Here is a 57,671-nt window from a genome sequence, read left to right as displayed (position 1 = left end):
CTTCATCATCACCGGCCCGGGGATGACCAACATCCTCACCGCCATGGGCCAGGCCTATGCCGACTCGATCCCGATGCTGGTGATTTCCAGCGTCAACCAACGCGCGCGCCTGGGCAGCGGCAACGGCTACCTGCACGAGCTGCCGGACCAGCGCGCCATGGTCGCCGGGGTCAGTGCCTTCAGCCATACGCTGCTGGACGTCGAGCAGTTGCACGAGGTGCTGGCGCGCGCCTTCGCCGTGTTCGAGGGCGCCCGCCCGCGACCGGTGCATATCGAGCTGCCGCTGGATATCATCACCGCGCCGGCCGATCACCTGCGCCTGCAGGCCAGGCCCGTGGTGGCCCGGCCGACGCCGCCGGGCGAGCAGATCCGCCAGGCCGCCGCCCTCCTGCACGGCGCCCGCGCGCCCCTGCTGCTGCTCGGTGGCGGCTGCGTCGAGGCCGCCGACGAGGCCCGCGCCCTGGCCGAAGCCCTCGACGCCCCCACGGCCCTGACCATCAACGCCAAGGGCCTGCTGCCGGCCGGGCATCCGCTGCTGCTGGGCAGCAACCAGTCACTGCCGCCGGTGCGCGAGCTGGCGGCGCAGGCCGACGTGGTGCTGGCGATCGGCACCGAGCTCGGCGAAACCGACTACGACGTGGTGTTCGATGGCGGCTTCCACATCGGCGGCCAACTGATCCGGATCGACATCGACGCCGAGCAGTTGCAGCGCAATCAGCGCCCGTACCTGGCGATCCACAGCGATGCACGCCTGGCCATCAGCGCCCTGCTCGACGCCCTGCCGGCGCGCACCGCGCCCGCCAGCGGCAGCCAGCGCGCCGCCACCGCCCGCCGCCGTCTGGCCGAAGGTTTCGCCGACTGGGGTCACTACCGGGCCTTGTTCGAACGGGTGCTGCAGGTACTGCCCGAGGCACGCTTCGTCGGCGACTCGACCCAGACCGTCTACAGCGGCAACCACCTGGTGGACCTGCCGGCGCCGAGGCGCTGGTTCAATTCCTCCACCGGCTACGGCACCCTGGGCTACGCCCTGCCGGCGGCCATCGGCGCCAAGCTGGCCGAACCGTCACGCCCGGTGATCTGCCTGGTCGGCGACGGCGGCCTGCAGTTCAGCCTGGCGGAGCTGGCCAGCGCGGTGGAGGCACGGCTGGGCATCGTGATTCTGCTGTGGAACAACCAGGGTTATGGCGAGATCAAGCGCTATATGCTCGAGCGCGACATCACCCCGCTCGGGGTCGACATCTTCACCCCGGATTTCGTCGCCATCGCCCGTGGCTTCGGCTGCCAGGCACAACGCGCCGAAAGCCTCGAGCATCTGGGGCACCTGCTGCAGGAGGCGCCCGAGGATCGTCCGCTGCTGATCGACATCCACGAGGCCCCGCCCTTCGCCCCCTGAAGCACCGGCGCGACGCCCATGGCGCGCGCCGCCAATCAGCGCGAGGACGAACTTTACCCTTTCCTGACAGAACCTTACCCGGGTCTTACCCTACGCCGACGGCGCCCTCTCTATAGTGGCCTGCATCCGAATCCGATGCCGTGCCGACCCCCATGCGAAAAGCCAAGCTGCGTTACCTGATCCCCGCCGTCGTCGTCCTCGCGCTGGGCGCCTATGCCCTCAAGGCGCTGTTCTTCACTCCCGCCGACCAGTCCGGCCTGCTCACCGCCGAGGTGCAGAACGCCGACATCGAACAGAGCGTGGTCGCCACCGGCACCCTGGAAGCCTTCAAGCAGGTCAGCGTCGGCGCCCAGGTCTCCGGGCAGATCAAGACCCTCAACGTGGACTTCGGCGACCAGGTCAAGAAAGGCGACCTGATCGCCGAGATCGATTCCATGACCCAGCAGAACAACCTGGCCAACGCCAAGGCCGCCCTGGCCAACGTCAAGGCCCAGCTGGCGGCGCAGCAGGCCAGCCTCAAGCAGGCGCAACTGGCCTTCAAGCGCCAGCAGAGCATGTTCGCGCAGAACGCCAGCTCGCGGGAGAACTTCGAGGTCGCCGAGGCCGAACTGAACAGCGCCAAGGCTCAGGTAGCGGCCCTCGAGGCGCAGATCCAGCAGGCGCAGATCCAGGTTTCCACCGCCGAAGTGGATCTGGGCTACACCCAGATCACCGCGCCCATCGATGGCACCGTGGTCGGCGTGGTGGTCAAGGAAGGCCAGACCGTCAACTCGGCGCAGTCGGCACCGACCATCGTCAAGCTGGCGCAACTGGAGCAGATGACGGTCAAGGCGGAAATCTCCGAAGCCGACGTGGTCAAGGTCGCGCCGGGCATGCCGGTGTACTTCACCATCCTCGGCGAGCCCGACAAGCGCTACAACGCCAGCCTGCGCATGATCGAACCGGCGCCGGACTCGATCAACGACAGCGACAGCAGTTCCAGCAGCTCGTCGAGCACCTCGACCGATACCGCCGTGTACTACATCGGCGCCTTCGACACACCCAATGAAGACGGCAAGCTGCGTATCGCCATGACCGCCCAGGTGAACATCGTCCTGGCCCAGGCCAGACAGGTGCCGAGCATTCCGCTGTCGGCGCTGGGCACCGTCAGCCGCGATGGGCGCTACCGGGTGCAGGTGCTGGGTGCCGACGGCAAGGTCGAGTCCCGCGCCATTCGCACCGGCGTCGAGGACTCGGTCAAGGCCGAAGTCCTCGAAGGCCTGCAGGTGGGTGAGCGGATCGTGCTCGGCGATGCCGCCGCCGGCTCCAGCACGCAGATGCGTCGTGGCCCGCGGATGGGGTTCTGAGATGAGCACTGCGCTTCTCGAGTTGCGCGGCCTGCGCCGCGAATTCCCCGCCGGCGAGCAGACCATCGCCGTGCTCAGGGACGTCGACCTGAGCATCGAACAGGGCGAAATGGTCGCCATCATCGGCGCGTCGGGCTCCGGCAAGTCCACCCTGATGAACATCCTCGGCTGCCTGGATCGGCCCAGCGCCGGCACCTACCGGGTCGCCGGCCGGGAAACCGCGCACCTGGACGCCGATGAGCTGGCCGCACTGCGCCGCGAGCATTTCGGCTTCATCTTCCAGCGCTACCAGTTGCTGCCGGACCTGGACGCCGTGGGCAACGTCGAGATTCCCGCCGTGTATGCCGGCGAGGACGCCGCCAGCCGGCGCAGCCGCAGCATCGCCCTGCTCGAACGCCTGGGCCTGGGCCAGCGCCTGGGCCATCGCCCCGGGCAGCTGTCCGGCGGCCAGCAGCAGCGGGTGTCCATCGCCCGCGCGCTGATCAACGGCGGCCAGGTGATCCTCGCCGACGAGCCCACCGGCGCCCTGGACAGCCACAGCGGCCAGGAAATGCTCAAGCTGCTGCGCGAGCTGCACGCTCAGGGGCACACGGTGATCATCGTCACCCACGACATGAACGTGGCCCAGACCGCCGACCGCCTGATCGAGATCAGCGACGGCCAGATCATCGCCGACCGTCGCCTGCAGCCTGTCGGCGAGCGCCCTCCCGCCTTCGCCGGCGGCACCCCGCCAGCGGCCGGCAGTAGCTGGCTCCGCGGTTTCGGTCAGTTCGCCGAAGCCTTGCGCATGGCCCTGCTGGCGATGCTGGCGCACAAGCTGCGCACCTTCCTGACCATGCTCGGCATCATCATCGGCATCGCCTCGGTGGTCTCGGTGGTCGCCCTGGGCCAGGGCTCGCAGCAGCAGATCCTGGCCAATATCAGCGCCATCGGCACCAATACCGTGGACGTGTTCCCCGGCAGCGGTTTCGGCGATCGCCGCTCGTCGCGCATCCAGACCCTGGTTCCGGCCGACGCCGACGCCCTGGCCGGCCAGTCCTTCGTCGACAGCGTCACCCCCTCGGTCTCCAACTCCGGCACCCTGCGCTACCGCGACCAGGCCCTGACGGTGTCCATGAGCGGTGTCGGCGAACAGTTCTTCCGCGCCAAGGGCTACACCTTCGCCCAGGGCCAGGCCTTCGATGCCAAGGCCGTGCGCAACTCGGCGCAGAGCGTGGTGATCGACGACAACACCTACAAGAAGCTGTTCGCCGGCGAGCGGGCCCTGGGCAAGATCATCCTGCTGGGCAACGTGCCCTGCCGCATCATCGGTGTGCTCGACCCCATTCAGAGCAACTTCGGCGGCAGCGATTCGCTGCGCGTCTACCTGCCCTACACCTCGGTGATGAACCGCATGCTCGGCCAGTCGTACCTGGAAAGCATCACCGTCAGGGTCGACGACGGGGTGTCCAGCGACGCCGCCGAGCAGGGCATCATCCGCCTGCTGACGCGTCGCCATGGCGTGCAGGACTTCTTCGTGATGAACACCGACACCATCCGCCAGACCATCGAGAAGACCAGCCAGACCATGACCCTGCTGATCTCGACCATCGCCCTGATTTCCCTGGTGGTCGGCGGGATCGGGGTGATGAACATCATGCTGGTGTCGGTGACCGAGCGTACCCGCGAGATCGGCGTACGCATGGCGGTCGGCGCCCGGCAGAGCGACATCATGCGGCAGTTCCTGATCGAGGCGGTACTGGTCTGCCTGATCGGCGGCGCCCTGGGCGTGCTGTCGGCGCTGAGCTTCGGCGCCGTGTTCAGTCGCCTGAGCAGCGACTTCACCCTGGTGTTCTCCGGCCTGTCGATCGTCGCCGCCTTCCTCTGTTCCACCCTCATCGGCCTGGTGTTCGGTTTCCTGCCGGCCCGCAATGCCGCCCGCCTCGACCCGGTCGACGCCCTGTCTCGCGAGTAGAACCATGACCCTGCACAGCACCACAGGGCGCGCCCTGCAACTCTCGACCCTGGTACTCGCCCTGGCCCTGGGCGGCTGCGGCTCGCTGCTGTCCACGCCCTACGAGCGCCCGGCGCTGGACATCCCGGCCAACTGGCAGCAGGCGGGCGGCCGGCAGGCGCTCGACGGCCAGCCCTGGTGGAAAGCCTTCGGCGATGCCGAGCTCGACCGGCTGATCGACGAGGCCCTGGCCCGCAACAACGACATCGGCACGGCACTGCTCAACGTACGCCGTGCCCAGTTGCTGGCCGGGCTGAGCCGCGACGACCAGTTGCCGCAATTGAGCAGCAGCTTCAATGCCGACCGCACCCGCGCCCTGCGCGGCGAAGGCAGCACCGCGCACAGCTATTCGCTGACCGGCTCGGTCAGTTGGCAAGCCGACCTGTGGAACCGCCTGGGCAGCGCCACCGATGCCGCCGAGCTGGAGGCGCTGGCCAGCGAACAGGATTACGTGGCCACGCGCCTGTCGCTGGCCGGCACCGTGGCCAGCCTGTACTGGCAGATCGGCTATCTCAACGAGCGGATCGCCGCCAGTGCGGCGAGCATCGACTATGCGCGGCAGACCCTGGCCCTGGTTCAGGTGCAATACGATGCCGGCCAGGCCTCGGCCCTGGAACTGGCCGAAGCCCGGCAGAGCCTGGAGACGCAGCAGGCCAGCGAGGTCGACCTGCGCCAGCAGCGCGTCGAACAGCGCAATGCCCTGGCGGTGCTGTTCGATGGCGCGGCGCCGCTGACCCTGGTCGAACCCCAGAGCCTCGCCGGTACGACGCTGCCCCAGGTGCGGGCCGACCTGCCTGCCGGCCTGCTGGCCCAGCGACCGGACCTGCGGGCCGCCGAACTGCGCCTGCGCAGCACCCTGAAAAACGTCGATGCGACCCGCGCCAGCTACTACCCCGATCTCAGCCTGACCGGCACCCTGGGCTACTCCAGCGATGCCCTGGGCAACCTGCTGAGCAATCCGGTGGGCGCACTGGGCGCCGGCCTGGTCTTGCCGTTCCTGCAGTGGAACCAGATGAAACTGAATGTCGCCGTGTCCCGGACCGATTACGAGCTGGCGGTCACGGACTTCCGCCAGAGCCTGTATCAGGCCCTGGTGGATGTGGAGAACGGGCTGGCGGGAAGGCTGCACTACGCGCAGCAGGAAGGCATGCGCAGCCGCGCGCTGGAAGCGGCGACGGAGGCGGAGCGCATCTATCGGATCCGTTATGAGTCAGGCGCGGTGGAACTGCAGTCCTGGCTGACCGCGCAGGACAACCGGCGCACGGCGCAGATCACCCTGTCGGAAAATCGCCTCAATCAGTTGCTCAATGCCGTGACGCTGTATCAGGCACTGGGTGGCGATACCGGCGAGGCGCCGCTGACCCTGTCAGGCCAGTAGTGTCGCGACACAGATCAAATGTCGGTCGCACGGTATCGACACGGGATTCAGCAATAAGCGTGCAGCATTGCCACATTCGTGTGGGAGCCGCGCCCCCGCGGCGAATCGTGGCCATAGCGCAATTTTAGCAGCATGGCCGCCACCGCATCGCGCCGGGGTCGACGCTCCTACAGGCGAACCCTGATTCCGAACGGGCTCTTGCGGGCCAGGGACGGTCTCCACGGGAGTCCGACGCTTCAGGGTTGACACGACAGTAGCGGCTGGCGCGACTCAGCGGCGACGGCGCTGCTCTTCGGCGCGGCGACGTTGTTCTTCGCTGCGAATGGGAACCGGCTGCATGGGCGGAACCAGTACGGCATCGAGCTTCGCGACAAGTGCTTCGAACCAGGCTTTCATAAGATAATCCTCGAACTACGGGCGGCTTACATGGCCGCTCTGTACTGAGAGTAGCCGAATCCTCGCCGCAGATGGAGAAGTAAATGCCGGTAACGCCGCTCCGGCGATACCGGTCGTCGCCTCAGGCAAGCTGCCAAAGGATCTGGCTGACAGCGTCCGCCACCCGCCACACAGTGCGAGACCGCAGCGCTACAGCCAGCGCCCCCCTGTACCCCGGCCCTTTCAGCCCCACCGGCGACGTCAGGCTGCCGAGGAAGCCCCCCAGCGGGCCGTTCGCTCAGGCCGCTTCGAACGGTACGAACGCCACTTTGTAACCGACGATTTCGCTGCGCCCCCAGGCAGCTCAGAACTGATACTCGACGCCCGCGCCGGCATACCAAGAACGGCCCGGGGCGGCTTCGTAATAGCGGTTGTTGCCGTCACCGACGATCACCGAGCCCACGTACTGACGGTCGAACAGGTTGTCCAGGCGCAGGGTCTGGTGGGTCGTCCAGGAACCCAGGCGTTGCTCGAAGCGGGTGCGCCAGTTGAACACGGCGTAGCTCGGCGCGGCCTGCTCGGTATTGCTGTCTTCGACATATACCTGGCTGCGATACAGGCCTTCCAGCGCGGTGCTGATGCCATCGACCGGCTTCCAGGCCAGTTCGCCGAACAGGGTGGTGCGCGGCACGCCGGGCAGGTCGTTGCCTTTGTCGATGGTGCTGGTGCCGGCGACGAAGCTCGAATCATAGGTCGCCGCCAGGTAGGTGTAGGCCAGGGCTGCCGACCATCGCTCGCTGAACTGGCTTTCCACCCCCAGTTCGAAGCCGCGGCGCAGGGTCTTGCCGGCGTTCTGGTAGCTGGTGCGGCCGCCGATATTTTCCAGCACGACGATCTCATCGTCGGTGTTGATCTGGAAAACCGCGGCGTTGACGCGCGTCCCTTCGCCCAGGCGCGCCTTCAGGCCGATCTCGTACTGGGTGCTTTCCGAGGGTTCCAGGCCATAGTTGAAGCCCGTGTTGCCCTGCGAGTAGGCCAGCTCGGCCTGGCTTGGCGTTTCGAAGCCTTTGCCCACGCTGATATAGCCGTTCAGGTCGGGGCTGAAGGCATACCCCAGGCTGACGGATGGCGTGGCCTTTTCGTAACGCCGGGTGCCGCTGTCGTCGCCATTGGCCCCGACGATGTACTTGTCGTCGACGTCGACCTTCACCGTGCTGTAGCGCAAGCCGCCCTGCAAGGTCCAGTCGCCCAGTGTCCAGGTGGCCTGGGCGTAGGGATCGAGGCTGGTGACGGTGTCCACCTCATCACGCCGCAGATTGCCCTTCACGCCCAACTGCGAGCCCACGAAGTTCTCGTAGCCACGACGGTCATCGCGGCTCAGGTCGTAATCCAGGCCGACCACCAGACGCAGATCCCCCGGCACCCCATCGACTGGTTGCAGCCAGCGCAGGCTGCCGCCGTGGAACTCGCGGTCGAAGTCCACGACCCCGCCGCTGTGGTTGGCATTGGCCTGCGCCGCTGGCGGTATCGCCAGGTACTGGATCACGCTGCGCTTGCCCGCATAGGCGGTCACCTGCAGGGTCGCATCGCCGAAGTAGCGCTCGTAATTGGCGCCCAACTGCTGGTGGTCGATGCTCTTGCGGGTGTTGTAGTTCAGCGCATTGGCGGTCACCGAACGCGGATCGTCCCTGTAGGCCTGCCAGGCCTGTCCCAGCGGGTCCTGGGTGCCGTTCTGCTCCAGGCTGCTGTAGATCAGCGCCAGCTTGCTGTCTTCGTCGGGTCTGAAATTGAGCTTGGCGAAGGTCTGGTCACGGCGCGCCGCGCTGTGGTCACGGTAACCGTCGGTATCCATGCGCGAGGCGTCGAGCACGAAGCCGATACCCTCGGCCTCGCCTTCGGCGCTGAGGTGGTTGCGGGTCAGGCCATCGCTGCCGAACAGGGTCTCGGCGCCGATCCGCGGGCGGCCTTCGCCGTCGCGGGAAAACAGCTGGATCACCCCGCCGGCGTTGCTGCCGTACAAGGTGGACGCCGGACCGCGCAGCACTTCGATGCGCTCGGCGGTGTCGAGGTTGAAGGTGGCGGCCTGGCCCTGGCCATCCGGGGTACTGGCCGGGATGCCGTCGGCGATCAGTTTCAGGCCCCGCACGCCGAAGGCCGAGCGCGCGCCAAAACCACGGGAGGATATCTGCAGGTCCTGGGCGTAGTTCTGGCGGTTCTGCACCACCAGGCCCGGCACCCGGGTCAGCACTTCCGAGGCATTGATGCCCAACTGCCCATCGCTGATCTGCTCGCGGTCGATGCCGTCCACCGAGAACGGCAGGTCGAAGCTCTGGCTGGCGCTGCGCGAGCCGGACACCACACTCGGCTCGAGCAGCACCCGGTTGGCGCCATCCGCGGCATGAGCGGCGCCGGCCATGGCGCAACCGCAGAGCGCGATGGCCCGGTACAACGGCGACAGCGCCGGCAGGCTCGAAGGGGTGTGACGGGTCATGGGATCAGTCCTTTTTCTTCAATTCAATACGTGGCGAACGTGGGTCGGAGGTTGTCCTGGAGCGCCGCGGCCCCTTTCCTCCCTGTCGTATATCGATGGCTCACTGGCGCTGGCGTTCCAACTGACGCCGGTAGGGAAACACGTCGATCACCTTGCCCGCCCGGATCGCCTCCTGCAGGCCCTTCCAGTAGTCGGCGTCGTACAGCTCGCCGTGCAGTTCGGCGAACAGCCGCCGTTGTTGCCCATCGGCGAACAGGAACGGCGGGAACTCCTCGGGAAACACATCCAGCGGCGCCACCGAGTACCAGGGCTCGGAGGCCATTTCATCCTCGGGATAACGCGGCGGCGGAATGCGGCGAAAATTGATCTCGGTGAGCAGGCTGATTTCGTCGTAGTCGTAGAACACCACCCGGCCATGGCGGGTCACCCCGAAATTCTTCAGCAGCATGTCGCCGGGGAAGATGTTCGCCGCCGCCAGTTGCTTGATGGCCAGGCCGTAGTCGTCCAGCGCTTCGCGTAGCTGCGCGGCGCTGGCGTTCTCCAGGTACAGGTTGAGGGGGGTCATGCGCCGTTCGATCCAGCAGTGCCGCACCAGCACCGTGTCGCCCTGCAGCACCACGGTGGAGGGCGCCACCTCCAGCAATTCGCTCAGGCAGTCGGGCTCGAACCTGGCGACGGGAAAACGGAAATCGGCGAACTCCTGGGTATCGGCCATACGCCCCACCCGATCGACGTTCTTCACCAGGCGGTACCTGTCGATCACGGTGTTGCGGTCGACGTTCTTCGTCGGTGAGAAGCGATCCTTGATGACCTTGAACACGGTATTGAAACCCGGCAGGGTGAAGACGCTCATGACCATGCCGCGCACCCCGGGCGCCATGATGAAGCGATCGTCGCTGCTGGCCAGGTGGCCGATCAGGGCGCGGTAGAACTCCGACTTGCCGTGCTTGTGGAAGCCGATGGCGGTGTACAGCTCGGCGACGTGCTTGCCCGGCAGGATGCCTTGCAGAAAAGCCACGAACTGCGCCGGCGTGGCCACCTCGACCATGAAGTACGAACGGGTGAAGGAGAAGATGATCGAGACTTCCGCCTCGTCGACGATCGCCGCGTCGAACTGCAGCCCCTGCCCCTCGGGGTGCAGCAGCGGGATCGCCAGGGGCCATTGCTCGTCCTGCGTATAGAGGCGGCCGATCAGGTAGGCGCCCTTGTTGCGGTAGAGCACCGAGGAAAACAGTTCGATGCACAGTCGCGGGTCCTTGCACACCCAGTCCGGCAGGCTGGCACGCAACTGGCCTTCGAGACGCCGCAGATCGCGCGCGAGGTCGCCGAAGGGTACGTCGAAGCGGTAATCCTCGACGATGCGCGCGAGCATGTCCGCCAGCTCGCCGGCGAACGGGTACAGGCGCGTCGGCACCGTCCGCTGACGGCTGCCCGGAGCCGGCCGCGTGGTGTGGATGAACATGCAGTCGTCACTGATCTTGTCGTGGCTGAACAGGCGGCAGAAGATCGAGTTGAACCAGGTTTCGGCCAGCTCGTCGTCGCTGCGTGGATCGATCAGGCCGATATAGGCACGCTTGACCCGGGGCCAGTGGTTGGCGTCAAGCAATGGCCCGCCGCACTGCCCGGCGAGCGCCCCGACGGTCTCGCCGACCTTCTCCTCGTACAGGGCGATGCGCGCCGCCGACGCCTGCTGCGCCTGTTGCCAGAGCGCCTGTTCGAAGCGCCGCCGCGCGCCATCGGTGATCAGCCGGAAATGCTCGCAGTAGTCGTCGAAGCCCTCGAGGATCCTGCGGGCGATGTCGCTGGCTGGCCATTGCTGCGCCATGGGACGAACCTCGGGCATGGTGGAAAACGGGTGCAGAGCCTAATGCCAGTCAGTTAAGCATGCGGCCCGCAAAATGGCGGTCTGCCCCGGCCCTGTGGGAGCCGCGACCCCGCGGCGATCGCTGGCCGTGACACGCTGCGTGCGCTGGCCACCATCGGCATCGCGCCTACACGGACGGCGGTTTGCCGCTCTGCTGCGGTGCCTCCTGCTCCTGCAAAAACCTGATCCGATCAGCATCGGGGCAGTGGCAGCTTAGCCACTGGTGGCGGCGAGGGAAAGCGGGCACTGCTCGTAACTTCATCCTCCGCCAGGATCCTGCCGCAGCCCGTACTTCAAAAGCGTTTTTCCGGTTGCCTTGAATCGCGCATGCGGCAACACTGCCGCCACCTTCCTCCGAGGAGCCTGCCTTGCGTCCTGCCGACTTGTTGCGCCTGTTACTGCTCTCCGCGATCTGGGGGGCGAGCTTCCTGTTCATGCGTGTGGTGGCGCCGGTCATCGGCAGCATGCCCACCGCCTTCTTCCGCGCCGGCATCGGCGCCCTCGGGCTGCTGGCGATTCTGCTGATCATGCGGGTGCAGTGGGATTTTCGCGGCAAGCTCGGGCACTGCCTGCTCCTGGGGGTGATCAACGCCGGCCTGCCATCGGCCATGTACAGCCTGGCGGCGCTGGTGCTGCCGGCCGGCTACTCGGCGATCCTCAATGCCACCACGCCCATGATGGGCGTACTGATCGGCGCCCTGTTCTTCGCCGAGGCGCTGACCCTGGGCCGGGCCGCGGGCGTGGCCATCGGCCTGTTCGGGGTCGGCGTACTGACCCGCACCGGCCCGGTGCAGGTGGATCTCGAATTGCTGCTCGGCGCCGCCGCCTGCCTGGTGGCCACCGCCTGCTACGGCTTCGCCGGCTTTCTCGCCCGGCGCTGGCTCGGCGGCGGCCTGGACAACCGCCTGACGGCCTTCAGCAGCCTGTGTGGCGCGAGCCTGTTCCTCCTGCCGCTGTTCATCGGCTCGCTGGCCGTGCAACCGCCCGCCGACTGGGGCGGCGCCGTGGAATGGCTGTCGCTGGCCGCATTGGGCCTGGGCTGTACCGCCTTCGCCTACGTCCTGTACTTCCGCCTGCTGAGCGATATCGGCCCGATCAAGGCCTCGACCACGACCTTTCTGATTCCACCGTTCGGCGTGCTCTGGGGCGCCCTGCTGCTGGACGAGCCGCTGTCCTGGGCCTACCTGTACGGGGGCGCGCTGATCGCCATCGCCCTGTGGCTGGTGGTCAGGCCGTCGCGCACGGCGGTGAACGTCCGCTAGGTTGTTGCATGCCAGAGCGAGCCGCGGCCGCCAATCGCCGTGGGGAAGTGGCTCCCACGGGATAGCGGCAAATCACCGAGCGCGTAGGAGCGTCGCCCCCGACGCGATGCGATGGCGGCCATCCCGCAGAATCCATGGCGTGGCCGCTATTCGCCGCGGGGGCGCGGCTCCCACGGGATAGCGGCAAACCACCGAGCGCGTAGGCGCGTCGCCCCCGACGCGATGCGATGGCGGCCATCCCGCAGAATCCATAGCGTGGCCGCTATTCGCCGCGGGGGCGCGGCTCCCACGGGATAGCGGCAAACCACCGAGCGCGTAGGAGCGTCGCCCCCGGCGCGATGCGATAGCGGCCATTGCACTGAGGCAAGTTCTTTCGCACCAACGGCACTGGAGCCGCAAATACCTGTTCTCCGGCCCCTCGGCCAACCCGGCGCGTCTTTCAGCGATTGCCCGGCGCCTGACGGAACACGAACACCAGCCCCAGCACGATCAGGCCCATGCCCAGCAGGCTCAATGGCGCCAGCCGGTTGCCGAACACCAGGTAGTCCAGCGCGGCCGTGACCGCCGGTACCAGGTAGAACAGGCTGGTCACGTTGACCAGATTGCCACGGGCGATCAGGCGGTACAGCAGCAGGCTGGCGGCAACCGAAATCACCAGTCCCATCCACAGCGCCGATAACCAGAAACCTGCCGTCATCTCCAGGCGCAGCGGCTGGAACGGCACCACCAGCAGGCACAGCAGCAGACCGGCGAGGTACTGCGTGGGCAACGTACCCAGCGGGTTGTCACGAATGCCCTTCTGCATGATCGCCCCGGCCGTCATGGCGAGCAGCGCCGCCAGCGCGCAGAGCATGCCGGACCAGGACAGACCGGCCAGGCCGATGCCCTGGAACACCACCAGCACCAGCCCCAGCAGGCCGAGGCTCAGCCCGAGCAATCGGCCGGGGGAAAGCCGCCGTTCCAGGTACACGGCGGTCAGTATGGGTTGGGTACCGAGCAAGGTGGCCATCAGGCCGGGGGTGACCTCCTGCTGCAGAGCCAGCAGATAGAAGACCTGATACGCCCCCACCAGGACCAGCCCGGTGCGCCACGCCGCCCAGCGGGCGGCGGGCGATGCCGGCCCGCGCAGCGGCAGCAGGCGTGCCAGCAACAGGAACGCGCTGCAGGCCAGAACGAAGCGCACCAGCAGGAAGGCGAAAGGCGAAGCATGGGCCAGGCCCAGTTTGGAAACGATCGCACCACTGCTCCACAGCAGTACGAACAAGGCCGTGCTGCCATAGGCAAGCAGGGTATTGCGGCTGAAAACGATCATGGACATGCCACCTGTAAAGGCAAATCGATAGCGCCCGCCGCAAGGACGGAAACGCAGGTCAGGGAAGGGCCGACGAGTCAGGCTGCCGCGGGGGCAACCTGTACGGCCAGGCCTCAGGCCGCGGCGGGCGGCGGAGGCGCGTAGCCCGCTGGCGGGCTGACAGGTGGCGGAGCCAGGGAAGTGACCGCCGCAGGCGCCATCGACTGCTGCAGCGGGTGCAGGGCAGTGCCAGGGATGGACGACGCAACGACGAGGGCGGACATGGGAGGTCTCGTGAGAGGGATATCGTGAAACGGATGAACAAGTCGCCGGACTATAACCCGGTCGCGCGGGGCTGACCAGTGGCCCGCCGCGCGCGACCGGATCGGCGGCTTACTGCTGCAACTCCTGCTCGCTGAACAGGTCGCTGAAGAGCATGCTCGACAGGTAGCGCTCGCCGGAGTCCGGGAGGATCACCACGATGGTCTTGCCCTGCATCTCCGGCTTTTCCGCCATGCGTACGGCAACCGCCATGGCCGCGCCGCAGGAGATGCCGCAGAGGATGCCCTCCTCGCGCATCAGGCGCAGGGCCATGTTCTTGGCCTCCTCGTCGGTCACCTGCTCGACCCGGTCGACCAGGGACAGGTCGAGGTTTTTCGGCACGAAACCGGCGCCGATCCCCTGGATCTTGTGCGGGCTGGGTTTGACTTCGTCGCCGGCCAGGGTCTGGCTGATCACCGGCGAGGTGACCGGCTCCACCGCCACCGAGAGGATGGCCTTGCCCTGGGTGTGCTTGATGTAGCGCGACACCCCGGTGATGGTGCCGCCGGTGCCGACCCCGGAAACCAGCACGTCCACCGCGCCCTCGGTATCGTTCCAGATCTCGGGCCCGGTGGTCTTCTCGTGGATCGCCGGGTTGGCCGGATTCTCGAACTGCTGCGGCATGTAGTAACGGTCGCTATCGGCGGCGGCGATCTCGGCGGCCTTGTCGATGGCCCCCTTCATGCCCTTGGCCGGCTCGGTGAGCACCAGTTCGGCGCCCAGGGCCTTGAGCACCTTGCGCCGCTCCAGGCTCATCGACGCGGGCATGGTCAGGATCAGCTTGTAGCCACGGGCGGCGGCGACGAAAGCCAGGCCGATACCGGTGTTGCCCGAGGTCGGTTCGACCAGGGTCATGCCCGGTTTGAGCACGCCGCGCGACTCCGCATCCCAGACCATGTTGGCGCCGATGCGGCACTTCACCGAATAGGCCGGGTTGCGTCCCTCGATCTTGGCCAGGATGGTCACGCCCTTGGGCCCGAGACGGTTGATCATCACCAGGGGCGTGTTGCCGATGGCCTGTGCGTTGTCTGCGAAGATGCGGCTCATGATGTGCGGAATCCTTGTCATGACTGAGCGGGTCAGCCTATGCCCGATGCTCGACGGCGTCCAGCGCAAGAAGGTCGAACTCTGCCACGGCGCGTGCAGTCCACCAGAGACACTGGGCCAACGGATGCCACCGATGAAACGTCGCTACCGCCTGCCGCTCTGGACAGTTCTGGGACTGCTCGTCCTGCTGCTGGTCGCGCACATCGCCCTGCCCTATGCGATCCGCGGCTACCTCAACGACAAGCTCGCCGACATGGGCGACTACCGGGGCCATATCGCCGATGTCGACCTGGCCCTGTGGCGTGGCGCCTACCGGATCAACGGCCTGCGCATCGTCAAGGCCGAGCGCGAGGCGCAGGTGCCCTTCGTCGACGCCCCGGTGATCGACATCGCGGTGAGCTGGAACGCCCTGTGGCGCGAGCGCGCGGTGGTCGCCCGGGTAGTGTTCGAGCGACCCGAGCTCAATTTCATCGATGGCGAGGGCGCAGGCGACTCGCAGACCGGTGAAGGGGTCGACTGGCGTGAGCAGTTGAACAAGCTGCTGCCGATCACCCTCAACGAGGTCCGCGTGAACGACGGTACCGTCGGCTTTCACAATTTCACCTCCTCGCCACCGGTGGACATCAAGGCCACCGCCATCAACGCCAGCCTGTACAACCTGACCAATGTGGCGGATGCGCAAGGCCAGCGCGTCGCCCGCTTCGAGGGCACCGCGCAGTTGCTCGGCCACGCGCCGCTGGAGGCCAGCGCGGTGTTCGACCCCTTCCACAACTTCGAGGATTTCGAGTTCCGGGTGCGCGCCACCGATATCGAGCTCAAGCGCCTCAACGATTTCTCCAGCGCCTATGGCAAGTTCGACTTCAACGGCGGCACCGGCGACCTGGTGATCGAAGCCTTCGCCAAGGACGCCCAGCTCAGCGGCTACATCAAGCCCCTGTTGCGCAACGTCGAGGTGTTCAACTGGCAGCAGGACGTGGAAAACGACGACAAGGGCTTCTTCCGCTCCATCTGGGAAGCGCTGGTGGGCGGTGGCGAGAAGGTGCTGAAGAACCAGCGCATGGATCAGTTCGCCACCCGCGTGGAGCTCAGTGGCAGCGTCCGCCAGCAGAACATCAGCGCCTTCCAGGCGTTCCTCGGCATCCTGCGCAATGGCTTCGTCAAAGCCTTCAACACACGCTTCGAGCGCGACGCCACGGAAGATGAGTGAGCGCGTCCATTCAGTGACCGAACAGGCGTTCTGCGTTCACAGCTCCCGCCCCGGCACGTTATAGTCGTGCCCTTTCCGCTACCTGCCCCGTCCCCTGGCGGCGGCGTCGATCGTTCGAGGATTTACCGATGAAGTTCGAAGGCACTCCGTCCTATGTCGCCACCGACGACCTCAAGCTCGCGGTCAATGCCGCCATCACCCTGCAGCGGCCGCTGCTGGTCAAGGGCGAGCCCGGCACCGGCAAGACCCTGCTCGCCGAACAACTGGCCGAGTCCTTCGGCGCCCGGCTGATCACCTGGCACATCAAGTCCACCACCAAGGCCCACCAGGGCCTGTACGAGTACGACGCGGTCAGCCGCCTGCGCGATTCGCAGCTCGACTCCGAGCGGGTTCACGAGGTACGCAACTACATCAAGAAAGGCAAGCTGTGGGAGGCCTTCGAGGCCGAGGAGCGCGCGGTGCTGCTGATCGACGAGATCGACAAGGCCGACATCGAGTTCCCCAACGACCTGCTGCAGGAACTCGACAGGATGGAGTTCTACGTCTACGAGACCGACGAAACCATCAAGGCCAGGCACCGACCGATCATCATCATCACCTCCAACAACGAGAAGGAACTGCCGGACGCCTTCCTGCGCCGCTGCTTCTTCCACTACATCGCCTTCCCCGACCGCCAGACCCTGCAGAAGATCGTCGACGTGCACTACCCCGGCATCAAGAAGGAGCTGGTGGCCGAGGCGCTGGACGTGTTCTTCGACGTGCGCAAGGTACCGGGGCTGAAGAAGAAACCCTCGACCAGCGAACTGGTCGACTGGCTCAAACTGCTGATGGCCGACAATATCGGCGAAGCGGTGCTGCGCGAACGCGACCCGACCAAGGCCATCCCGCCCCTGGCCGGCGCCCTGGTGAAGAACGAACAGGACGTGCAACTGCTCGAACGCCTGGCCTTCATGGTGCGACGCGGCAACCGCTGAGGGTCGGCACGGTGGAAAAAAGCGCCGGCTGAGCGCCAGAATTGCCCCATTTGCGTAGGAGCCGCGACCTCGCGGCGAATCGTGGCCATACCGCGATTTTGCAGCATGGCCGCCCTCGCCTCGCGCCGGGATCGACGCGCCTACTGCTCAACCCTGACTGCGAACGGGCTCTTGCAGGCCAAGGATCAAGACGGCATCCACGGGAAATCGGGAGATAGCCACCATGCTGCTCAACCTGTTCAACGAAATGCGTGCCGCCAAGGTGCCGGTCTCGGTGCGTGAACTGCTCGACCTGATCGACGCCCTGAAGCACAAGGTCACCTTCGCCGACATGGACGAGTTCTACTACCTGGCGCGGGCGATCCTGGTCAAGGACGAGCGTCATTTCGACAAGTTCGACCGCGCCTTCGCCGCCTACTTCAACGGCTTGCAGAACCTGGATGAGCATCTCGAGGCGCTGATTCCGGACGAATGGCTGCGCAAGGAATTCGAGCGCTCGCTGAGCGACGAAGAGCGGGCCAGGATCGAGTCCCTCGGCGGCCTCGACAAGCTGATCGAGGCATTCAAGAAACGCCTGGAAGAACAGAAGGAACGCCACGCCGGCGGCAACAGGTGGATCGGCACCGGCGGCACCAGCCCCTTCGGCTCGGGCGGCTACAACCCCGAAGGCATCCGCGTCGGCGATGCCGGCAAACGCCAGGGCAAGGCGGTCAAGGTCTGGGATCAGCGCGACTACAAAAACCTCGACGACTCGGTGGAACTGGGCACGCGCACGATCAAGATCGCCCTGCGCCGCCTGCGCAAGTTCGCCCGCCAGGGCGCCCAGGACGAGCTGGATCTGCACGGCACCATCGACCACACCGCCAAGGACGGCGGCCTGCTCAACATCCAGATGCGCCCCGAACGGCGCAACGCGGTCAAGCTCCTGCTGCTGTTCGATATCGGCGGCTCCATGGACGCCCACGTCAGGATCTGCGAGGAGCTGTTCTCCGCCTGCCGCACCGAGTTCAAGCACCTGGAGTACTTCTACTTCCACAACTGCGTGTACGAATCGGTGTGGAAGAACAACCTGCGGCGCACCTCGGAACGTTTTTCCACCCACGACCTGCTGCACAAGTACGGCGCCGACTACAAGGTGGTGTTCGTCGGCGATGCGGCCATGGCGCCCTACGAGATCACCCAGCCGGGCGGCAGCGTCGAGCACTGGAACGAAGAGGCCGGCCATGTCTGGATCAGACGTTTCATGGAGACGTACAGGAAACTCATCTGGATCAACCCCTATCCCCGGGAAACCTGGGACTACACCACCTCGACCGGGATCATCCGCGAGCTGGTCGACGACCGCATGTACCCCCTGACCCTGCAGGGCCTGGAAGACGGCATGCGTTTTCTGTCCAAGTGATAACCGCGGCGCCTGGCGCCCGGCTCAGCGCTCGTCCGTGGCATCGTCCTGCGCCAGCTCGCCGGCCTGGCTCTCGATTTCCACCAGCACGTCCCGGTGCCGTTGCTGCCATTCGGCGAAGCTCATGCCACTGCCATCGAGCAGATCGGGATTGCGCTTGACCAGGTAGACCGCGGCCTTCTGCGCCGAGTCGGCCACCTTGAGCTGCAGCGGCAGCGAGTCGATGGGGCCTTCGTAGGCGATCCAGCGACTGAAGTCCTCGAACTTGCTGCAGACCTTCTGAAAATCCTCGTCATGCATGCGCTGCCAGCCGTTTTCGATGTTCTCGACGCGCTTGGGCGGCATGCCGACGATTTCCGCGAACGCCTTGCGGCTCAACCCCATCAATTCACGCAGTCCTCGCATCCGCTCGCCGGCCGTGAACAGAAAGCGCTTGTTGGTCATGACTAATTCTCGTCCTGAGTCATGCGCTTAAACGCATTGACATACTAACATTTAGTGATTAAAACTAACCCTCGCTTCGCCCAGCCCGGCGGGCGCGGCGTCAGGAGCCGATCATGTTGCAGGAAGCAGAATCAAAGTGGAAGAACTCGACCTCAGCCCCTTTCCCGACTCGCCACGATACGTCAGCCTGCCGCGCTTCGCACAACTCATCGGCCATGGCAACGACCTGAGTCTCGTTCGCGCCTGGGTCGAGGCCGGGGAACTGCCCGTGCTGACGGCAGGCGCCCATGTCCTGGTCGACCTGCACACCCTCAAGGCCCGACAAGCCGACGGCCCGCCATGAACGCCCGCGACCAGGCCAGAATCCCCGACTTCGCCGGACAGCCGGCGGTGATCACGGACGCGCCGCTGGCGCTGCAGTTGCTCGTCGACGAAGGGGTACGCAGCGCAGATGAATGGTTCGACGATCAGCACCGCCGCCAGCTCTGGCGGCACCTGGCCTATGCGCGGGCGCTGATCGAACCGGGCGATAACCGCCTGGCCTTCGAGAGCGGTTTCCTCAACCGCCTGCAACAACGTGTGCAGCACCTAGGGTCTGTTGACGTTTCAGCGCAAGCCGCGTTGCCGCGCAAAATCTCGCCAGGCTAGGCGGAGGACGCCGGGAATGGACTAGCCGTCCGCGTGTTCCCTTGCCAAGTCCTCCAACAACGCATGGCGAGATTTTTCGCGCAACCTAGGCGGCCCCACCCGAAGGGCCGGGCCCGTTTTGCCGCGATGCTGCGTTTCTCGCCGGCTCATTTAGCCCGCTAAACTTCGCGGCTCGTGCCTTGCCTCGCGGCAAAACGGGCTCCGGCGCGGTCGTGCTGAAACGTCAACAGACCCTAGATCGACCTTGCAGTTGCCGGGACGAACAGGGAAGCTAGCGACGAACCGCGCGCCGGGGCCGTGCACCTGCGCCCTCAGCGCGTGCCTGGATGACGGCCCCGGCCGTCACCGTCTCTGGCAAAGGAAGCGCTCTTGGACTGGCAAACCCTGCTCACCCGTGAACGCCTCGGCAAACCGGCCCCCAGCGCCGACGAGCTGGGCCGCAGCCCGTTCCACAAGGATCACGACCGGATCATCTTTTCCGGCGCCTTCCGCCGCCTGGGCCGCAAGACCCAGGTACACCCGGTGTCGAGCAACGACCACATCCACACGCGCCTGACCCATTCGCTGGAAGTCAGTTGCGTGGGCCGCTCCCTGGGCATGCGCGTCGGCGAGATGATCCGCCAGGATCTGCCCGACTGGTGCGCGCCGAGCGACATGGGCATGGTCGTGCAGTCCGCCTGCCTGGCCCACGACATCGGCAATCCGCCCTTCGGCCACTCCGGCGAAGACGCCATCCGCCACTGGTTCCAGCAAGCCGCCGGACGCGGCTGGCTGGACGCGATGAGCGATGCCGAGCGTGGCGACTTCCTCAGTTTCGAGGGCAACGCCCAGGGCTTCCGGGTCCTCACCCAGCTGGAGTATCACCAGTTCGACGGCGGCACGCGGCTGACCTACGCCACCCTCGGCGCCTACCTCAAATACCCCTGGACCGCCCGCCACGCCGAAGCGCTGGGCTACAAGAAACACAAGTTCGGCTGTTACCAGAGCGAGCTGCCCCTGCTCGAGCAGATCACCCACAAGCTCGGCCTGCCGCAGCTCGAGGAGCAGCGCTGGGCCCGCCATCCGCTGGTGTACCTGATGGAGGCCGCGGACGACATCTGCTATGGCCTGATCGATCTCGAAGATGGCCTGGAAATGGAACTGCTCGAGTATGCCGAGGTGGAATCACTGCTGCTCGATCTGGTCGGCGACGATCTGCCGGAAACCTATCGCCAGCTCGGCCCCAGGGACTCCAGGCGGCGCAAGCTGGCGATCCTGCGCGGCAAGGCCATCGAACACCTGACCAACTCGGCGGCCAGCGCCTTCGTCGAGCAACAGCGGGCACTGCTGGCCGGCGACCTGGCGGGCGACCTGGTCGAACACATGCACGGGTCGGCCAAACGCTGCGTGCAGAGCGCCAAGGCCATGGCCCGGGAAAAGATCTTCCAGGACAAACGCAAGACCCTGCACGAGATCGGCGCCTACACCACCCTGGAAATTCTTCTGAACGCCTTCTGCGGTGCCGCACTCGAACAGCACGGCGGGCGTACGCCGTCCTTCAAGCACCGGCGCATTCTCGACCTGCTCGGCCCCAATGCCCCCGATCCCCACTGGCCCCTGTACCGATCCTTCTTGCGCATGATCGACTTCATCGCCGGCATGACCGATAGCTACGCGACAGAGATGGCCCGCGAGATGACCGGTCGTTCGAGCCCGGTATAAGCGATGAAGGTGCTGCTGCGGCAAATCTTCAACTGGCATGCCGGGCCGCCGGCCTGGGGGCCGGCCGTGGTCGCCGGGCTGGGTTGCGCCCTGCCCCTGCTGCTGGGCCTGTTCAGTGCCCATCCGGGGTTCCTGTGGGCCGCGGTTGGCGCTTTCCAGGCCGCCCAGGCCAATCCCCTGCACCGCTTCGGCATGCTGCGCATGTTGCTGCTCACCGGGCTTGGCGCCTGCAGTGCCGGCCTGGGCTTCTGGTCGGCGACCCACCCCCTGATCAGCCTGGCGCTGTTCGCCGCCTTCGGCCTGCTGCTGGCCTGGCTGCAGCGCTATGGCGCCGAGGCCGGCAAGCTGGGCATCGGTCTCACCGTGTGCCTGTGCCTCGGCCAGGGGCAACAGGGCGCCAGCAGCCTGAACAACCCCCATGCGATCAGCATGCTGTTCACCCTCGGTGGTCTCTGGGTGATGCTCCTGGCGTTCGGCCTGCGCGGCTTCCACGGTTTGCGCATGTGGCCCTACATGCCACGCCTGGTCAGCCTGCTCAAGGTGCTGCGCCGGCATGCCCGGCGCCAGTCGCGACAGCAATGGTGGCTGTATGCGCTGGGCTGCACCCTGGCGCTGTCGCTGGCCGGCCTGATCGTCAACCTGGCCAACCTGCAACGCGGCTACTGGTTGACCCTGGCCGTGGTGACCACGCTGCAGATCGAGTTCCGCGGCAGCCTGGTGCGGGCCATGCAGGCGAGCATGGCCAGCCTGACCGCGGCCGGCCTGCTGATCCTCCTGGGCAACAGCCTGCAGAGCCCGGCGCTGATGGTCGCCATCATGCTGCCGCTGATCACCCTCAGCCGCGCCGTGCAGGCCAACCACTACGGCCTGTTCGTGCTGCAGACCACGGTCTGTTTCGTGCTGCTCGCCGAGAGCCTGGCCAGGGACTGGCACCTGCCCCAGGTACGCCTGCTCAACGCGCTGCTCGGCGTGCTGGTGACGCTGTTCGTCGCCCTGCTGATGCATGGCCTGCGGCAATGGCTGGACAAGCGTTCCACGGCGCGCCGGGCCGCGCTGACCGAGTAGTCGACAAGCGGACGCGCGCTTGATTATGCTGCCCGGGCGCAACCAGGGAGCGACGCGCCATGCCCAGCGGTTTCCGGCCCCACGCACACAGGTTTCCCCTGCACGTCCATATCAGCGTGCTGTTCATCCTGTTGTTGCTGCTGGCAGGCGGTGCCCTGGGCCTGTTCAATTACCGGCAGACCACGGCGATCATCTTCTCCAGCAGCGCCACGCTGTTCGAACGCATCCAGCAGGACGTGCAGCGCGATATCGGCGCGACCTACCAACCCATTCGCCACCTGCTCGGGGTGCTGGCCTTCGCCGAGGGCACCCGGGGCGACGACCTGCAGACGCGCCAGCCCCTGCTCGCCCCCTTCGCCCAGGCGCTGCGCGACAACCCCAAGCTCGCCGCCGTCTACCTGGGCTACCGCAATGGCGATTTCTTCATGGTGCGCGCGCTGCGCGAGCGCAGCGTGCAACGCCAGTTCGAGGCGCCGCCCGGGGCCGCCTTCCAGATCTGGTCGATCGAGCAGCAGGGCGACAGCCGCGCTGGCGAATACCTGTTCTACGACGACGCCCTCAAGCTGCTCGAGCGGCGCGCGGCAAACGGCCAGGACTACGATCCCCGCGACCGCGAGTGGTATGTCCGCGCCCGCGCGGAAAACGCCCGGATCAGCACCACCCCCTATGTGTTCTTCTCCTCCGGGGCGATCGGCACCACCCTGGCCACCCCGGCCGGCGACGATGGCGTCCTGGCCGCCGACCTGACCCTGGAACAGTTGTCCGCGACCCTGATCAAGCACAAGGTGACCCCCGACAGCGAAGTGCTGCTGTTCGATGCCAGGGGGGTCGCCGTGGCCTACCCGGATAGCCGCCGCCTGATCCGCGAGGACCCCGAGCCCCACCTGGCCCGCGTGCGCGACCTGCTGCCGACGCTGGCCGGGGCGCTGGAGGAACTGGAGGCGGACGGCGACCAGCAACGCATAGTGAACCTGGACAAACGCCGCTGGGTGGTCTCGCGCAGCCAGCTCGGCGAAGGGGGCCCCGCCGGCCTGTACCTGGCGTTGCTGGTTCCCGAGGACGAACTGCTGGCCGATGCCTACCGCATCCGCTGGCAGGGCGCCCTGGTCACCCTGACCACCCTGCTGCTGTGCCTGCCGCTGGGCTGGCTGGCGTCACGCTGCATCACCCGCCCGCTGGGCGCGTTGCAGGCCCAGAGCGAAGCCATGGGCCGCTTCGCTTTCGCCGCGGCGGATGGCGTGCGTTCTTCGGTGCTGGAAGTGGACAGGCTGGCGCTGGCGATGACGCGGATGAACCGCAGCATCACCCGCTACCAGGGCATCGTCGTCGAACTGGGGCAGCAGCCGGACATCGACAGCCTGCTGCAACGCACGCTGCACGAAAGCATCGACGCGGTACAGGCCGATGCCGGCATCCTCTACCTGCTCGAGGACGGGCAACTGCAACCCCACGGACTGCGGCTCGACGGCGTCGCACAGGCGCCGGGCCGCCATGACCTGCTCGCCCATGACCTGCTCGCCCATGCCCTCGACCGGCCACTGCCGCCCTGGTTGCGGCAGGCCCTCGACGGTAGCAGCGCGGCGCTCAGCCTGGGGTTCGACAAGGCCGGCGACTACCAGCCCCTGCTCAACAGCCTTGGCAGCCCGCGGGTGAACCTGGTCGCCGTCGCCCTGCGCGACCGCCAGGACGAAACGCTCGGGCTGCTGGTACTGCTGCAGAGAGAAGAGCCACTGGAGGCGCACCCCGGCATCAGGAGCGCGGCGTGTATCGCCTTCAGCGAGGCGGTGGCGAAGATCGCCGCGCTGCATCTGCACAATCGCCGGATGATGCCGGAATCCTGAGCAGCGCGCGGCACGTGGAAACGGCGACCGAGCCGGCGGCCATCAGGCCAATGCCAGTCAGTCAAGCATTCGGCCCGCGAAACGGCGGTTTGCCCTAGCCTTGTAGGCGCTGCGACCTCGCAGCGAATAGCGGTCGCGCCACGGATTTTGCGAGATGGCCGCAAGCGCATCGCGCCGAGGTCGACGCTCCCACACGGGCGGCGGGCACCCCCTGTTCCTACAAAAACCTTATCTGATCGGCATTAGGCGATCAGGCCGGGTTGATCGGATTCTCCGGATACCACACATCCATCAGCGCGGTGGCGCTGAAGTCGGCCAGCTCGCTACGCCCCTTGAGCCAGCCCTCGACGGCGGCACGCTGCTCCTCGCTGACCGAGCCACGCTTGGCCAGGCACACCAGGCCGTAATCGTCGCCGCCGACATAACCCAGGCCATTGCCGGTCATGGCATCGCGCAGGAACGCCTCGAGGAAGGCATCGATGGCCTCTTCGCTCAAGCCATCCTTGAAGTTCAGGTTCAGTTCGAACCCCAGTTCCTGGAATTCATCCACACAGAGTTTCTTGCGCAGACGGCGGGAACGGTTGGTAGCCATGGGACAATCCTCAAGAGTGATAACGCGCGGCACTCTACCAGCTTAGCCCGCCCGCCGGGCGAAAAAGCACCCGGCGAGGGCGCGGAGCGGGCGGGCATGGGGCATAATGCCCGGCATCTGGATGCCCAGCACTCGCCCAAACAGCTGTGGGAGCTCGTACATGCGTTTTTTCGTTGTCCCCCCTCGTTTCGAGGGTTTCTGCCCATGATCAGAACGCTGCGCCACCTGGCCATCGCCACCCTGCTACTGCCAAGCGCCCTCCCCGCATTCGCCGCCGTTGGCAACAGCCTGCCCAACACGGTCATACAGAGCCTGAAGGCCAACAAGATCAGCACCCAGTCGCTGTCGGTGGTGACCCTGCCGCTGACCGGCCCGGGCAACGGCACCATCTTCAACGCCGATGTGTCGGTCAACCCGGCCTCGACCATGAAGCTGGTGACCACCTTCGCCGCCCTCGAACTGCTCGGCCCGACCTTCCAGTGGAAGACCGAGTTCTACAGCGACGGCCCGCTCAAGGACGGCGTGCTCAATGGCAACCTCTACCTCAAGGGCGGCGGCGACCCCAAGCTGAACATGGAGAAACTCTGGCTGCTGCTGCGTGACCTGCGCGCCAACGGCGTGCGCCAGGTCACCGGCGACCTGGTGCTCGACCGCAGTCACTTCATCCAGCCCGATCTGCCGGCGTTCGACGACGACGGCGGCGATGCCAACAAACCCTACCTGGTCACCCCGGATTCGCTGCTGGTCAACCTCAAGGCGCTGCGCTTCATCGCCAGGGCCGAGGGCGGCAAGGTCAGCGTCGCCGCCGAGCCGCCCCTGGCCGGGCTGACCCTGGACAACCAGGTCAAGGTGCTCAAGGCCGGCAAATGCCCGGCCTGGCCCGACGTGCGCTACAACCCGGTGAAGGAATTCGACGGCACCAAGGTGATCGTCACCGGGCAACTGACCGACGGCTGCAGCGCGCAGACCTACCTGTCGCTGCTGGATCATCCCGGCTATGCCGCCGGCGCCGTACGCGCCATCTTCAAGGAGCTGGGTGGCAGCATCATGGGCAAGGACCGCCTGGCCGACGTGCCGAAGAGCGGGCAGTTGCTCGCCCGCGCCTTCTCGCCCGACCTGGTGGAGATCATTCGCGACATCAACAAGTACAGCAACAACACCATGGCCCGCCAGCTGTTCCTCAGCATCGGCGCGCAGTACCGCAACGAAACCGACAGCGACGATGCCAAGGCGGCGCAGCGCGCCATCCGCGCCTGGCTGGCGCGCAAGGGCATCACCGCCTCGCAACTGGTGATGGAAAACGGCTCCGGCCTGTCCCGCGCCGAACGCCTGAGCGCCCGGGAAATGGGCAGGATCCTCCAGGCCGCCTGGAACAGCCCCTACGCCGCCGAGTTCATCAGCTCCATGCCGCTGGTGGCGATGGACGGCACCATGCGCAAGCGCCTGCGCAACACCGCCCTGGCCGGCCAGGCCCACATCAAGACCGGCACCCTGAACAACGTGCGCGCCATCGCCGGCTTCAGCCGCGACAGCAACGGCAACAGCTGGGCCGTGGTGGCCATCCTCAACGACCCGAAACCCTGGGGCGCTTCGGCCATCCTCGACCAGGTGCTGATCGATCTCTACAAGCAGCCGAAGAGCACCGCCAGGTAAACATGGGGTAGCCCGGGTCGAGCGCAGCGACACCCGGGAGATCGCCCTGGGTATCGCTTCGCTCAACCCAGGCTACGGGCCTGTAGTCAAAGGCGATAGCGGCCTCACGTAGGGTGGATCGGGGCGCATAGCCGACGCTTCACCTGCGCGGCCCGATCCGTCCACCGCTCCGCAATCGCAATGGTGGATGAAAAGAGCGTCATCCACCCTACGGCCTACAAACACGAAGAGCGCCGCCAGGTAAACATGGGGTAGCCCGGGTCGAGCGCAGCGACACCCGGGAGATCGCCCTGGGTATCGCTGCGCTCGACCCAGGCTACGGGCTTCAAGCTTCAAGCTTCAAGAAAGCATAGGTGGTACGCCTGAACCACGTTCAACTGCTGGATCTGGCCATCAGCTTCCAGGCGCGGTGGATCTTGCCGTTGCGGGCGAAGTCCGGGTCCAGGGTCGAGGCACTGATTTCTTCCAGCGCATAGCGCGCGGCGAGGCCCTCGTCGAGCTGGAACTTGCGGAAGTTGTTGGAGAAGTACAGCACGCCGCCCGGTGCCAGGCGCGCCATGGCCAGGTCCAGCAGTTGCACGTGGTCACGCTGTACGTCGAACACGCCGTCCATGCGCTTGGAGTTGGAGAAGGTCGGCGGGTCGATGAAGATCAGGTCGTACTCGCCGCGATCCTCGGCCAGCCAGCTCATCACATCGCCCTGTTCCAGGCGGTTCTTGTCGGAGAAGCCATTGAGCGAGAGGTTGCGCCGCGCCCAGTCCAGGTAGGTCTTCGACAGGTCGACGCTGGTGGTCGTGCGCGCCCCGCCCTTGGCCGCGTGCACGCTGGCCGTGGCGGTGTAGCAGAACAGGTTGAGGAAACGCTTGCCCGCCGCTTCCTTCTGGATGCGCAGGCGCAGCGGCCGGTGGTCGAGGAACAGCCCGGTATCCAGGTAGTCGGTCAGGTTGACCAGCAGTTTCACGCCGCCCTCGCTGACTTCCATGAACTGCCCCTGGCTGCTCTGGCGCTGGTACTGCTTGCTGCCCGCCTGCCGCTCGCGACGCTTGATCACCACCTTGCTCTGGTCGATGCCCAGGGCATGGGGGATCGCCGCCAGGGCATCGAACAGACGTGACTGGGCCTTGTCCGGGTCGATCGAACGCGGCGCGGCGTATTCCTGCACATGCACCCAGTCGTGGTACAGGTCGATGGCCAGGGCGTACTCGGGCATGTCGGCATCGTACAGGCGGTAGCAGTCGATGCCCTCGCGCCGCGCCCACTTGCCCAGTTGCTTGAGATTCTTCTGCAGGCGGTTGGCGAACATCTGCCCGCCCTCGCTCAGGCGCGCCTGTTCGACCACCGGCGCAGCCGCCGGGACCGGCTTGAGCGGATTGCCGTTGCGGTTGAGCGCCGGCGCCTCGGCCTGCAGCGCGCTCTGCTCGCGCTCGCGTTCACGCTGTTGCGGCGTGCGCCGCTCGCCGGTGACGAACTGTTCCGGCTGCACCTTGATCAGCAGCAGTTTGCACGGCAGGGCGCCGTTCCAGAAGGCGTACTGCTTGTGGCTGCGAATGCCCATGCGCTTGCCCAGGTCGGGGGCGCCGGTGAACACCGCCGCGTCCCAGCCCAGGCAGGCCTGACGCAGGCGTTCGCCGAGGTTCTGATAGAGATACAGCAGGCTCGCCTCGTCGCCCAGACGCTCGCCATAGGGGGGATTGCAGATCACCAGGCCCTTCTGGTTCTGATCCGGACGCGGCTCGAAGGTCGCCACCTCGCCCTGGTAGACCTTGACCCAGTCGCTCAGCCCGGCCCGCTCGATATTGTTGCGCGCCGGCTGGATCAGCCGCGGATCGGCTTCATAGCCGCGAATCCACAGCGGCGGCCGCGCCAGGCCGGCGGCGGCACGTTCCTGGGCCTCGCCCTGCAGCTTCTTCCACAACGCCGGCACATGCCCCAGCCAGTGGCTGAAGCCCCATTGCTCGCGGCTCAGGTTCGGCGCGATATCGGCGGCGATCAGCGCCGCTTCCACCAGGAAGGTACCGACCCCGCACATGGGGTCGGCCAGCGCCCCGCCGTCGGCGGCGATGCGCGGCCAGCCGGCGCGGATCAGGATCGCGGCGGCGAGGTTTTCCTTCAGCGGCGCGGCCCCCTGCTGCAGGCGGTAGCCGCGCTGGTGCAGGCTGTGCCCGGACAGGTCCAGGGACAGGATCGCCTCGCCCCGATCCAGGCGCAGGTGCACCCGCACGTCGGGGGTGAGCTTGTCCACCGCAGGGCGGCTACCGTCGGCCTGGCGCAGTTTGTCGACGATGGCGTCCTTGACCTTCAGCGCGCCGAAATGGGTGTTGTCGATGCCCGAGCCGTTGCCGCTGAACTCCACGGCCAGGCTGCCGGCGGGTTGCAGGTGCTCGAACCAGTCGACGTTCAGCACGCCCTGGTACAGGCTCTCGGCATCACGCACGGGGAAGCGCGCCAGCACCAGCAGCACGCGGTTGGCCAGGCGCGACCACAGGCACAGACGGTAGGCCGTCTCCATACTGGCCATGCCACGGATCGCCGAGGTGTGTTCACGCGCCTGTTCGAGGCCGAGCCCGCGCGCCTCTTCGAGCAGCAGGCCTTCCAGCCCCTTGGGACAGGTGAGGAAGAGTTCGTAATCGTCCGACATGCAGTGCCTCAGGCAGTTGTGGGTTGCGCGCGACGGGCGGCACAACCAGAAAATAAGTGACAAAAAGCCGCATGACGACCCTTCGTCGGAATAAGTGGCGCGTGCAATCGAGAGCCATTCGCGATGGCAAAAGACCAGCACGTCATACGCAAACGCCCCGGTCATCAATGCTTGCCCGAAAACCGCCCGGGTCAGTCGGACAGGCTTATGGCCCCACCCTCAAAAGCGTTACGTCCTTATGACAAAACGATCATTCACAGCTCATCGAGCATTCGATAGAAACCTACCTAGGCCAGCGCTGCAACGGTGCTGGCACAGGAGGCTCGCGACGCCGGCAGCGGACTCCGACGGCAGACCATTCTGCCTGACCCCGCCACGGGGTCTACGGGACATAACAGTCAACAAGTGAGGGCAACACCCTATGAGAAGACTTAAGCGTGATCCGTTAGAACGAGCTTTTCTGCGCGGCTATCAGTACGGCATCAATGGTAAATCCCGCGAGCTGTGTCCTTTCACTCTTCCGTCCGTGCGTCAGGCCTGGTTGAACGGCTGGCGCGAAGGCCGCGGTGACAACTGGGACGGACTGACCGGCACCGCCGGTATCCATCGCCTTAACGAACTTCACGCTGTCGGCTAAACCCAGGACCTACCGACTTCACCAAGCACGCTCCATCCGAGCGGCGGGCGCAAGCCCAGGGGCTCCCCAAGGGAGCCCTTTTTTATGGCCTGCCATCCCTGGCGGCCACCCTTCGGGCCGTCGCCACGCGACCTTGAAAACGGGCTCCCGGCCATTCGTTTCAACCCCGCGGACGCGCCGCCGCGATCGCATCCACCGACTCGCGGATCAACGCCGGCCCCTTGTAGATGAACCCGGAATAGATCTGCACCAGGCTCGCGCCCGCGGCGATCTTCTGCGCGGCATGGCGTCCTTCGGTAATCCCGCCAGCGGCGATGATCGGCAGCCGCCCGCCCAGCTCGCCCGCCAGCACGGCGACCGTATGGGTGCTCTTGTCGCGTACCGGCGCGCCCGACAGCCCGCCGGCCTCGTTGGCGAAAGCCAGGTTCTCGACCCCTTCGCGACTCAGTGTGGTGTTGGTGGCGATGACCGCATCCATGCCCGTCTCCAGCAGGGCCTTGGCCACCTGCACGGTTTCCTCGTCGCTCATGTCCGGGGCGATCTTGATCGCCAGCGGCACGCGGCGTCCATGGGCCAGGGCCAGCTCGTCCTGCCGCAGACGCAGGGCCTCGAGCAACTGCTTCAGCGCATCGCCGAACTGCAGGCTGCGCAGGCCGGGGGTGTTCGGCGAGCTGACATTGACCGTGACGTAGCTGGCGTGGGCATGGACCTTGTCCAGGCAGATCAGGTAGTCCTCCACCGCGCGCTCGACCGGCGTATCGACGTTCTTGCCGATATTGATGCCCAGCACGCCCTTGAACTTCGCCGCGCGCACCCGTTCGAGCAGGTGATCGACGCCATGGTTGTTGAAGCCCATGCGATTGATGATCGCCTCGGCCTCGGGCAAACGGAACAACCGCGGTTTCGGATTGCCCGGCTGCGGCCGCGGGGTCACGGTGCCGATCTCGACGAAACCGAAACCCAGCTGGGCAAAGCCGTCGATGGCATCGCCATTCTTGTCCAGGCCGGCGGCCAGGCCGACCGGATTGGCGAACTGCAGGCCCATGACCGTCACCGGCAGGCTGTGCGGTGCCTTGCTCAGGCGCCCGGCAAGCCCCAGCCGACCAGCCGCACCGATCAGGTCGATGGACAGCTCGTGGGCGGTTTCCGGGGACAGTTTGAACAGCAGCTCGCGGGCCAGGTTGTACATGGGCAGGCTCAGCTCGTCAGTGGCGAAATCGAAAGGCGCGGATTATAGCCGCCCCACACCGCCCAGGCGAGGCTCAAGGCAGGCGGCGCAGGCTGAGCAGCTCGCCGGCGGGGTTGAACTGCAGCTCGAAGGAACCGTAGATGCCCTCGTGGGTCAGAAACGGGCGAAAATGATGAGCCGGTATACTCACCCGGCGACCATCGCGGCTGAACACCTGGATCCGGTTGGCCTGCCCGAGATAGACCGCGCGCATGCGTTCGGCCGGTAACGCGATATCCAACACCAGACTGGGCATGGAAGCACCTTCGTAGATGAATGATCCGATTCTGCCACAGAGCCTGACGACGAGCGTCCCGCGCGACGCCATCCGGCGCCACGGGCACCGCCGATGGGCGGCGCCGCATTTTCGCCGACGCCATCCGTGCAACTCATGGGAGCCTCTGCCACACTGCTGCAGGCACACTGGAGCACACACGCCGTCATGAGTCTGCCCGAACATCCGCTCTCCCTGAGTTCACGCCTGGCCGCCCTGGCCCAGCGTGTAGGCTTGCTCGGCCGCGGTTCACGGCAGATCGCCGAAAGCGCCAGCCAGTTGCAACTGCCTTTTGCCGCCATCGCACCCTTCACCGACAACATCTGCTGGCAAAGCGGCCTACCGCTGCAGCGCCTCAGGGATCTGCCCCGGGGCGCCCTGTCCGGCCCCGTCCAGGAAGACAAGGCCGAGGCGCACGCCACCCTGGTCGGCCTGGTCGAGGTCGAGCAACGGCAACTGGAGGCCATCGACCTGCGGCAGGTCGATGGCCTGGTCGCCTGCGACCCCAGCCAGGCGCTGCATGACAGTTTCGAGCGTTATGCCGCCAGCGAACAGTGCCGGCAGATCCGCATCATCAGCTACAAGGACTTCGTCCGCACCCTGAGCAAGCCCCTGCCCGGTTTTCTCGGCGCCGGCCCCATCAGCCTGTACCAGGCCGCTTGGCGTGGCGAGCGGCTGTTCTGGGCCGGCGAGCAGCATATCGATGCCTTTGCCTGTGCCGTGGTCTACGCGCGCCGCCGGGGGCTGGAGGTCAGCCTGCCCGCCGAGCTGGCCCACTACAGCATCAGCCCCCGGGGCCTCGAGGAACTGGAGCGGCGCTACCATGCGCTGGCCATGCCGGGAGCCGCCTGGAGCGACGCCACCTTCATGCGCCTGCTGATGGAACACGACGTGCCCTATGCCCGCCTGGCGCTGTTGCGCAGCGCCGGCGCACCGGAATTCCTGCTGCTGCCCAAGCACTCGCCGCAAGCCTCGGCGCTGGGCGAAGGCTTGTGCCATGCCGGCGCGCCGGACATGCTGCGCTACGTGCGTACGCTGCTGGGTTGAGCCCCGGCCACGGGCACATGACAGCCCGAAGCGGACAGCTTTTGTAAAGACTTTCGGGTTTCTTCGCCGGCCAGGCGGTGCCAGTCTCGGCAGACACTCTCTGTCTGGAGCACGCCTGTGCGACGTTTCCTCGCCCCCCTCCTGCTAACGGGCAGCCTGCCCGCCCTCGCCAGCGCAACGCCCGTGTACGGGCCGGAACTGGAAGGCTTCGACTACCCCCACGAGGTCAAGCGCTTCGTCTTCGAATCGCAAGGCAGCGCGCTGCAGATGGCCTACATGGACGTGCCGGGCAAACAGCCCAATGGCCGCACCGTGGTGCTGATGCACGGCAAGAACTTCTGCGGCGCCACCTGGGAAGGCAGCATCGCCGCGCTGACGGAGGCCGGCTACCGGGTGGTGGTGCCGGATCAGGTGGGTTTCTGCAAATCCAGTAAGCCGGCCCATTACCAGTACAGCTTCCAGCAACTGGCGAGCAACACCCACGCCCTGCTGCAACAGCTGGGTATCGAACGGGTCACCGTCATGGGCCATTCCATGGGCGGCATGCTCGCCACCCGCTACGCCCTGCTCTACCCCGATCAGGTCGAGCAACTGGCGATGGTCAATCCCATCGGCCTGGAAGACTGGAAGACCCTGGGCGTGCCCTACCTGAGCGTCGATCAGTGGTACCAGCGCGAACTGAAGAGCAGCGCCGAGGCCAGCCGCAACTACCAGAAGAACACCTACTACGCCGGACAGTGGCGCCCCGAGTTCGACCGCTGGGTCGACATGCAGGCCGGCATGTTCCAGGGCGAAGGCCGTGAAGCCGTGGCCTGGAACTCGGCGCTGACCTACGACATGGTCTACACCCAGCCCGTGGTCTACGAGTTCGCCAACCTGCGCATGCCGGTCCTGCTGCTGATCGGCGAGCAGGACAACACCGCCATCGGCAAGGACGCCGCCCCCGAAGCCATGCGCAGCAAACTGGGCAACTACAAGGAACTGGGCCCGGCCACCGCGAAACGCATCCCCAGCGCAACCCTGGTCACCTTCCCCGACCTCGGTCACTCGCCGCAGATCCAGGAGCCGGAACGCTTCCACAAGGCCCTGCTCGAGGGGTTGCGCCAGAAGCCCTGAGGCGATGGCCATTAAGCGCCGCTGAAGCACCTCCCACGGGAGACTGGACAACCGTAGCCTGGGTGGAGCGAAGCGATACCCGGGATCCCCCGCAGGGTGTCGCCGCGCGCCGGCACCATCCGCACGCCCCGTTCGATTGCTCGACACCTTCGCCAGGCCCGCCCATAAAAAATGGCCAGGAGCCATTTTAACGTCGCTTGCGACGGTGGCCGCCAGGGATGGCAGGCCATAAAAAACGCCCCGAACCAGTCGGGGCGTCGCGTTCAGCGTCAGCCGGTCAAGCGGGTAGCAGCGGATGCTCGCTCTGCGCCAGATCGCCGAGCTCGCGATTGGCCACCGCATACATGGCGTAATCGCTGCCGGTGGCGGCGCGCAGCTCGGCCAGCATGCCCTTCCAGCGATCGACCAGGCGGCGATGCTGCTCCAGCCAGACCTGTACCCGCTCCTCGATCGCTTCCGGCCCATCGGCCAGTTGCAGCACGGAAACGGTGATCGCCCGTTGCTGGGCATCCAGGTCGTCGCGGAAGGCTTCGCGGGCCAGCGCCTGCCAGTTGCTGTCCACGCTCAGGCCGCTGATCTGATGCAGGTACCACGACAGATCCAGGGCATCGGCCACGGCGAAGTACGCCGCGGCCACCTCGGTCGGTTCGCGTCCGGTCAGATCCGCCGCCTCGATGATCGGCAACAGGGTGTACAGGTGGCTGGTGCCGGCCACCACGCGGGCCAGCAGCTCGGGCACGCCGGCTTCGACGTAGGCCTGGTAGCGCGCCATCCACTGATCGCGGGCCGGGCCCTCGAGCAGTTCGTCCAGACGCAGGGCCAGCGCCTTGACCCGTGGCCCCAGGTGGCCGACATCGCGGGCGGCATCGACATCGTTGCGCCGGCTGCGCAGGTACCAGCGGGTGGCGCGGCGGCCCAGGCGCATCAGTTCGTCCATCATGGTCAGTTGCAGCTCGGCGGGCACCTGATGATCCAGGGCCTCGATCTGCCGCCACCAGAACGGCAGGTGGAAGACATCGCGCACCACCACGTAGGCGCCGGCGACATGGGCCGAGCTGACCCCGGTGGATTCCTTCAGGCGCTGCACGAAGGTGATGCCCATGTGGTTGACCAGGTCGTTGGCGATCTGCGTGCTGACGATCTCGCGCTTGAGGCGGTGACGGCGCATGGCCTCGCCGTACTTCTTCGCCAGCAGCGGCGGGAAGGCGGTTTCCATCTCGCGGGCCAGGTAATCGTCGTCCGGCACCTCGGATTTGAGCAGCGATTCCTTGAGGTCGATCTTGCTGTAGGAGATCAGTACCGAGAGTTCCGGGCGGGTCAGCCCCTGGCCCTTGGTCGCGCGCTCGTTGAGTTCCTCGTCGGTGGGCAGGAACTCCAGCGCCCGATCCAGCTTGCCGGCCGCTTCCAGTGCCGCCATCAGGCGCTTGTACTCGCCCTGCCGCTCGCGGGCGCGGCGCTCGGCCAGGGACAATGCCTGGGTCTGCTTGTAGTTGTTGCCCAGCACCAGGCCGCCGACCGCCTCGGTCATCTCGGCGAGCAGCTTGTTGCGCTGCTTGCCGGTCATGTCGCCGGCGGTGACGATCTCGTTGAGCAGGATCTTGATGTTCACCTCGTGGTCGGAGCAGTCCACGCCACCGGCATTGTCGATGAAGTCGGTGTTGCTGGCGCCGCCATTAAGGCCGAACTCGACACGACCCAGTTGCGTCATGCCCAGGTTGCCGCCCTCGCCCACCACCTTGGCGCGCAGCTCGCGCCCATCGACGCGCAACAGGTCGTTGGCCTTGTCGCCGACGTCGGCGTGGCTCTCGCGGCTCGACTTGACGTAGGTACCGATGCCACCGTTCCAGATCAGGTCGACCGGCGCCTTGAGCAGCGCGTTGAGCAGTTCGGTGGGCGCCAGGCGATCGGCCTCGATGTCGAAGCGTGCCTTCATTTCCGGGCTGATGGCGATGCTCTTGGCACTGCGCAGGAACAGGCCGCCGCCCTTGGAGATCAAGGCGGTGTCGTAGTCGGCCCAGCTGGAGCGCGGCAGGTCGAACAGGCGCTTGCGCTCGACGAAGCTGCTGGCCGCATCCGGATTGGGATCGATGAAGATGTGCAGGTGGTTGAACGCCGCCACCAGTTGCAGGGATTCGGACAGCAGCAGGCCGTTGCCGAACACGTCGCCGGCCATGTCGCCGATGCCGATCACCGTGGTCGAGTCTTTCTGCACGTCCATGCCGCGCTCGCGGAAATGCCGCTGCACCGAGACCCAGGCGCCCTTGGCGGTGATGCCCATGCCCTTGTGGTCGTAGCCGGCCGAACCGCCGGAGGCGAAGGCATCGCCCAGCCAGAAGTCGTACTCGGCGGCGATGCCGTTGGCGATGTCGGAGAAGGTCGCGGTGCCCTTGTCGGCGGCTACCACCAGGTAGGGGTCGTCGTCATCGTGGCGCACCACGTTGGCCGGCGGCAGCACCGCGCCTTCCTTGAGGTTGTCGGTGATATCGAGCAGGCCGCTGATGAAGATGCGGTAGCAGGCGATCGCCTCGGCCTGGATCTCGTCGCGGCCACCGCCCACCGGCAGACGCCGGGGCACGAAGCCGCCCTTGGCGCCGACCGGCACGATCACCGCGTTCTTCACCTGCTGCGCCTTGACCAGGCCGAGCACTTCGGTGCGGAAATCCTCCTCGCGATCGGACCAGCGCAGGCCACCGCGGGCGACATTGCCGAAGCGCAGGTGCACGCCCTCGACCCGTGGCGAGTAGACGAAGATCTCGAACCTGGGCACCGGCCGCGGCAGCTCGGGAATGAGTTTGGGATCGAACTTGAAGCTGAAGTAGCTCTTCGCCTCGCCCGCGGCGTCGGCCTGGTAGAAGTTGGTGCGCTGGGTGGCCTTGATCAGGTCCAGGTAGCGCCGCAGGATGCGGTCTTCGTTGAGCACCGCGACGTTGTCCAGGGCGCCGAGGATGGCCTGTTCCAGCTTGTGCTGCTTGTCGTGCAGGTCGTCGGCATGGAGCTTGCGCGCCAGGTAGAAGCGGGTCTTGAACAGGCGCACCAGCTCGCGGGCGATATCGGTGTGGTTGAGCAGCGTGTTGGCGATGTAGCCCAGGTCGAAGCCCAGGCGGATCTGCTTGAGGTAACGGGCATAGGCGCGCAACAGGGCGACGTCGCGCCATGGCAGGCCGGCGTTGAGCACCAGGCGGTTGAAGGCATCGTTCTCGGCGTCGCCACGGACGATGTGCACGAAGGCATCCTGCAGCGTGTCGTTGAGCTGCTGGATATCCAGCTTCAGGCCTTCGGCGTAGGTGAAGGCGAAATCGTGAATCCAGAATTCGCGGCCGTTCTGGTGCTGCAGGCGGTACGGGAACTCGCCGAGCACGCGCAGCCCGAGGTTCTCCAGGATCGGCAACACGTCCGACAGCGCCAGTGGCGTATCGGCGTGGTACAGCTTGCAGTGCAGCTGGCGCTCGCCCGGCACCAGCGGCTGGTAGAAGCTCATGACCAGCGGGCGCTCATCGGACAGGCTGCGCAGGTGCTGCATGTCGACCACCGCCGAATGGGCGGCGAAGCGCTCGCGGTAGCCGGCCGGGAAATGCTTCGGGAAGTCGCTGAGCACGCGGGTGCCCTTGGCCTCGCCGAAGTTCTCCACCACCAGCGCGGCATAGTCGTCGGTCCAGGAACGGCAGGCCTGGATGACTTCGCGTTCGAGTTGCTGCGGGTCGATGTCCAGCTTGGTCCTGGGGTCGACACGCAGGATGAACTGCACACGGGCCAGGACCGATTCGGAGAAGTAGGTCCAGAACTCGCAGTCGCTGGCCTGCAGGCGGTCGACCAGCACCTGCTGGATGCGCAGGCGGGTTTCCGTGGAGTACACATCGCGCGGCACATAGGCCAGGGCATAGACGAATCGGCCGTAGGGGTCGAAACGCAGGAACAGGCGCACCTTGTTGCGCTCCTGGATCTGCACGATCGACAACGCGGTGTTGAACAGCTCCTCCACCGGCGTCTGGAACAGGTCGTCGCGCGGCAGCACCTCGAGCACCTTGACCAGTTCCTTGCTCAGGTGGCCCTGGGCGGTGAAGCCGGAGCGCCGCTCCACCTCGGCGACCTTGCGGCGGATATAGGGGATGTCGCGCACGCTCTCGCTGTAGGCGATGGAGGTGTAGATGCCGAGGAAGCGGCACTCCTTGACCACCTTGCCCTTGGCATCGATTTCGCGGATGGAGACGAAATCCGGGTAGGCCGGGCGGTGCACCCGGCTCGGTTGCGCGGCCTTGGCGAAGGACAGCAGCATCGGCTCGCGCAGGTAGTTGAGCGCATAGGACTCGATATGCAGGTCGTCCTTGCTCAGCCCGCTGCGCAGGCGCTTGGACAGCCCCAGCAGGGATGCCTCGTCGTATTCGATGTAACCGCCGTCGGCAGTCTCGTGCACGGTGAACTCCTCGTAACCGAGGAAGGTGAAGTGGTCATCCTGCAGCCAGGCGAGGAACACCTTGATTTCCTCGAGCTCGGCGGCATCGATCTTGTGTCCGCGGGCGGGCTTGCCCTTGCCCAGCCTGGTCAGCAGTTCCTGGGCCTTGGCCTTCATCGGCTGGAAGTCGGCGACGCTCAGGCGCACCTCTTCGAGCACCTCGAGCAGCGCCTTGTGCAGCGACTTGATCTCGGCATTGCTGGCGCAGCGGTCGATCTCCAGGAACATCAGCGATTCCTGATGGATGTCCTTGCCCTGGCTGCCCTTGGCCAGGACATCCCGCAGCGCGCCGTGCTTGTCGCGGCGCACGCTGATCACGCTGTTCTGCAGGGTATGAATGCTGTAACCGCGGCGCTTGAGCTCGATACGCACGGAATCGACCAGGAACGGGATGTCCGGGTGCAGCACCTCGATGGCGGTGTGGGTGCTCTGCCAGCCGTGCTTTTCATAATCGGGGTTGAAGACGCGAACCTGTGGCTGCGCGGGATCGAAGCTGGCCAGCAGGCGCCAGGAGGACAGGGTGGCGCCGATCAGGTCGGACAAGCGCCGCTGGGTCAGTTCGTCGAGGGCGATGATGCCGAAGAATTGCTCGGCGAACAGGGCCACGCGTGGCAGATCCTGCTCGCTGACGTGCTGCGCCAGGGCCGCTTGCAGTTGATGCTGGAAGTCGGCTTTGCTGGCCGCGGTGAAGAACGCCATGTTTATGCTCCGTTTTGGGCTGCTAGGGCCCTAGTTGCGATTCGTGTTCCATGTCCTAGTTCAACCTTCGCCCAGCGGATCGGGGTGACCCGGGCAGCCGCTGCACGCGCAGGTTCGAGCGATGACTCATGAGTCACAGGTGCCGCCAGAGCTTAACGACAGTCGATGACCGGACGCTTGCGACGCGGCGACATTTTCGTTCACCAGGGCCCTGTGAATGTAACAAGGCCCCACACAGCATGCTGTGTGGGGCCTTGATGGAGAGAACGGCAGCGCTATCCCGTCAAGCGGCGGTCATGGCCTGCGGCAGCACCAGCACGATCTCAGGAAAGAGGGTGATGATGATGGCCATGAACACCAGCAGCAGGAAAAACGGGAAACTGGCCTTGGCCACCGTCCACATGTCCTTGCCGGTGAGGTTCTGGATGACGAACAGGTTGAAACCCACCGGCGGCGTGATCTGCGCCATCTCCACGGTGAGGATGATGAAGATGCCGAACCACAGCAGATCGATACCCGCCGCCTGAACGGCCGGCAGAATCACCGCGGTGGCCAGCAGGATGATCGAGATACCGTCCAGGCAACTGCCGAGGATGACGAAGAACACCATCAGCGCCAGCAGCAACACGTAAGGCGACATCTGCTTGGCGATGATCCAGTCGGCCAGCGCCGTCGGTAGCCCGGTGAAACTCATCGCAGCGGTCAGGTAGGCTGCGCCCAGCAGGATGAAGAAGATCATGCACGAGGTGCTGACCGCGCCGAGCAGGCTCGACATGAAGGTATCCACCGTCAGCGAGCGCGAGTACAGGGCGATGAGCAACGCGCCTACCACGCCCAGCGCGGCGGCCTCGGTGGCGGTGGCGATACCGCTGTAGATCGAGCCGATCACCGAGACGATCAGCACCACCACCGGAATCAGCAGGCGCGCGCGGCGCAGCTTTTCCCGCAGCGGCAGCGCCGGCTCTTGCGCAGGCAACTGGTCGGCGTTGAGCTTCGACCAGATCATCAGGTAGCCGGAGAAGATCGCCAGCAACAGCAGACCGGGCAGGATGCCGGCGATGAACAAGCGCGAAACCGAAACCTGAGCACCCACGGCGTAGACGATCATCATGATCGACGGCGGGATCAGCAGGCCGAGGGTGCCGGCGCCGGCCAGCGAGCCCATGGAGATGCCTTGCGGGTAGCCGCGCGACTTGAGCTCGGGCAGGGAGATACGGCCAATGGTCGCCGCCGTGGCGGCGGACGAGCCGCTGACCGCGGCGAAGATGCCGCAGCCCAGTACGTTGACGTGCAGCAGGCGCCCCGGCAGCCCGCGAACCCAGGGCGAAAGCCCTTTGAACATGTCTTCCGAAAGCTTGGTGCGATAGAGAATCTCGCCCATCCAGATGAACAGCGGCAGCGCCGTCAGCGTCCAGCTGGCACTGGCCGTCCAGCTGCTGGAGGCGAGAATCGAGCCGGCAGGTGCGCCACCGAACAACTCCATGCCGATGATGCCGACCCCGAGCAGCGACAAGGCCACCCAGACACCGCCGCCGAGCAGCGCGAACAGCGCCACCAGCAGGGTGATTGCAATGATTGTGTATTCCACGGCGAACTCACTTTTATCAGGCGGCCTTGGCCACCGGGTCTATTCGTCAGGCGAGCTGCTTACTCGCTCATCACGCCAGGGGTTTCGTCTTCGAAACGGCGGCCCATGCACACCAGCACCAGGCGCTCGGTCATGGCGATCACCAGGATCGCGGTGCCCAGCACCATCGGCAGTTGCGGCAGCCACATCGGGATCGGCAGCAAGCCGGAGGACACTTCCTTGAATTGGTAGGACTCGAGCACGAATAGTGCGCAGTACCAGGCCAGGTAAGCGGCGATCACCAGCCCGACGATATTGCCGAGCACCTCGACGGCGAACAGGCAGCGGCGCGGCAGGATGCGAAACAGCAGCTCGACGCGAATGTGCGCGCCGCGCATCAACGCATAGGGCAACGCCAGGAAACCCGATGCGGCCATGCAATAGGCGGCGAATTCGTCGGTCGACGGAATCATGCTGCCGAACTGACGCGCCAGGATCTGCGCCACGATCAGCAGACAGATCAGCATCAGGAACACACCGGCAAGCATGCCGGACAGGGTATACAACTTACGTAGCCAACTCATGGCGCAAACGCCTCGCACGCGAAGGGAGCGATTGGCAAGGCGTCGCCACCTTGCGCGGTTCGGGGGATGAAAACGCCTGTGGGCTTTCACCACGATGGCAGCGAGCGTGAGCCACGCCCGCTGCCGCTTCATCACTTGCGATAGGCGTCGATGATCGCCTGGCCTTCATCGCCGGTGCGCTGCAGCCACTCGGCGGCCATGGTCGCCCCGATGCTTTCGAAGCCGCTTTCGACTTCCGCCGGCGCACTCTCGCTGACCTGCATGCCATGCTCGGCCAGGGTGGCGACCAGCTTGCCGGTTTCCGCCTCGGCCGCCGCCCAGCCCTGCTCCTCGGCACGTGCCGCCGCTGCCAGCACGGCCTGCTGCGAGGCTTCCGGCAGGCGGGCGAAGGCGCGGGCGTTGACGATCACGAAGTTCTTCGGAATGAATGCCTTGACGTCGTAGTAGTATTTGGAGAAATCCCAGGCCTGGGTGTCGACACCGGTGGTCGGCGAGGTGAGCATGCCGTTGATCATGCCGGTGCTGAAGGCCTGGGGCACTTCACCGGTGTTGATCACCGTGGGCACCGCGCCCATCAGCTCGGTCATGCGCGAGGTGGCCGGGTTGTAGGCGCGGAACTTCATGCCCTTGAAATCGGCCATGCTGCTGATCGGCGTCTTGGTGAAGATGCTCTGCGGCGACCAGGGCATGGCGTACAGCAGCTTGATGCCTTGCTTCTCCAGGCGAGCCTCGACGGCCGGCCTGCTGACTTCCCAGAGTTTCTGCGCATCGCTGTAGTTGCGCGCCAGGAACGGCACGCTGTCGATCTCGTAGATCGCATCCTCGTTACCCAGTACCGACATCAGTACATCGCCGATCTGAATCTGGCCAGTCTGCACCGCCCGCTTGACCTCGGGACGCTTGAACAGCGAGGAGTTGGCGTGTACGCGGATTTCCAGCTCGCCCGCGGTGGCGGTGGAAACCTCCTTGGCGAAATCCTTGGCGACTTTGGTAATGGAGTTGCCATCCGGCTGTTCGACCGACATGTTCCAACGCTCGGCCGCCTGGGCGGAAATGCTCATCGTGCCCATGATGCAGGCCAGAACCGTCAGGCCGAAGCGAAACGAAGTTGTCTTCATGTGTTTCTCCAGATCAGTAAGGGGTACGTGGCGAACGGATGGCGCGCCCCGGACACCGCCCCCACGGGCCGGCCCGGTGTTCAGCGTCAGAGACCCTCGAGATGCGCGGGACGTATCGGCAGCCGTTTTCGAGTCTCGTCAGATCGCCAGAGGCTGTCCAACTAGAAAAAACGGGGGTGCATGATCAGAAATCGTTATGGGATAAAACGAGGCGCAACAGAGCTCCTGCGCACTGTTAAAGGGCAAAAAATAAATAATCGACGCCTTTTCAAGGCGGATGGGCAGCAGGCTGCCGACAGCCATTCAGGCCGTCTTGCGTTCCAGGCCGGGGCTGACCAGGGTCACGCGCGCGTCGCCCATTTCCTCGCTGTACTGCGCCAGCACCTCCGGGGTCAGGGCGACGATGTCCTCGATCAGTTCCAGCCCCACGCCGCTGCGCCAGGTGGCGACGATATCCAGCGGTGGCGGCTGCGGCACGTCCGCGAGGATGCTCAGCACGCCAAGCTCCAGCTCCTTGCTGACCAGCGAGGCCGGCAAGGCACCGATACCGAAGCCATCACGGATCAGCCGGGTCATCGCCGCGACCGAGTTGACGCAGCTGATGCGTGGGGAAACCACGTTGCCGGCATGCAGCAGGTTGAGGATGTCCTGGTGCGGCCGCGAGTTCTTCGAAAAGGTGATGATGCGCTCGCGAGCGAGCTCGTCCATGGAGGTGAATGGCCGGTGATAGAGCGAGCCGGTGGGCACGATCCATTGCACCGGATAGCGCGCCAGCTCCAGGTTGCGCACGCTGTCGCCGCGCATCACATCGGTCTGGAAGATGATGTCCAGATAGCCTTTCTGCAGTTGCTCGCAGAGGTTGCGCGAGGTGTCGGCAGTCAGCTCGATCTCCACCGCCGGGTAACACTCCATGATCTTTGCTACGAACGAACTCAGCCAGGTGTGAATGACGGTATCCATCGCGCCCACGCGGATGCGCCCCTGGATGCTGCTGGCATCGTTGATCGACTGTTTCATGGCCTGCATGGTGTCGATCATCTGCTCGGCGTACTCGAGCACCTTCTGCCCCTCGGGGGTCAGCGACACACCTTTGGAATCACGCAGGAACAGGCGTGTACCCAACTCGTCTTCAAGCGCGGCGATGCGACTGGAAATGGACGCCTGGGTGCTGAACAGCTTCTCCGCGGTCAGGCGAAAACTCTTCAGGCGAGCGACCCATACGAAGGTCTCGAGAAATCTCAGGTTCATGGCGACTAGCCCCGGCGATGAAAGTAATGCGGGCGATAAGAAGCCTGCAACGGCGGCAGTGGAAGCAGTTTGCATGCCAGCCACCCCGCCATCGCCCCGTTTTAGCGCATCGACTTTTCTTATGGGCCGCCACCGGTTTTTCTCGTTGGACGCTCTCGGCCGCGGCTACCAAGAATGCAGCGCCGTACCGTCCCCCTAACAAGAACGATAAATCGCGCACTGCCAAGCAGACGGAACATACCGCTGCGCGCTCAACCATCAGGAGAGACTCCGCATGACACCGTCCACCCGCATGGCCGCCCTGCTGCTCGCCAGCAGCGTACCCGGCCTGGCCAACGCCGACTTCATCGGCGACAGCAAGGGCAGCCTGGAGCTGCGCAATTTCTACTTCAACCGGGACTTCCGCCAGGAAGGCGCCCGTGAAAAGGCCGAGGAATGGGCCCAGGGCTTCCTGCTGCGTGCCGAGTCCGGTTATACCGAGGGCACCGTTGGCGTAGGCATCGATGCCCTGGGCATGCTCGGCCTGAAACTCGACTCCGGCGACGGCACCGCAGGCAGCGGTCTGCTGCCGGCCGATGGCTCCGGCGGCTCGCAGGACGAGTACTCCAAGCTGGCACTCACCGCCAAGGCGAAGATTTCCAACAGCACCCTCAAGGTCGGCGCCCTGCACTTCCGCAGCCCGATCGTATCGGCCAACGACTCGCGCCTGCTGCCGCAAACCTTCCAGGGCGCGCTGCTGAACGTGCAGGAAATCGACAGGCTGACCCTGCAAGGCGGCAAGATCAACCGCATCAAGGCCAACAGCTCCACCGACTACACCGAGATGACCGCCAACCGCATCGGTGGCAGCAGCGACTCGTTCGTGTTCGGCGGCGGTGATTACAAGATCACCCCCGAACTGACCGCCGGCCTGCACTACGGCACCCTCGAAGACGTCTACCAGCAGTACTACGGCACCCTGGTGCACCTGCTGCCGCTGGGCGAAGGCCAGTCGCTGAAAACCGACCTGCGCTACTCGCAGAGCCGTGAAGACGGCAACTTCCGCGACATCGACAACAAGGCCTTCGGCGCCATGCTCACCTACACCCTGGGCGGCCACGCCATCGGTGCCGGCTACCAGCGCATGAGCGGCGACGATCCGTTTCCCTATATCGCCAGCAGCGACCCGTTCCTGGTCAACTTCGTGCAGATCGGCGATTTCGCCAACGCCGAAGAGCGTTCCTGGCAGGCACGCTACGACTACAACTTCGCCGCCATCGGCATTCCCGGCCTGACCTTCATGACTCGCTACATCTCCGGCGACAACGTCGCCGTAGCCGGTGGCAACGATGGCAAGGAGTGGGAACGCAACATGGATATCGCCTACACCATCCAGTCCGGTGCGCTGAAGAACCTCAACCTGAAATGGCGCAACGCCACGGTTCGTTCCAACTTCGGCAACGACCTGGACGAAAACCGTCTGATCCTGAGCTACAGCATGCCTCTGTGGTGAGGGGGCGGGGTTTCATCACGCGTGTGCCGAAACCTTCCCCAGCGTCCACCCGATACAATGAAGCCGGACTCCGCCCCACCGGGACCCGGAGCCTGTCGCACCAGGTCGAGGCGCTGACCAGCAGCGCCATCGACTTTTCCTATCCCCGGCGGCCGCTTTAATTAGTTGGACGCCTTGCCCGTGGCACTGAAAAATGCCAGTCAGGATCATCAGACGTATCCGCATGTGAACGTAGAACGCACAGAGGACAACCCCTTGAACAGCCTGCTCCTGAATTGCGATATCGGTGAAAGCTTCGGTGCCTGGAAAATGGGCCTGGATGCCGAGGTCATGCCCTTCATCGACTGCGCCAATATCGCCTGCGGCTTCCACGCCTCGGACCCCAGCACCATGGCCAGGACCGTGGCCCTGGCCGTGGCCCACGACGTGCGGATCGGCGCCCATCCGGCCTACCCGGATCTGGTCGGTTTCGGCCGCCGTTCCATGGCCTGCTCGCCCAAGGAGGTCGAAGACCTGCTGCTCTATCAGGTCGGCGCCCTGGAGGGTATCTGCCGCAGCCAGGGTGCCCGGGTCAGCTACGTCAAACCCCACGGTGCCCTGTACCAGGACATGATGCGCAAACCGGAGATCCTGCGGGCGGTGATGCGTGCCGTGGCGGCCTATGACAGCAGCCTGCCGGTGATGCTCATGAGCACCCGCGACAACAGCCAGGCCCAGGCCATCGGCGACGAATTCGGCATCAGCCTGTGGTTCGAGGCCTTCGCCGACCGCGCCTATGACCCCGCCGGCTTCCTGGTTTCGCGTGCCCTGCCCGGCGCCGTGCACCATGACGCCGAGACCATCGTCGAGCAGGCCACCACCCTGGCCCGGGGCGATGCGCTGCTGGCCAGCGATGGCAGCGCGCTGCACCTGCATGCCCATACCCTGTGCGTGCACGGCGACAACGCCGGCTCGGTCGCCGCGGTACGCCGCATCCGTGAAGCCTTCGACACCCTGGCCCAGGCATGAGCGTGAACGCACCCACGCCGAAGATCGAGATCGCCGGGATCGACGCCCTGATCCTGCGTCTGTTCGAACAGATCGATGAACGCAACATGCCCTGGCTGCTGGCCGCCAGCGAGCGCCTGCGCCAGTGCTTCGGCGACGCGCTGATCGACCTGGTGCCCTCCTACACCACCCTGCTGCTGCAGTACGACCTCGAAGCCCTCGATCCGATGCAGGCCAAAGCGCTGATCGTCGAGGCTTTCAGTGACCTGCAGCCAGCCACTACCGGCGCCGGGCGCTGCCACACCCTGGCCACCTGGTACGACGCCAGCGTGGGCCCGGAACTGCCCTTGCTGGCCAAACGCAGCGGGCTCAGCGAGGCCGAAGTGATCCAGCGTCACACGGCGCGCGAGTACCAGGTGTTCGCCCTCGGCTTCGCGCCGGGTTTCGCCTTCATGGGTCTGGTGGAGGATGCCCTGGCCACACCGCGGCTGAGTACCCCGCGCAAGCGCATCGCGCCGGGCAGCGTCGGCATCGCCGATCGCCAGACCGCGGTCTACCCAGTGGTCTCGCCCGGTGGCTGGAACCTGCTGGGGCGCACCCCGGCGAAACTGTTCGACCGCGACATCGAAGGCTACAGCCTGATGCAGCCCGGTGACCGCGTGCGTTTCGTCGCCATCGAACAGGCCGAATTCATTCGTCTCGGCGGCGACGACACCCCACTGGAGCCCGCGCCATGAGTCATCAGCACGATTGCGCCGGCCTGCGTGTGCTGCGCAGCACGCCGTTCGCCCTGCTGCAGGACGCCGGCCGCTTCGGCGTGCGCCACCTCGGCGTGACCCAGGGCGGCGCCCTGGACTGGATCTCGCTGCGCTGGGCCAACTGGCTGCTGGGCAACGACCTCGATGCGGCGGTGGTGGAAATCACCCTGGGCAACCTCAGCCTGCACTGCGAGCAGGATGGCGACCTGGCCCTGGCCGGCGCCGACCTGGGCGCCACCCTCGACGGCCAGCCCCTGGCGCCCTGGCGCAGCTTCAGGGTGAGCAAGGGCCAGCGCCTGGATTTCGCCCAGCCGCTGAACGGCGCACGGGCCTACCTTGCAGCGCCTGGCGGCTTTCTCGCCGAGCCGGTGCTCGGCAGCCGCGCCACGGTGGCGCGCGAGGCGCTCGGCGGGCTGCACGGCGATGGCCGGCCCCTGGCGCCGGATGACTGCCTCGACTGGCAGGGCCAGGCCTGCGCGCCACGGCGGATTCCTCCGGCGCGGATACCGCGCTTCACGCCCTCGCCGCGCCTGGAACTGATCCTCGGCGCGCAGATCGGCGACTTCACCGGGCAGAGCCTGTTCGATGCCTTCAACAGCAACTGGACCGTCGATACCCGTGCCGACCGCATGGGCGTGCGCCTGAACGGCCCGCAGCTACAGTGCCAGCGCTCGGCGATGGTCTCCGAAGGCATCCCCCTCGGCGCCGTGCAGGTGCCCGCCGACGGCCAGCCGATCATCCTGCTCAACGACCGCCAGACCATCGGCGGCTACCCGCGCCTCGGCGCCCTCACCCCACAGGCCGTGGCACGCCTGGCCCAGTGCCTGCCCGGCGAGCGGGTCCGGCTCGCGCCACGGCAGCAGGAAAGCGCCCAGCGCAGCCAGCGCGCGCTGCTGGCGCAGTGGGCGTAGAGGCAGCAGAGGCAGCGGCAAGCTTCAAGCGGCAAGCCACAAGCAGGAGCAAGGCTTGAAGCTTGAAGCAGGGCAATCGCACGAAGAGACAGGTTCCCATTTCTGGCTCAATGCCGGCGCTGGGCGCCACTTTTCCCGCTGATACCTGGACGGTACAGGCGACGCCCATTTCCCCTTCAGGAGGCCGAGTGAAATCGCCGTGCAGGGGGATGAGCCGCATGGAAGCGGCGAAAGGCGTAGTGGGCCATGGATGGCCCATGTACGCCGGCCCCCGGAGCGACGATGCAACGAGGGAAGTCGAGCGCAGCGAGACCCGGATGCAGGGGTGCCCTTCTTTTTGCTTACTTTTTCTTGGGCAAGCAAGAAAAAGTAAGGCGCCGTAAGGGCGCAACCGATAGACGCCGTACAGGCAAAGCGGCGGATGCATGCACACGCTGTGCACCCACTCGTGCTAGGTCAATGCGCAGGCGTCATCTCGTGCAATTGCCCTGAAGCTCGCAGCTTGCCGCTATTCCCCCTCCCCTCGCTTCGATTAAGATGGGCGATCCTGACGAGCGGGAGTCGTCGCTCGCGATTTCCACCCTGGAACACACCTATGCAACACAGAGAAGCGCTGCTCGCCCTCAGACAATTTCTCGCCAGCCAGATCCTCGGTCAGGAAAAACTCATCGATCGCCTGCTGATCGCCCTGCTGGCCGACGGCCACATGCTGGTCGAAGGCGCCCCCGGCCTGGCCAAGACCAAGGCGATCAAGGAACTGGCCGAGGGCATCGAGGGCGAATTCCACCGTATCCAGTTCACTCCGGATCTGCTGCCGGCGGATATCACCGGCACGGAAATCTATCGCCCGGAAACCGGCAGCTTCGTGTTCCAGCAGGGGCCGATCTTCCACAACCTGGTGCTCGCCGACGAGATCAACCGCGCGCCGGCCAAGGTGCAGTCGGCGTTGCTCGAAGCCATGGCCGAGCGCCAGGTGTCGGTGGGCCGCAGCACCTACGACCTGTCGCCGCTGTTCCTGGTCATGGCCACGCAGAACCCCATCGAGCAGGAAGGCACCTACCCCCTGCCGGAAGCCCAGCTCGACCGCTTCCTGATGCACGTCAAGATCGGCTTCCCCGACGCCAGCGTGGAACGCAAGATCCTCGCCCAGGCCCGCGGCGACGCGCTCAATGGCGAAGCCAAGCCGGAGCATCGGGTCAGCCAGCAGGCGATCTTCGCCGCGCGCAAGGAAATCCTCGGCCTGTACATGGCCGACGCGGTGGAGGAATACCTGGTGCAACTGGTGATGGCCTCGCGCACACCCGGCAAGTTCGACGCCGAACTGGCCGAATGGATCGCCTATGGCTCCAGCCCGCGCGGCTCCATCGCCCTGGATCGCTGCGCACGGGCTCACGCCTGGCTCGCCGGCCGCGAGTTCGTCAGCCCGGAGGATATCCAGGCGGTGCTGTTCGACGTGTTGCGCCACCGCATCATCCTGTCGTTCGAGGCCGAAGCCTCGGGTATCGACCAGGACCGGGTGATCCAGCGCATCCTCGATGTGGTCGCGGTGGCCTGAATGCAGCGGCACGCCACAAGCCACAAACCACAAGAGCTAGCCCGGCTGCCATCCGGGCGTCTCCCCATGCCGCTCCCGGATTGCATCCGGGCCATGCGCTGAGCCCATGCACGCCCTGCCCGCGCAACCCGGCATCCGCGTCGATCTCGCCGAGCTGATCGACATGCGCCACCGCGTGCGCGAGGTGCAGCTGTTCTCCACGCCGGCGCAGCGCAGCCCGCTGATCGGTCTGCACCACTCCAAGCTGCGCGGGCGGGGCGTGGACTTCGACCAGGTGCGGGTCTACCAGGCCGGCGACGACGTGCGCACCATCGACTGGCGCGTCACCGCGCGCACCCAGGAACCGCACACCAAGCTGTTCCATGAGGAGCGCGAGCGGCCGATCTACATCCTCGCCGAACAGAGCCGGCAACTGTTCTTCGGCTCCGCCCTGATGTTCAAGTCGGTGCTCGCCGCCCGGGCCGCCAGCCTGATCGGCTGGGCCGCGCTGGGCCACAACGATCGTATCGGCGGCCTGGTGTTCGGCAGCCAGGATCATCACGAGATCAAGCCCAGGCGCAGCAAGCAGAGCCTGCTGCAATTGCTCAACCGCCTGGCCCGCGCCAACCAGTCGCTGGCGACCGACACCCCGGCCCAGCGCGACGGCTTCGGCCTGGCCCTGCGCCGCGCCCGCGAAGTGTTGCGCCCCGGCAGCCTGGTGGTGGTGCTGTGCGACGAGCGCACCCTGGGCGACAGCAGCGAGCAGCAACTGATCCTGCTGGCCCGGCATACCGACCTGCTGTTGCTGCCGCTCTCCGACCCCCTCGATCACGCCCTGCCCGAGGCCGGGCTGCTGCGTTTCGCCGAAGGCGACGGACAACTGGAACTGGACACCCAGGACAGCGACCTGCGCCAGCGCTACAGCGTTCAGGGCCAGGCCCGCACGGCGCGCTGGCAGCGCCTGGCGCAGAAGCTCGGCGTGCCGCTGCTGCCGCTGACCACCGGCCGTGACCTGGTCGACCAGTTGCGCGACCACCTCAACGCCCGGCAGCCGGGTAAACCCGCATGAATCCCCTCGACGCTCTCGAACCGCTGATCGCCCCGGCCGCCATCGGCTGGTGGCCGCCGGCGCCCGGCTGGTGGTTGCTCGCCCTGCTCCTGCCACTGCTCGCCTGGGGCCTGCTGCGCCTGCTCAAGCGGCTACCGAGGCCAGCCCGGAAAAAGGCCGCCGAACAGCCGCTCGATCCCCTGCGCGAAGCCGCCCTGGTCGAACTGCAGCACCTGCCCAAGCCCTATGCCGGCGCCCATGCCGGCCCCTGGCTGCAGCAGCTCAACGGCCTGCTCAAACGCCTGTGCCGCGAGCGCTACCCGGACAGCAACAGCCACACCCTGAGCAGCCGCGCCTGGCTGGCCTTTCTCGACAACCGCTGTCCGGCCGCCGGGCTGACCCGCTGGATGATCCTGGTCGAAGGCGCCTATCGCCCGCACTGCGTGCTCGACGACAAGGCCATCGCCGGCCTCGACCAGGCCGTCGCCACCTGGATCCGCAAACATGTTTGAGTTCGCCTGGCCGTGGATCTTCCTGCTCGCGCCACTGCCCTGGCTGCTGCGTCTGGCCTTGCCCGTCGCCGACAGTGGCGAGGCGGCGCTGCAGGTCGCTTTTCTCGCCGAACTGGAGAGCCTCAGCGGACGCCGCGCGCGCCTGCAGTTGCCGCCGTGGAAAAAGCAGCTGCATTTCACCCTGCTGTGGCTGTTGCTGCTCACCGCCAGCGCCCGTCCTGAATGGGTCGGCGAGCCCCTGCCGTTGCCGGCCAGCGGGCGCGACCTGCTGGTGGCGGTGGACGTCTCGGGCTCCATGGATTACGCCGACATGCGTTGGGACGACGAAGCGGTCAGCCGCCTGACCCTGGTCAAGCACCTGCTCGGCGATTTCATCATCGGCCGCAGCGGCGACCGGGTCGGCCTGATCCTGTTCGGCAGCCAGGCCTACCTGCAGGCGCCACTGACCTTCGACCGTCAGGCCGTGCGCACCTGGCTCGACGAGGCGGTGATCGGCATCGCCGGCAACAACACCGCCATCGGCGACGCCATCGGCCTGGCGGTCAAACGCCTGCGCCTGCGTCCGGCGAACAGCCGCGTGCTGGTGCTGATCACCGACGGCGCCAACAATGGCGGCGAGATCGAGCCGATGACCGCGGCCCGCCTGGCCGCCGAGCAAGGCGTGAAGATCTACCCCATCGGCATCGGCGCCGATCCGCAGCAGGCTGGCGCCTTCGGCATGTTCGGCTTCAACCCCGGGCTGGACCTGGATGAGCCGACCCTGCGCGGCATCGCCGAGCTGACCGGCGGCGAATATTTCCGCGCCCGCGACCGCGACGAGCTGCAGGCCATCGAAGCCACCCTCGACCGCCTCGAACCGGTCGCCCAGCAACCGACCCTGGCGCGCCCCGCCCTGGCGCTCTATCCCTGGCCGCTGGGCGCCGCCGTGCTGCTCAGCCTGATCCTGGCGCTGCGCAGCCTCTGGCCGCAACTGCGCCAGCAGGCCCGGCGGGCGCTGCAACGGCTGGGGCGCAAGCCATCATGATCGAAGCGATGCTGTCCGCCCTCTGGCCACACTGGCTGCGCCCCGCCTGGCTGCTCCTGCTGCCCCTGATGGCCTGGCTGCTGTGGCAGCTGGCGCACCGGGAAAAACGCAGCGGCCGCTGGCAGACGCTGCTGCCCCCGGCCTTTCATGCCGTGCTCCTGCGCGGTGGCCAGGGCCGCGGCAGCCGGCTGCCCTGGATCGCCCTCGGCCTGGCCTGGCTGCTGGCCGTGCTGGCCCTGCTCGGCCCCAGCTGGCAGCGCGTGGAACAGAACGACCTGAAACCCGCCGACCCGCTGGTGGTGATGCTCGAGCTGACACCGCAGATGCTCGCCAGCGATGCCTCGCCGAACCGCCTGAGCCAGGCACGGCGTAAACTGCTCGACCTGCTGCAGGCGCGTGGCGACGCACAGACCGCCATCGTCGTCTACGCCGGCAGCGCCCATGCCGTGGTGCCGCTGTCGGACGACCTGGCCACCAGCCGCAACCTGCTCGAAGCGCTGAAGCCGTCGATCATGCCCGAAGCCGGCCAGCGCGCCGATCTGGCCGTGGCCAAGGCCCTCGAACTGCTCGCCGGCGGCGCCCAGGGCCAGGGGCGCCTGCTGCTGATCGCCAGCAGCCTGGATCAGCAGGAACGCCAGGGTATTCGCCAGGCCCTCGGCAGCCGTGGCGCACGCCTGCACATCCTCGGTGTGGGCAGCAACGAAGGCGCGCCCATCGTCCAGGAAGACGGCACCTTCATGAAGGACGAGCAGGGCGCGATCCTCATACCGCGCCTGGACAGCGCCACCCTGAGCCGTTTCGCCAGCGACCTCGGCGGCCGCTACCAGCCGGTCAGCATCGACGAACGGGATCTGCGCAACCTGGGCCTGCTCGACGGGCCATCGCAGATGCGCGACAACGGCCAGAAGACCCAACTGCGAACCTGGGCCGACCAGGGCCACTGGCTGCTCCTGCCACTGCTCCTGCTGGCGGCCTGCGCCGGTCGTCGCGGCTGGCTGCTGGGCCTGCCGCTGCTGCTCCTGAGCGCGCCGCAAGCGGGCTACGCCTTCAGCTTCGACGACCTCTGGCTACGCCCCGACCAGCAGGGCCAGCGCCTGCTCGAAGCACAACGCCCGAAAGAAGCCGCCGAACGTTTCAAGGACCCGCAATGGCGTGGCCTGGCCCTGTACCAGGCCGGCGATTATGCCGCCGCCGCCGAGCAGTTCGCCGCGGACGACAGTGCGCCATCGTTGTACAACCGGGGCAACGCCCTGGCCCACAGCAACGAACTTGAAGCAGCGCTGGACGCCTACAATCGCGCCCTGGAACTGCAGCCGGACCTGCTGCCGGCGCAGCACAACAAGGCCCTGGTCGAAGCGCTGCTGCGTCAGCGCGAGCAGCAACAGAGCAGCCAACAGAACCAGGACGGCCAGCCCGCTGCGGAGGACAATCCGCCCGGCCAGCCGCAACAGCCGTCCAGCCCGGGCGAAGGCAGCGAGTCGACCCAGCCGGGGGCGAACCAGAGCGACCCCAGCGCTGCCGAGGCCCCGCAGACGGCCGCCCCGGCAACCAGCGGGCAGCCCGCCGACAGCGCACCGGCCACCCCGTCCGGCAGCGGCGACGCGCAGGACGGCGATACGCCGCTGGACGATGAACGGCGCCAGGCCCTGGAACAGTGGCTGCGACAGATCCCCGACGACCCGGGCGAACTGCTGCGGCGAAAATTCTGGTATGAACAGCAACAGCGTCAGGAACAGTCACGATGAACCGCCTGCTCTGCACCCTGCTTCTCTGCCTGCTGGCGTTTCAGGCCGGCGCGCAGAACCTCCTCGCCAGCGTCGACCGTACGCGCCTCAACCTCGGCGAAACGGTCGACCTGACCCTGGAGTCGGATGACGTCACCCTGTTCGGCAAGCCCGACCTGAACCCGCTCAACGAGCTGTTCGACGTGCTCGGCACGCGCCAGGTCAACCGTCTCACCAGCCTCAGCGGTGCCGCCCGGGCCACCACGCGCTGGATCGTCACCCTGCAGCCACGCCACAGCGGCTACGTGGTGATACCGCCCTTGCAGCTCGGCGACCTGCAGAGCCAGCCGATCAGCCTGCACGTACTCGAATCCGGCAGCCACACGGCCGAGGAACAGATGGCGCCGGTGTTCATCGACGCCAGTCTGGATCACGAAAGCGTCTACGTGCAGGCGCAAAGCGTACTCACCCTGCGTATCTACCATTCCGTATCGCTCTACGACGACAGCAGCCTGACGCCGCTGGAGATCGCCGACGCCCGGGTCGAATCCCTCGGCGAGCCACGCACCTTCGAGCAGGACATCGGCGGCGTACGCCATGGCGTGATCGAGCTGCGCTACGCCATCTTCGCGCAGAAAAGCGGGCAGTTGATCATCCCGGGCCAGGTCTTCAGCGCCACCCTGGTCGACCGCTCCAACCGCAACGACTACCTGCCGTTCGGCCCACGCCCGGGCAAGGTGACCCGGGTCAAATCGCCGGAAATCCCGCTGACGGTCAAGGCCAAGCCCGCCGACTACCCGGCCGATGCGCCCTGGCTGCCGGCACGGGCCCTGAGCCTGGCCGAAGCCTGGAACCCGGAGCCGACCCAGGCCAAGGTCGGCGACTCCCTGACCCGCAGCCTGATGCTCAAGGCCGATGGCCTGTCCAGCGCCCAGTTGCCGCCCCTGCCGACGACCGACGTGGACGGCCTGCGCCGCTACCCGGATCAGCCGCAACTGAGCAACCAGGCCAACGAGCGCGGGCTGATCGGCAGCCGTGAGGAACGCGAAGCCCTGGTGCCCGGCCGCGACGGGCGTCTCGAGCTGCCCAAGGTCGAGGTGGTGTGGTGGAACACCCATGAAGACCGCCTGGAACGCACCAGCCTGCCGGGCCGCAGTATCGACGTGGCGGCCGACCCCAGCCTGGACGCCGTGGTGCCGGTCGAAGCGACGCGCGGCGACAGCGACGCCCGCAGTGACGCCCGCCTCTGGCCCTGGCAGTTGAGCAGTGCCCTGCTCGCCCTCACCACCCTGCTCGGCTTCGGCCTCTGGTGGCATGCCCGGCGCCAGCCGGCCATCCAGCGCGTGGCCCAGAGCGGACCCAGCCCGCGAACCCTGCTCGACGACCTCAAGCGCGCCTGCCTGGCCAACGACACCCAGGCGACCCGCCAGGCCCTCGACGCCTGGGCCCGCCAGCAACCGGAAACCCTGGCCGACATGGCGGCGCGCTTCGCGCCCCTGTCGGAAGCCCTGGACGGCCTCAACGGCGCGCTCTACAGCGAAAGCGGGCTGCACTGGCAAGGCGCCCAGCTGTGGCAGGCCATCGGCGACCTGCCCGCCGCCGAAGCGGTGCAGGACAACAGCCAGGACAGCGGTTCACTGCCGCCCTTGTATCCACGTTAATGGCCTACAGCAGCTATAAGCTGGAAGCTGGAAGCTGGAAGCTGGAAGCTAATCATGAAACATCGAGACCACACACCCAAACAAGCCATCGTCCCGCGCTTCTGGCGCGACGCCGCCCTGCCCTTCATCGAACTGCGCTCGATCGAGGATGGCCGCCAGGTCTGCTACGGGCGGCATGCCCACGAGATCTTCTCCATCGGCGCCATCACCCGCGGCCAGAGCACCTACAGCAACCGCGACGTCGACCAGTTCGTCAGCCAAGGCACCGTGGTGCTGATGAACCCGGGCGATGTGCATGCCTGCAATCCCATCGACGGCGAGCCCTGGTCGTACCTGATGCTGTACGTCGACCCGCAGTGGCTGGGGCGCCTGCAACACGCCCGGGGGCTGGCCGACACCCCCAGTTTCCAGCGCTTCGCCTGCATCGCCAGCGAGGATAACGAGCTGTACCAGCGTTTGCTGCAGCTAGGGGAAATGCTGCTCGCCCCTGCGCTCGACTCGAGCGCCAAGGCCGCCCAGGCCACGGCCTTCTTCAGCCTGGCGCTGGAACGGCTGGCCCTCGAAGGCGACAGTGGCGACGACATCAACCCACGGCTGGAACAGGCCGCCCGCCTGATTCATCGGCACTGCGGCGCAACGCTCAGCCTCGACACCCTGTGTGAGGCCGCACAGCTGTCGCCCTCGCAGCTGATTCGCGGCTTCAAGCGACGCTACGGCATGACGCCCCACGCCTACCTGCTCAACCGCCGCATCCAGTTCGCCCACGCCCGCCTGAAGAGCGGCGCTCCACTGGCCGAAGTCGCCCTGGAAGCCGGCTTCGCCGACCAGGCACATTTCCAGCGCACCTTCAAGCAATTTCTGGCGGCAACGCCGGGCCAATACCGCGGTTGAAGCCAAGAATCGTGGATACCGTCTTGATTCTTGGCCTGTAAGAGCCCGTTCGCAGCCATGGCTGACAAGTAGGAGCGTCGCCCCCGGCGCGATGCGATTGAGGCCATCCTGCAAGAATCGCGGTATGGCCACCATTCGCCGCGGGGTCGCGGCTCCCACGGGATCGCGGCACACCACCGACCGCGTAGGAGCGTCGCCCCCGGCGCGATGCGATCATGGCCATCCTGCAAGAATCGCGGTATGGCCGCCATTCGCCGCGGGGTCGCGGCTCCTACGCACATGTGGCAATTCTGCGCGCTGATTGCTGGATCCTGTAGGGTGGAAGACGCTCTTTTCTTCCACCGGCACCAACCACCCCGACTCAAACCAGTAATAGATATACCGCGCTACCGACCAGCAGCCCAGCCAGAACCCGATTGAACACCCGCACCCTGCGCGCCTCCTGCAGACAGGGCCGCAGGCAGGTGCCGGCGTAGGCCCAGCAGGCCAGCGACAGGTAGCAGACCACGCCATAGATCGCCGCGAACTGCCAGACCAGCAACACGTCGCCATCGGCGACGAAGGCCCCCATGCCAGCGATCGCGGCCAGCCAGGCCTTGGGATTGAGCCACTGCATCAACGCCCCGTGCAGAAACGAGGCGACCCGCACGCCGTCGCCCGGCTGCAACGCCCCGTCGTCAGCGGCCAGCCGCCAGGCCATGTACAGCAGGAAAACCACACCGGCCAAGCGGATGCCCCGGGTCAGCCAGGGCCATTGCGACAACACCTCGTGCAACCCCAGGCCGACCAGCACCAGCAGCAGGATGAACCCCAGGGTCGCGCCAGCGACATGCCGCAACGCCACGCGCAAACCATGCCGCGCCCCCGCACCGAGGGAAACCAGATTGACCGGGCCGGGAGAAATAGAAGCGGCCAACGCAAAGGCCGCCATGGACAGGAACAGGTTCATCGATAACTCCATTCGGCATGCTCGAGGCCTCTGAAATTACCCAGTGAAACCGCACCGGTATTGAAGGAAATACACGTGCCGGGCGCATAAAAAACCGCGGCCAGGCCGCGGATTTCATGGCGCCGCTCAGTGGGCGAACAGCGAGTTGCCCGCCTTGCCCGCCAGCTTCTCCGGCTTGATCAGGAAGCGTGCCAGGGCCGGCAGCAGCCACAGGGCGCCGAACATGTTGACGATGAACATGAAGGTCAGCATCAGGCCCATGTCGGCCTGGAACTTGATCGCCGAGAACATCCAGGTGGCGACGCCGATGGCCAGGCACAGGCCGGTGAACAGCACCGCCTTGCCGGTAGAGCGCAGGGTCTGGTAGTAGGCTTCCTGCAACGGCAGGCCGGCGCGCAGGAAGGTTTCCAGGCGGCTGTAGATGTAGATGCCGTAGTCCACGCCGATGCCCACGCCGAGGGCGATCACCGGCAGGGTCGCGACCTTGACGCCGATGCCGAGGAAGGCCATCAGGGCGTTGCCGAGAATCGAGGTGAGGATCAGCGGCAGGACGATGCACAGGGTCGCGGCGAAGGAGCGGAAGGTGATCATGCACATGACGCCGACGCACAGGTACACCAGGATCAGGATCAGCAACTCGGACTTGCCGATCACCTCGTTGGTCGCCGCTTCGATACCGGCGTTACCCGCCGCCAGGAGGAACTGCACGTCCTCGGAGGCATGCTCGGCGCTGAAGCCCTGCACCGCCGCCACCGCCCGTTTCAGGGTTTCGGCCTTGTGATCCTCGAGGAACACCAGCACCGGCGCCACCGAGCAGTCACTGTTGTACAGGCCATCGGCGCGGGCGATGGAGTTGTTCAGCACATCCTGGTTGCGCGACAGGGTTTCCCATTTCAGGTTGCCCTCGTTCATGCCCTTGATCAGTTGCCGCGACACGCTGACCATGGAAACCGCCGACTGCACCCCGGGCGTGTTGTCCATCGTCCACATCAGCTCATCCATGGCGGCCATGGCTTCGTAGCTGGAACAACCCTCCGGCGCGGTCTTGACCATCACCACCAGCACGTCGGAGCTGGTCGAGTAGTTGCGGATGACGAAGTCGTTGTCGAGGTTGTAGCGCGAATCCGGACGCAGTTCCGGCGCGCCCTGGTCGAGGTCGCCGATCTGCAGGTTCTGCTGCTGGTACCAGAAGCCGCCGACCGCCGCCGCCAGGGCGATGACCAGGGAAACCGGCGCCACCCGCGGATTGGCGAAGTTCGACAGCAGGCGCCAGAACGGGTGCTCGC

General features: G+C 66.3%; 45 protein-coding genes (2 of these 45 running past the window's edge). 28 read left to right on the top strand and 17 right to left on the bottom strand.

Features of this window, described 5'->3' with window-relative positions; translation table 11 throughout:
• The 4 genes from DNK34_RS16075 to DNK34_RS16060 form a co-directional block, all read left to right on the top strand.
• Nucleotides 1-1,393, top strand: partial view of a 5-guanidino-2-oxopentanoate decarboxylase gene (locus DNK34_RS16075; RefSeq protein ID WP_131173626.1) — the 3' portion only. 203 nt of this gene lie to the left of the window's left edge; the window shows 1,393 of its 1,596 coding nt (coding positions 204-1,596); the start codon falls outside the window, past its left edge; the stop codon is at nucleotides 1,391-1,393.
• A 152-nt stretch (nucleotides 1,394-1,545) separates the two neighbouring features.
• Nucleotides 1,546-2,739, top strand: coding sequence for an efflux RND transporter periplasmic adaptor subunit (locus DNK34_RS16070; RefSeq protein ID WP_131173627.1), 1,194 nt, complete (start codon nucleotides 1,546-1,548; stop codon nucleotides 2,737-2,739).
• A 1-nt stretch (nucleotide 2,740) separates the two neighbouring features.
• Nucleotides 2,741-4,693: a MacB family efflux pump subunit gene (locus DNK34_RS16065; protein ID WP_131173628.1), complete on the top strand. Its 1,953-nt coding sequence runs from the start codon at nucleotides 2,741-2,743 to the stop codon at nucleotides 4,691-4,693.
• A 4-nt stretch (nucleotides 4,694-4,697) separates the two neighbouring features.
• Nucleotides 4,698-6,110 carry an efflux transporter outer membrane subunit gene (locus DNK34_RS16060; RefSeq protein WP_207401576.1) on the top strand — a complete coding sequence of 471 codons (1,413 nt, stop codon included), beginning with the start codon at nucleotides 4,698-4,700 and terminating at the stop codon, nucleotides 6,108-6,110.
• Nucleotides 6,111-6,380: 270 nt separating this feature from the next.
• On the opposite strand, the gene DNK34_RS25880 is transcribed toward DNK34_RS16060, so the two are convergent.
• From DNK34_RS25880 to aceK, 3 genes are all read right to left on the bottom strand, one after another.
• The gene (locus DNK34_RS25880) at nucleotides 6,381-6,506 is read right to left on the bottom strand and encodes a PA1414 family protein (RefSeq protein ID WP_278248863.1); all 126 of its coding nucleotides are present in this window, start codon (nucleotides 6,504-6,506) and stop codon (nucleotides 6,381-6,383) included.
• Nucleotides 6,507-6,849: 343 nt separating this feature from the next.
• On the bottom strand, nucleotides 6,850-8,976 hold the full coding sequence (locus DNK34_RS16055) for a TonB-dependent receptor family protein (RefSeq protein WP_131199528.1): 2,127 nt from the start codon (nucleotides 8,974-8,976) through the stop codon (nucleotides 6,850-6,852).
• A 100-nt stretch (nucleotides 8,977-9,076) separates the two neighbouring features.
• Entirely contained in the window at nucleotides 9,077-10,801 is a 1,725-nt protein-coding gene (aceK, locus tag DNK34_RS16050) for a bifunctional isocitrate dehydrogenase kinase/phosphatase (RefSeq protein WP_131176358.1), read from the bottom strand.
• Nucleotides 10,802-11,208: 407 nt separating this feature from the next.
• Between aceK and DNK34_RS16045 the strand changes: the two genes are divergently transcribed.
• Entirely contained in the window at nucleotides 11,209-12,102 is an 894-nt protein-coding gene (locus tag DNK34_RS16045) for a DMT family transporter (protein ID WP_131176357.1), read from the top strand.
• 439 nt (nucleotides 12,103-12,541) lie between these two features.
• Here DNK34_RS16045 and DNK34_RS16040 read toward each other — a convergent pair whose 3' ends face one another.
• A complete protein-coding gene (locus DNK34_RS16040) occupies nucleotides 12,542-13,414 on the bottom strand; it encodes a DMT family transporter (protein ID WP_131176356.1) in 873 nt (290 codons plus the stop codon).
• Nucleotides 13,415-13,786: 372 nt separating this feature from the next.
• Nucleotides 13,787-14,761 (bottom strand): cysteine synthase A, encoded by a 975-nt coding sequence (gene cysK, locus DNK34_RS16035; RefSeq protein ID WP_131176355.1) that lies wholly within the window; start codon nucleotides 14,759-14,761, stop codon nucleotides 13,787-13,789.
• 133 nt (nucleotides 14,762-14,894) lie between these two features.
• Here cysK and DNK34_RS16030 point away from each other — a divergent pair, with 133 nt between their 5' ends.
• From DNK34_RS16030 to DNK34_RS16020, 3 genes are all read left to right on the top strand, one after another.
• Nucleotides 14,895-15,968: a DUF748 domain-containing protein gene (locus DNK34_RS16030; protein WP_131176354.1), complete on the top strand. Its 1,074-nt coding sequence runs from the start codon at nucleotides 14,895-14,897 to the stop codon at nucleotides 15,966-15,968.
• Nucleotides 15,969-16,096: 128 nt separating this feature from the next.
• On the top strand, nucleotides 16,097-16,942 hold the full coding sequence (locus DNK34_RS16025; protein ID WP_131176353.1) for an AAA family ATPase: 846 nt from the start codon (nucleotides 16,097-16,099) through the stop codon (nucleotides 16,940-16,942).
• Nucleotides 16,943-17,165: 223 nt separating this feature from the next.
• Nucleotides 17,166-18,344 carry a vWA domain-containing protein gene (locus DNK34_RS16020; RefSeq protein WP_131176352.1) on the top strand — a complete coding sequence of 393 codons (1,179 nt, stop codon included), beginning with the start codon at nucleotides 17,166-17,168 and terminating at the stop codon, nucleotides 18,342-18,344.
• 24 nt (nucleotides 18,345-18,368) lie between these two features.
• On the opposite strand, the gene DNK34_RS16015 is transcribed toward DNK34_RS16020, so the two are convergent.
• Nucleotides 18,369-18,788, bottom strand: a complete 420-nt coding sequence (locus tag DNK34_RS16015; RefSeq protein ID WP_131176351.1) for a helix-turn-helix domain-containing protein — start codon at nucleotides 18,786-18,788, stop codon at nucleotides 18,369-18,371.
• Nucleotides 18,789-18,924: 136 nt separating this feature from the next.
• On the opposite strand from DNK34_RS16015, the gene DNK34_RS16010 reads away from it, so the two are divergent.
• From DNK34_RS16010 to DNK34_RS15990, 5 genes are all read left to right on the top strand, one after another.
• Nucleotides 18,925-19,131 carry a hypothetical protein gene (locus tag DNK34_RS16010; protein ID WP_131176350.1) on the top strand — a complete coding sequence of 69 codons (207 nt, stop codon included), beginning with the start codon at nucleotides 18,925-18,927 and terminating at the stop codon, nucleotides 19,129-19,131.
• Nucleotides 19,128-19,436 carry a LasR-specific antiactivator QslA gene (locus DNK34_RS16005; protein WP_131176349.1) on the top strand — a complete coding sequence of 103 codons (309 nt, stop codon included), beginning with the start codon at nucleotides 19,128-19,130 and terminating at the stop codon, nucleotides 19,434-19,436. The genes DNK34_RS16010 and DNK34_RS16005 overlap by 4 nt, the downstream gene beginning before the upstream one ends.
• A gap of 369 nt (nucleotides 19,437-19,805) precedes the next feature.
• On the top strand, nucleotides 19,806-21,137 hold the full coding sequence (locus DNK34_RS16000; protein WP_131176348.1) for a deoxyguanosinetriphosphate triphosphohydrolase: 1,332 nt from the start codon (nucleotides 19,806-19,808) through the stop codon (nucleotides 21,135-21,137).
• A 3-nt stretch (nucleotides 21,138-21,140) separates the two neighbouring features.
• Complete coding sequence (locus tag DNK34_RS15995; protein ID WP_131176347.1) at nucleotides 21,141-22,202, top strand: FUSC family protein; 1,062 nt, start codon at nucleotides 21,141-21,143, stop codon at nucleotides 22,200-22,202.
• A 59-nt stretch (nucleotides 22,203-22,261) separates the two neighbouring features.
• Nucleotides 22,262-24,043: a cache domain-containing protein gene (locus DNK34_RS15990; RefSeq protein ID WP_131176346.1), complete on the top strand. Its 1,782-nt coding sequence runs from the start codon at nucleotides 22,262-22,264 to the stop codon at nucleotides 24,041-24,043.
• Nucleotides 24,044-24,293: 250 nt separating this feature from the next.
• On the opposite strand, the gene DNK34_RS15985 is transcribed toward DNK34_RS15990, so the two are convergent.
• Entirely contained in the window at nucleotides 24,294-24,635 is a 342-nt protein-coding gene (locus DNK34_RS15985) for a YggL family protein (RefSeq protein WP_131176345.1), read from the bottom strand.
• A gap of 204 nt (nucleotides 24,636-24,839) precedes the next feature.
• On the opposite strand from DNK34_RS15985, the gene dacB reads away from it, so the two are divergent.
• Nucleotides 24,840-26,288, top strand: a complete 1,449-nt coding sequence (dacB, locus tag DNK34_RS15980; protein ID WP_131176344.1) for a D-alanyl-D-alanine carboxypeptidase/D-alanyl-D-alanine endopeptidase — start codon at nucleotides 24,840-24,842, stop codon at nucleotides 26,286-26,288.
• A 373-nt stretch (nucleotides 26,289-26,661) separates the two neighbouring features.
• Here dacB and rlmKL read toward each other — a convergent pair whose 3' ends face one another.
• Nucleotides 26,662-28,926 (bottom strand): bifunctional 23S rRNA (guanine(2069)-N(7))-methyltransferase RlmK/23S rRNA (guanine(2445)-N(2))-methyltransferase RlmL, encoded by a 2,265-nt coding sequence (gene rlmKL, locus DNK34_RS15975; RefSeq protein ID WP_131176343.1) that lies wholly within the window; start codon nucleotides 28,924-28,926, stop codon nucleotides 26,662-26,664.
• A 421-nt stretch (nucleotides 28,927-29,347) separates the two neighbouring features.
• Here rlmKL and rmf point away from each other — a divergent pair, with 421 nt between their 5' ends.
• Complete coding sequence (rmf, locus tag DNK34_RS15970) at nucleotides 29,348-29,563, top strand: ribosome modulation factor (protein WP_003244273.1); 216 nt, start codon at nucleotides 29,348-29,350, stop codon at nucleotides 29,561-29,563.
• Between the two features lie 160 nt (nucleotides 29,564-29,723).
• Here rmf and DNK34_RS15965 read toward each other — a convergent pair whose 3' ends face one another.
• Together DNK34_RS15965 and DNK34_RS15960 are read right to left on the bottom strand one after the other, a co-directional pair.
• Entirely contained in the window at nucleotides 29,724-30,752 is a 1,029-nt protein-coding gene (locus DNK34_RS15965) for a quinone-dependent dihydroorotate dehydrogenase (RefSeq protein WP_131176342.1), read from the bottom strand.
• A 73-nt stretch (nucleotides 30,753-30,825) separates the two neighbouring features.
• The gene (locus DNK34_RS15960; protein ID WP_131176341.1) at nucleotides 30,826-31,047 is read right to left on the bottom strand and encodes a DUF2835 domain-containing protein; all 222 of its coding nucleotides are present in this window, start codon (nucleotides 31,045-31,047) and stop codon (nucleotides 30,826-30,828) included.
• Between the two features lie 186 nt (nucleotides 31,048-31,233).
• Here DNK34_RS15960 and DNK34_RS15955 point away from each other — a divergent pair, with 186 nt between their 5' ends.
• Nucleotides 31,234-32,112: a DUF6685 family protein gene (locus DNK34_RS15955; protein WP_131176340.1), complete on the top strand. Its 879-nt coding sequence runs from the start codon at nucleotides 31,234-31,236 to the stop codon at nucleotides 32,110-32,112.
• A gap of 117 nt (nucleotides 32,113-32,229) precedes the next feature.
• Complete coding sequence (locus DNK34_RS15950) at nucleotides 32,230-33,228, top strand: alpha/beta fold hydrolase (RefSeq protein WP_131176339.1); 999 nt, start codon at nucleotides 32,230-32,232, stop codon at nucleotides 33,226-33,228.
• 277 nt (nucleotides 33,229-33,505) lie between these two features.
• Here DNK34_RS15950 and DNK34_RS15945 read toward each other — a convergent pair whose 3' ends face one another.
• From DNK34_RS15945 to DNK34_RS15925, 5 genes are all read right to left on the bottom strand, one after another.
• On the bottom strand, nucleotides 33,506-38,377 hold the full coding sequence (locus DNK34_RS15945; RefSeq protein ID WP_131176338.1) for an NAD-glutamate dehydrogenase: 4,872 nt from the start codon (nucleotides 38,375-38,377) through the stop codon (nucleotides 33,506-33,508).
• Between the two features lie 283 nt (nucleotides 38,378-38,660).
• Nucleotides 38,661-39,965: a TRAP transporter large permease gene (locus DNK34_RS15940; protein WP_131176337.1), complete on the bottom strand. Its 1,305-nt coding sequence runs from the start codon at nucleotides 39,963-39,965 to the stop codon at nucleotides 38,661-38,663.
• Nucleotides 39,966-40,024: 59 nt separating this feature from the next.
• Nucleotides 40,025-40,528: a TRAP transporter small permease gene (locus DNK34_RS15935; protein ID WP_131176336.1), complete on the bottom strand. Its 504-nt coding sequence runs from the start codon at nucleotides 40,526-40,528 to the stop codon at nucleotides 40,025-40,027.
• 131 nt (nucleotides 40,529-40,659) lie between these two features.
• Nucleotides 40,660-41,646 (bottom strand): TRAP transporter substrate-binding protein, encoded by a 987-nt coding sequence (locus DNK34_RS15930; RefSeq protein WP_131176335.1) that lies wholly within the window; start codon nucleotides 41,644-41,646, stop codon nucleotides 40,660-40,662.
• Between the two features lie 303 nt (nucleotides 41,647-41,949).
• Nucleotides 41,950-42,894, bottom strand: a complete 945-nt coding sequence (locus tag DNK34_RS15925) for a LysR family transcriptional regulator (RefSeq protein WP_131176334.1) — start codon at nucleotides 42,892-42,894, stop codon at nucleotides 41,950-41,952.
• A gap of 274 nt (nucleotides 42,895-43,168) precedes the next feature.
• Here DNK34_RS15925 and DNK34_RS15920 point away from each other — a divergent pair, with 274 nt between their 5' ends.
• The 11 genes from DNK34_RS15920 (at nucleotide 43,169) to DNK34_RS15865 (ending at nucleotide 55,436) form a co-directional block, all read left to right on the top strand.
• Complete coding sequence (locus tag DNK34_RS15920; RefSeq protein WP_131176333.1) at nucleotides 43,169-44,386, top strand: OprD family porin; 1,218 nt, start codon at nucleotides 43,169-43,171, stop codon at nucleotides 44,384-44,386.
• Nucleotides 44,387-44,641: 255 nt separating this feature from the next.
• Nucleotides 44,642-45,394 carry a 5-oxoprolinase subunit PxpA gene (locus DNK34_RS15915; RefSeq protein WP_131176332.1) on the top strand — a complete coding sequence of 251 codons (753 nt, stop codon included), beginning with the start codon at nucleotides 44,642-44,644 and terminating at the stop codon, nucleotides 45,392-45,394.
• Complete coding sequence (locus tag DNK34_RS15910; protein WP_131176331.1) at nucleotides 45,391-46,110, top strand: 5-oxoprolinase subunit B family protein; 720 nt, start codon at nucleotides 45,391-45,393, stop codon at nucleotides 46,108-46,110. Before DNK34_RS15915 ends, DNK34_RS15910 begins: the two co-directional genes overlap by 4 nt.
• The gene (locus DNK34_RS15905; protein ID WP_131176330.1) at nucleotides 46,107-47,042 is read left to right on the top strand and encodes a 5-oxoprolinase subunit C family protein; all 936 of its coding nucleotides are present in this window, start codon (nucleotides 46,107-46,109) and stop codon (nucleotides 47,040-47,042) included. The genes DNK34_RS15910 and DNK34_RS15905 overlap by 4 nt, the downstream gene beginning before the upstream one ends.
• Nucleotides 47,043-47,637: 595 nt before the next feature.
• Nucleotides 47,638-48,597 carry an AAA family ATPase gene (locus DNK34_RS15895; RefSeq protein ID WP_131176328.1) on the top strand — a complete coding sequence of 320 codons (960 nt, stop codon included), beginning with the start codon at nucleotides 47,638-47,640 and terminating at the stop codon, nucleotides 48,595-48,597.
• A gap of 106 nt (nucleotides 48,598-48,703) precedes the next feature.
• Nucleotides 48,704-49,645 (top strand): DUF58 domain-containing protein, encoded by a 942-nt coding sequence (locus DNK34_RS15890; RefSeq protein ID WP_131176327.1) that lies wholly within the window; start codon nucleotides 48,704-48,706, stop codon nucleotides 49,643-49,645.
• Nucleotides 49,642-50,136 carry a DUF4381 domain-containing protein gene (locus tag DNK34_RS15885; RefSeq protein ID WP_131176326.1) on the top strand — a complete coding sequence of 165 codons (495 nt, stop codon included), beginning with the start codon at nucleotides 49,642-49,644 and terminating at the stop codon, nucleotides 50,134-50,136. Before DNK34_RS15890 ends, DNK34_RS15885 begins: the two co-directional genes overlap by 4 nt.
• On the top strand, nucleotides 50,129-51,160 hold the full coding sequence (locus tag DNK34_RS15880) for a vWA domain-containing protein (RefSeq protein WP_131176325.1): 1,032 nt from the start codon (nucleotides 50,129-50,131) through the stop codon (nucleotides 51,158-51,160). Before DNK34_RS15885 ends, DNK34_RS15880 begins: the two co-directional genes overlap by 8 nt.
• A gap of 11 nt (nucleotides 51,161-51,171) precedes the next feature.
• Nucleotides 51,172-52,905 carry a VWA domain-containing protein gene (locus tag DNK34_RS15875; RefSeq protein WP_131176365.1) on the top strand — a complete coding sequence of 578 codons (1,734 nt, stop codon included), beginning with the start codon at nucleotides 51,172-51,174 and terminating at the stop codon, nucleotides 52,903-52,905.
• Nucleotides 52,902-54,545 carry a BatD family protein gene (locus DNK34_RS15870; RefSeq protein ID WP_131176324.1) on the top strand — a complete coding sequence of 548 codons (1,644 nt, stop codon included), beginning with the start codon at nucleotides 52,902-52,904 and terminating at the stop codon, nucleotides 54,543-54,545. The genes DNK34_RS15875 and DNK34_RS15870 overlap by 4 nt, the downstream gene beginning before the upstream one ends.
• Before the next feature lie 54 nt (nucleotides 54,546-54,599).
• On the top strand, nucleotides 54,600-55,436 hold the full coding sequence (locus DNK34_RS15865) for a helix-turn-helix transcriptional regulator (protein WP_131176323.1): 837 nt from the start codon (nucleotides 54,600-54,602) through the stop codon (nucleotides 55,434-55,436).
• Nucleotides 55,437-55,797: 361 nt separating this feature from the next.
• Here the strand turns inward: DNK34_RS15865 and DNK34_RS15860 are convergent, their stop codons facing one another.
• Both DNK34_RS15860 and DNK34_RS15855 read right to left on the bottom strand, forming a co-directional pair.
• The gene (locus DNK34_RS15860) at nucleotides 55,798-56,385 is read right to left on the bottom strand and encodes a LysE family translocator (RefSeq protein ID WP_131176322.1); all 588 of its coding nucleotides are present in this window, start codon (nucleotides 56,383-56,385) and stop codon (nucleotides 55,798-55,800) included.
• A gap of 126 nt (nucleotides 56,386-56,511) precedes the next feature.
• Nucleotides 56,512-57,671, bottom strand: partial view of an efflux RND transporter permease subunit gene (locus DNK34_RS15855; protein ID WP_131176321.1) — the final stretch only. The gene runs 1,219 nt beyond the window's last position; only the last 1,160 of its 2,379 coding nucleotides appear in the window; its start codon lies off the right edge, out of view; its stop codon occupies nucleotides 56,512-56,514.

This window comes from Phytopseudomonas dryadis (genome assembly GCF_004327355.1).
GTDB lineage: Bacteria > Pseudomonadota > Gammaproteobacteria > Pseudomonadales > Pseudomonadaceae > Aquipseudomonas > Aquipseudomonas dryadis.
The sequence above is the reverse complement of the archived record's forward strand: the minus strand, read 5'-3'. Positions and strand labels throughout refer to the sequence as shown.

Excerpts from the sequence above, each read along its gene's own strand:
- DNK34_RS16070 (WP_131173627.1), top strand. The coding sequence starts at position 1,546 with ATGCGAAAAGCCAAGCTGCGTTACCTGATCCCCGCCGTCGTCGTCCTC.
- DNK34_RS16065 (WP_131173628.1), top strand. The coding sequence starts at position 2,741 with ATGAGCACTGCGCTTCTCGAGTTGCGCGGCCTGCGCCGCGAATTCCCC.
- DNK34_RS16060 (WP_207401576.1), top strand. The coding sequence starts at position 4,698 with ATGACCCTGCACAGCACCACAGGGCGCGCCCTGCAACTCTCGACCCTG.
- DNK34_RS25880 (WP_278248863.1), bottom strand. The coding sequence starts at position 6,506 with ATGAAAGCCTGGTTCGAAGCACTTGTCGCGAAGCTCGATGCCGTACTG.
- DNK34_RS16055 (WP_131199528.1), bottom strand. The coding sequence starts at position 8,976 with ATGACCCGTCACACCCCTTCGAGCCTGCCGGCGCTGTCGCCGTTGTAC.
- aceK (WP_131176358.1), bottom strand. The coding sequence starts at position 10,801 with ATGGCGCAGCAATGGCCAGCCAGCGACATCGCCCGCAGGATCCTCGAG.
- DNK34_RS16040 (WP_131176356.1), bottom strand. The coding sequence starts at position 13,414 with ATGATCGTTTTCAGCCGCAATACCCTGCTTGCCTATGGCAGCACGGCC.
- cysK (WP_131176355.1), bottom strand. The coding sequence starts at position 14,761 with ATGAGCCGCATCTTCGCAGACAACGCACAGGCCATCGGCAACACGCCC.
- DNK34_RS16030 (WP_131176354.1), top strand. The coding sequence starts at position 14,895 with ATGAAACGTCGCTACCGCCTGCCGCTCTGGACAGTTCTGGGACTGCTC.
- DNK34_RS16025 (WP_131176353.1), top strand. The coding sequence starts at position 16,097 with ATGAAGTTCGAAGGCACTCCGTCCTATGTCGCCACCGACGACCTCAAG.
- DNK34_RS16020 (WP_131176352.1), top strand. The coding sequence starts at position 17,166 with ATGCTGCTCAACCTGTTCAACGAAATGCGTGCCGCCAAGGTGCCGGTC.
- DNK34_RS16015 (WP_131176351.1), bottom strand. The coding sequence starts at position 18,788 with ATGACCAACAAGCGCTTTCTGTTCACGGCCGGCGAGCGGATGCGAGGA.
- DNK34_RS16005 (WP_131176349.1), top strand. The coding sequence starts at position 19,128 with ATGAACGCCCGCGACCAGGCCAGAATCCCCGACTTCGCCGGACAGCCG.
- DNK34_RS15995 (WP_131176347.1), top strand. The coding sequence starts at position 21,141 with ATGAAGGTGCTGCTGCGGCAAATCTTCAACTGGCATGCCGGGCCGCCG.
- DNK34_RS15990 (WP_131176346.1), top strand. The coding sequence starts at position 22,262 with ATGCCCAGCGGTTTCCGGCCCCACGCACACAGGTTTCCCCTGCACGTC.
- DNK34_RS15985 (WP_131176345.1), bottom strand. The coding sequence starts at position 24,635 with ATGGCTACCAACCGTTCCCGCCGTCTGCGCAAGAAACTCTGTGTGGAT.
- dacB (WP_131176344.1), top strand. The coding sequence starts at position 24,840 with ATGATCAGAACGCTGCGCCACCTGGCCATCGCCACCCTGCTACTGCCA.
- rlmKL (WP_131176343.1), bottom strand. The coding sequence starts at position 28,926 with ATGTCGGACGATTACGAACTCTTCCTCACCTGTCCCAAGGGGCTGGAA.
- rmf (WP_003244273.1), top strand. The coding sequence starts at position 29,348 with ATGAGAAGACTTAAGCGTGATCCGTTAGAACGAGCTTTTCTGCGCGGC.
- DNK34_RS15965 (WP_131176342.1), bottom strand. The coding sequence starts at position 30,752 with ATGTACAACCTGGCCCGCGAGCTGCTGTTCAAACTGTCCCCGGAAACC.
- DNK34_RS15960 (WP_131176341.1), bottom strand. The coding sequence starts at position 31,047 with ATGCCCAGTCTGGTGTTGGATATCGCGTTACCGGCCGAACGCATGCGC.
- DNK34_RS15955 (WP_131176340.1), top strand. The coding sequence starts at position 31,234 with ATGAGTCTGCCCGAACATCCGCTCTCCCTGAGTTCACGCCTGGCCGCC.
- DNK34_RS15945 (WP_131176338.1), bottom strand. The coding sequence starts at position 38,377 with ATGGCGTTCTTCACCGCGGCCAGCAAAGCCGACTTCCAGCATCAACTG.
- DNK34_RS15935 (WP_131176336.1), bottom strand. The coding sequence starts at position 40,528 with ATGAGTTGGCTACGTAAGTTGTATACCCTGTCCGGCATGCTTGCCGGT.
- DNK34_RS15930 (WP_131176335.1), bottom strand. The coding sequence starts at position 41,646 with ATGAAGACAACTTCGTTTCGCTTCGGCCTGACGGTTCTGGCCTGCATC.
- DNK34_RS15925 (WP_131176334.1), bottom strand. The coding sequence starts at position 42,894 with ATGAACCTGAGATTTCTCGAGACCTTCGTATGGGTCGCTCGCCTGAAG.
- DNK34_RS15920 (WP_131176333.1), top strand. The coding sequence starts at position 43,169 with ATGACACCGTCCACCCGCATGGCCGCCCTGCTGCTCGCCAGCAGCGTA.
- DNK34_RS15910 (WP_131176331.1), top strand. The coding sequence starts at position 45,391 with ATGAGCGTGAACGCACCCACGCCGAAGATCGAGATCGCCGGGATCGAC.
- DNK34_RS15905 (WP_131176330.1), top strand. The coding sequence starts at position 46,107 with ATGAGTCATCAGCACGATTGCGCCGGCCTGCGTGTGCTGCGCAGCACG.
- DNK34_RS15895 (WP_131176328.1), top strand. The coding sequence starts at position 47,638 with ATGCAACACAGAGAAGCGCTGCTCGCCCTCAGACAATTTCTCGCCAGC.
- DNK34_RS15890 (WP_131176327.1), top strand. The coding sequence starts at position 48,704 with ATGCACGCCCTGCCCGCGCAACCCGGCATCCGCGTCGATCTCGCCGAG.
- DNK34_RS15885 (WP_131176326.1), top strand. The coding sequence starts at position 49,642 with ATGAATCCCCTCGACGCTCTCGAACCGCTGATCGCCCCGGCCGCCATC.
- DNK34_RS15880 (WP_131176325.1), top strand. The coding sequence starts at position 50,129 with ATGTTTGAGTTCGCCTGGCCGTGGATCTTCCTGCTCGCGCCACTGCCC.
- DNK34_RS15870 (WP_131176324.1), top strand. The coding sequence starts at position 52,902 with ATGAACCGCCTGCTCTGCACCCTGCTTCTCTGCCTGCTGGCGTTTCAG.
- DNK34_RS15865 (WP_131176323.1), top strand. The coding sequence starts at position 54,600 with ATGAAACATCGAGACCACACACCCAAACAAGCCATCGTCCCGCGCTTC.
- DNK34_RS15860 (WP_131176322.1), bottom strand. The coding sequence starts at position 56,385 with ATGAACCTGTTCCTGTCCATGGCGGCCTTTGCGTTGGCCGCTTCTATT.